The sequence below is a fragment of the Rhizobium pantanalense genome, from assembly GCF_030182525.1.
GTDB lineage: Bacteria > Pseudomonadota > Alphaproteobacteria > Rhizobiales > Rhizobiaceae > Rhizobium.
Genome location: NZ_JAQJCH010000010.1, coordinates 344,929 through 402,599 on the forward strand (window position 1 = coordinate 344,929; position 57,671 = coordinate 402,599).

Here is a 57,671-nt window from a genome sequence, read left to right on the forward strand (position 1 = left end):
CAGCGCGATGCGCCGCTCGATCAGGCGTGCGAGACGGCTCTTGGCTTCGTCGGTGACGAGATTTGCCGAGACCATGCCATCGACGCCGAAAGACACCAGCGCATCGCCGAGTTCTTCATAGATCGATGGAGGAGCAGTCGGCCGGCGGCGCGTGTTGAGTAGAGCTTCGAGATCGCGGCGAATGCATTCGCGCAGTTCGCGCAGTTGCTCGACCGCCGTCAGCAGTGGATCTTGCAGGCGATCGGGGTCCCCGTCGATCAGTCGATCGATGATCGACCTCGCGACAATCCTTTCCCGCGGCCTGTAACGCTCCAACGGATCAGCCATGGGCGGCACGCCTCGTCTCGGCAGAGCTCGGAGCGCCTTCCAGCGACTCCAGATCGTGGAAGGAAACTAGATCGTCGCCCGCCAGGAAGCACTTTTGGCCGCGGCCGGTCGTAATGCCCGTCGCCTCGTCGACCCATTCGGTTTCGCGGCCAAGCAGCAGCTTGGCGCCTGTCGTGCCGTGATAGATCGCCGGCAGCAGGACGGGCGCGCTCGCGCCGTCCACGAGTTCGAGCTCGGCCCGGCGGAAGGCGAGATCGCGGGGGCGGGCGATCGGCTCGACGCGAAGCGCTGCTATCCTGGAAAAGTCGATCCACAAATAGGAGCCGCCGGTCATGATGACTTCGAGAGCATGCGGAATGCGATCATCGAGATCGCGAAGGTCCGAAACGAGCTTGCCATTCCAGCGCATCGGCCGTTCACCCCTGATCTCCTCCAGGGATTCCAGTGTCGCGGCCGTATCCGAGGATTGGTCGCGATGGGCGATCGCCACCTTCATGGCCGCCTGATCGAGCGCTGTTGGGCCGTTCGGAAAATCCGGCACTGCGGCTTCATCGAACCAGGCCGAGCGCGCAGCCATCGCGCGAAGCTGATTGCGCAGCATGGCGAAGCCCATGATGTCCCCCGGCGCGAATGTCGTCGCGACATTGCACTGCGCATCGGCTCGCGCGTAGTCACCGGCAAGGATCAGAAGATCGATCAGAATATGCCGGCCATCCTTGTCTGTCGGCGCCGATTTGACATGTGCCTTCGCCTGCTCGATCGCATCATCGAGCGCGTTTTCGCTAAGAGCTTCGGCGATCCTGGCGGAGAGCGTCATGCGGACATCCTTTGCATGTTCGCAGGGCGGGAGAATGCATAGGTCGCATTCGCCGTCTCCGCGATGAGGTGAAAACTTGTCGAGACGTCGTCGAGCTGAAAATGCGGCTGCAGCCGCACCGTGCAGGCGAACATGCCCGGCTTGCCGGGAATTTCATCGACGCTGATGCCGGCCGAGCGCAGCGGGAAGCGCGTGCGCAGCGACAGGTCGGCGTCGTCATTGCCTAGCGTGTAAGTCGACAGCCAATCGTTCAGCTTGCGTTCGATGGAGGCGCTGTCGGCCAGCTTGCCGATGTCGTCGCGCATGATGACCTTGAGATAATGCGAGAAGCGCGATGCGCAGAGCACATACTGCAGCATCGCGGCAATGCGGGCATTTTGCCGGGCGTGCTCGCTCGAATAATGCGGTGGCGCGTGCAGAGACTGGTTGGAATTGAAGATCGCCGATGAGGAGAGATATGTTGTTGCAATAGGAACGATGCCGAGCTCGCACAACTGCTGCTCCTGTCCACTGGTCAGCCGTATCTCGACGGGAGCCTGCTGCGACAACCCGTTGCTTTCGATGCCGAGATCATAGGGGGCGAGTTCCTCCGTGCTCAGCATGCCGCCATCAATGGCGTCCTGTGTCACGCCGCGAATATCGGCGAACCAGCCGGTTTCGATGAAATTGCGGATGACGATCATTGCGAAAGCAAAGGCACCATTGCCCCAAACCAAGGTGCTGCCATCGGCTGCGATGCTTTCGCGAAAGGGAAACTGATCGTCGCGCTCGCGCGAAAACGCCTCATAGGGCGCGCGCATCAGGATCCGTGGAGCGACCAGCCCGAGGAAGCGGGAGTCCTCTCGTGCCCGAAGCCCATTCCAGCGGATACGAGTGGGATCATAGGCGAGCCAGGAAAAGTCCTGGACGCGATTGAGCTCGTCAAAATCCTGCAGGCCGATGGCCTGTGGTGCCGCGGCGGCTACGAACGGGCAGAAAGCAGCGGCGGCAGCCATGCCGATCTGCGTGAGCGCGCCGACCGTATCGCCGCCGGTCCGATCTTGCGGAGAAAGCTCGTAGTCGCCGATCAGCAGGCCGAAGGGCTCTCCCCCGGGCATGCCGAACTCGCGGCTGTAGATCAGCTCGAAGAGATGGCTCTGGTCGAACTCCGTCGTTCGCTCGAGATGCCGTGTCAGCTGGGCCCAGCTGACACTGAGGATCTTGACCTTCACCTCTTCCGATCGGCCGGTGTGACGCATCAGCATGGCAAGCCCGCGCCACCGCGCTTCCATTGCCTGGAAGTCCGGGTGGTGAAGGATGGCATTGACCTGTCTGTTGAGCGCATCGTCGATCATGGCGATCACACGATGCACCTGACGCGGCCAGGTTGCTCTCGGTTCCGTCGTTGTCGCGGTCATGGCGCTGACTGAAGGCGCGCGGCGAGGAAATCGCCGTGCCGCCCCTCCTAGTTCTTGCTCGGAATGCGCGCGACCATGCGAAGCGACGTGGTCAGCTCTTCCATCTGCAGCCAGGGGCGCATCCAGGCGACCGCATTGTAGGAGCCGGGCTTGCCCGGAACTTCCTGGACGGTCACCTTCGCATCGCGCAACGGATATTTGGCGCGCGATTCCTCGCCGGCGTCGTCATTGGCGTTGACGTAGTTGGCGATCCAGCGGTTGAGCCAGTTTTCGCAGTCCTGCGCTTCCATGAAGGAGCCGATCTTGTCGCGGCCCATAACCTTCAGGTAATGGGCAAAGCGCGACGTGGCCATCATGTAGGGCAGGCGCGCCGAAACTGCGGCATTGGCCGTTGCTTCAGGCTTGTCGTAAACCTTTGGCTTATGCGTCGTCTGCGCGCCGAAGAACACGGCGTAATCGGTGTTCTTGTAGTGGCAGAGCGGCAGGAAGCCCAGTTTGCCGAGCTCGGCGTCGCGACGGTCGGTGATGCCTACTTCGGTCGGGCACTTGAGATCGAGGTCGCCATCGTCACTCGAGAAGATGTGCATCGGCAGGTTTTCAACCTTGCCGCCGTTTTCCGCGCCGCGAATTGCTGTGCACCAGCCGCTCTGGGCAAAGGCGTCCGTCAGCCGCGTTCCCATCACGTAGGCTGCATTCATCCAGCAGTAGGAATTGTGCTCGAGTTCGCCGGTCTTCGAATGATCGGTTTCATCGAAAGCGAAGTCATCGATCGGATTGGTCTTCGGGCCATAGGGCATGCGGGCAAGCACGCGGGGAAGGGCGAGTGTCACGAAGCGCGAATCCTCGCTCTCGCGCAGGCTGCGCCATTTCGCATATTCGACGGTTTCGAAGATCTTTTCCAGGTCGCGCGGACGGGCGAGTTCGCGATAGTCATCGAAGCCGAACATGCGCGGGCTTGCGGCCGAAATGAACGGCGCGAAAGCGGCGGCTGCGATCGATGAAATCGCCTGCAGCGTCTGCACGTCATCGAAGGAATTGTCGAATTCGTAATCGCCGATCAGGGCGCCCATGGGCTCGCCGCCCGGCGTGCCGAATTCGTCTTCGTAGATCGACTTGAAGAGCCGCGACTGGTCGAACTCCACTGCCTTTGCGAGATCCTTGGAAACGTCGCGCTTGGAGGCGTTCAGGACACGGATCTTCAGGTTGACGCTCGTCTCGCTGTTTTTGACGAGATATTGCAGGCCGCGCCAGCTGCCTTCCAGCTTGGTGAATTCAGGCGACTGCATGATCGCGGCAAGCTGACGGGAGATTTTCCGGTCGAGCTCGGCAATGGCCTTGTTGAGCGTGACCGTCAGGTTGCGGTCATAGGTGACGGTGCCCTTGAGTGCCTGATCGGTCAGCGTCCTTAGGAGATCTTGGGCACGATCGGGCTCGGTCTGCCTGGTGGCGGCCACGATCTGCGACAGCAGATTTTCCTCGGGCGCAAACTCGGCCTCTTTGGTCTTCAATTGGCTTTCAGCGCTCATTTTTCGATCCTTGCGGAAATGCGGGCGATATCGATGCAGCTTCAAATCCGTCGCTATCGGCCGCGTGAAACGGAACTGGGCGATCGGCTTTGGCTGATCGCCGACGACGATCAGCTTGCGGCAGGCTTTTCGGCCAATCCGAGCTCGGACATCAGCTTGGAAAGATCAGCCTTGTTCTGGAGGACGTCTTCCAGCAGCCGCTCCAGCTCTTCGGAACGGTCGGCCTTGCTCATGAGGTCGCGAAGCTGGTTGCGCGCATCGAGAAGCGCCTTGAGCGCCGGGACCTGACTGACGATGGAACCCGGCTCGAAATCCCGCATGCTTTCGAATTTCAGCGAGACGGGAAGCTGCGAGCCGTCGCCCTCGAGCGTGTTTTCGACCGAGATGTTCAGGCCCGGCGTCATGCGGCGCATGACGTCATCAAAATTATCGCGATCGATCTGAACGAATTTGCGCTCGCCGAACGGTTTCAGCGGTTGGGTCGGGTTGCCCGAGAAGTCGCCGAGAACGCCGACGACGAAAGGCAATTCTTTGACGACCATCGCACCTTCGGTCTCCACCTCATATTTGATGTGGACCCTGGGCTTGCGCACTCGCTCCAGCTTTTCGTGAACACTCGCCATAAAGTTTCTCCTTCCATGCCAGCGGCAAATTCGCTCTACAGATGTGGCGCAACTCGACTTTGGAAAGGGTCGGTTGCAAAAAGTTCAGAAGACGGTTGTATTTCTCACCCATTCTTGTTCGATTTCAGCTGAATGCCTGCCGCCGTCAGCACGGCGTTGCGAGCCTGCTGCTCCGGCAGCAATTCGGCCAATAGCTCGGAAAAATCCATGCGGCCGCGCCTGACCATCGTCTCGATCGACATCGAGATCGGAGAGTGTGGTTCAGTGCGGCGGAAGTAGCGCGCGACGGCCAGCAACAGCTCGAAGGCTTCCTCGCGCGAGCCGATCTGTTCAGCGCTCAACGCACGCGGACGTGTTTGCACCTGCTCGCCGCTCTCCGGCTGCGTTTCCATTGGGGCCACGGCCTCAGACGATTCGATGCCAGCGAGAGAGCGAAGCGCCAAGGCCGCCTCCTGCAGAACATTATGCGTGTTGGAACTTGGCGGCGCCATCTGCCCACAGCGCTCGTTCAAAACGGATACGAGCCGGTCGAAGGCGGCAATGCAGCCATTGACCGTTTCAAGATGCGAACTCATCGCCGCCGTGCCTGCCTCGAGAACTGCCTGGCTTAATTCGTCACGCCGTTTCACTTCGTTGGGTCGTTGCGACAACTGAAAGTCCCAGAGGGAAAACTGGCCAAATTTTGCATCGGGAATGAGGGGCGACAGTCTGATCGCCTGAATAATGGTTCCTTCGCCACCAATGCCATTGAGGCCTGAAAGAGGGGCAAGTCGTTCCTCGATATCGTCGACGCCGACGGAATGAAATTTCTCCCAATGCTTGTCCAAAAGCGACGCGATTGCATGGTAGACGTCCCGCAACCCTTCGAAACCGCGCAGACGTAATTCCGCTTCAGCCAACCATGCTAATACTTCGAGGTCCTTACTTTTTGAAGAAATAATCTGCAATCCGAGATTGCTAACTTCTGTCCAAAGAGGCGAGATGCTAATATTTTCACCTGGGGATATACCTCGTTCTGCCGCACGAGCCTGGTTTCTTGCATCCTTTATTCTATAGTATATTTCGCGCGCAGAAGTATTATCGCGAAGATTTTCTCCGCATGGCGCGTTTTCTTCAAATGAATTTTCTATGTCGCGAACGTTCAGCAGGGAATTAACTCCATATCATGAACTACATCGTTAGAGGGCGTGATAGTTAGATCGATATATTCCTTTGTCAACCATGTCTAATCTGCAACAGATTTATGACGATTCCATTTTTTGACCACGTGAAAAATTTTTTGTAGTCCATCTGGACGTATGGAAATAACCGCCCTAGTTGTTGCCGCGATTTGGAGCGTGTGGTTGAAATGAAACCAGAGGGAGGAAACTTCTAGGTGTCGAACATCGATCTCAATCGTCTGATCAGAACGCTTGAGCCCGCATTGCGCGTCGGTCTCGAGGCTGCGGCGTCGCTCGCAGCGCGTGATCGCCATGCGAATGTCGATGTCGCACATTGGATATTGTCGTTGCTGGATGTATCCGAAGTTAGCTCTTTGTTTGAAGAGCTTAGCGTTTCTTCCGCGGCGCTCCGCACCGAGCTTGATAGCGCCATCGCCGACCTGCCCAGAGGCGATGGTGCCGCACTGGTACTCTCTCAAAATTTGCTCGCTCTGATGCGCGAGGCATGGCTTGTCGCGTCGCTCCAATGTGGGCGCAGCAGCATCACAGTCGCCGATCTTCTGACCGCACTGAGCGACGACCAGTCGCTGCGCATCATGGCGCGGGGCATGGCGCCTTCGCTGCGCAGTCTTGATCGCAACGCGCTTGAAAAAAAGTTGAACGCGACTTCCGCTTCCGATGGCGCATCGTCATTGTCAGAGAATTCCGAAACTGTTGCCGCCTCCGGCGAGAATGAATTCCTGCGCCTCTACACACGCGATATGACGGCGGATGCAAGGCTCGGTCGTGTCGATCCGGTCATCGGGCGTGATCGCGAGCTACGCCAGGTGATCGATATCCTCATGCGTCGCCGTCAGAACAATCCGATGCTGGTCGGCGAAGCGGGTGTCGGCAAGACGGCCGTTGCCGAGGCGCTGGCGCTGGAAATTGCGTCCGGCAATGTGCCCGACATGCTGAAGCCGGTACGGATTCTTCTTCTCGATCTCAGCCTGCTGCAGGCTGGTGCCGGCGTGAAAGGCGAGTTCGAGCGCCGCTTGCATGGCGTTGTCGCGGCCGTGCGAGCTTCTGTCGAACCGATCATCCTGTTCATCGATGAGGCGCATGGCCTGATCGGTGCCGGCGGACAGGCCGGGCAGGGGGATGCCGCCAACATCCTGAAGCCGGCACTGGCGCGCGGCGAGCTCCGGACGATCGCAGCCACGACTTGGAGCGAATACAAGCGCTATATCGAGAAGGATGCGGCGCTGACCCGACGCTTCCAGGTCGTTCAGGTGCTCGAGCCCGACGAGGAAACGGCAATCCGCATGTTGCGTGGCGTCGTGGGCAGCTTCAAGGCTCATCACAAGGTACGCATTCGCGACGAAGCTCTCGCGGCAGCCGTCCGCCTCTCGGCGCGCTATATCCCGGCGCGGCAATTGCCCGACAAGGCGATCAGCCTCATCGATACCGCAGCAGCCGCTGTCTCTCTGGCTCGGCAGACCGTTCCAGAGGCGCTGAAGGAGTTACGCAACGAGCTGGAGATGTTGGAGGTCGAAGCCGCTGCCCTTTCCGCCGAGCCGCCGACTCCGGATATCGTCGAACGTCTTGCCATTATCGAACGTGAAAAGGGTGAAGCGATCGGTGAGATCGAGCGGTTGCAGGCCAAGCTCGACGCTGAAATCAGGCTGTCGGTCGAAGCCGATCGTATCGAATCCGCGCTCGCCGATCCCGATGGTCCAGAGGCTGAAGATGGCGTTCGCCTGCGCGGCGACAATGTCGCTCTCTTCCAGCCCAATGGCTCATCCGTCGACGTTGCTCGTGCAGCCCTCGTACAGGCGGAGCGCAGCCTTGCCGACGTTGCCGGAGAAACCCCTCTGGTGCCCCGCGTGGTCGACAAGGAAGTGATTGCCGGGATCGTCGCGCGCTGGACCGGCATTCCCGTTGGCAAGCTCTTGTCCGACCACGTCGAGACCGTCAAGACGCTCGATGCAAGGCTGAAGGAACGCGTGCTCGGACAGGATAACGCAATTGCGCGGATTTCCGCCGCGATGCGGTCGGCCCGCGCCGGGCTTTCCGACCCGCGTCGTCCGCCCGCGGTCTTTCTGCTCGTCGGCATGTCGGGAACCGGCAAGACCGAGACGGCTCTTTCGCTGGCTGACCTTCTCTATGGCGGCAGCCAGTATCTGACGACCATCAACATGTCCGAGTTCAAGGAGGAGCACAAGGTTTCGCTGCTGCTCGGATCGCCGCCCGGCTATGTCGGCTATGGCGAGGGTGGCGTCTTGACCGAGGCCGTACGCCGTCGCCCCTACGGCGTGCTGCTGCTGGATGAGATCGATAAAGCCCATCCGGGCGTCCAGGAAGTCTTCTATCAGGTCTTCGACAAGGGAACGCTGCGCGACGGCGAGGGCCGCGACATCGACTTCAAGAACACCACCATCGTGATGACCGCCAATACCGGCTCGGAATTGTTGGCAGCTCTGGCGGCAGACCCGGAAACGATGCCAGAAGGCGAGGCGCTGGAAGCGCTGCTGCTTCCTGAGTTGCAGAAGCATTTCAAACCGGCCTTCGTCGGCCGCACGACCGTCCTGCCCTTCATGCCGCTGAGCGGTGAGACGCTGAGCGGGATTGTCGACATTCAGATCGGCCGCATCCGTGATCGCGTCGGCGCCTCGTATGGCACGAGCGTTTCGCTCGCTCCGGAGGCCCGCGAGGCGCTGGTCGGCCGCGCCAAGGCGAGCGAAATGGGCGCGCGTGCGATCGAAACCATGATCGGACGCGATCTTCTGCCCGAGCTTTCGACCTTCTTCCTCGATGCAGTTGCGACAGGGCGCAAGGTTGGCGGCATCACCATCGGCTTTCACGATCACCGCTTTCTCATTGAGGAGGATACGGTGGGCGACCACAAATTCGCTGGCCCCGAGGAAGGCGGCACGGCGAATAAAGCAGCCCCGGACGAACACAGCGCCCGGATGCGGCATTAGACGGAAGGGTAACCCCGCCCTGCAGCGACAGGGCGAATTCAAATCTCAACAGGAGAGTTCAGAGCATGCCGATTTATCTGCAGATCGACGGAATTCAGGGTGATGCAACCCACGAGCAGCACAAGAAGTGGATGGACATCGAAGTCATCCACTGGAATGTCTCGCGCAACATGAAGACGTCAGCCGGCTCGGCTGCGAACCGCGAAGCTTCCGAGCCGACCGTTTCGGAAGTTATCCTGACCAAGGTCAGCGATTCCTCGTCGACGAAGCTGTTCCAGGAAGCATGCTCGGGCCGCACCGGCAAGCAGGCCGTCATCCATCTGGTAACCACCGGCAACCCGGGCGATACCTACATCGAGTACACGCTCACCAACACGCTGATCGCCAGCTACTCGGTCGATTCCAATGGCGATCGTCCGGTCGAGACGATCAAGCTCAACTTCACCAAGATGGAAGTGAAGTACACGCCCTACGACGATTCGCAGACGCCGCAGTCGCCGATGATCGCATCCTACGACCTGGCAACGACCAAGGCTGCCTGAGTTCAGCATCGCTTTCCGGCGCGTTGGCATCAGCGCGCCGGAAACGCGTCCGCTGCCAGATCGCAGCTTCCGCCGCGATCGGTATGTCCCGGCAAAACGTTCGTTAGAAGAGGTTGCCATGGTAGATTTTTCCGTTTCGTCGCCGGCCCTGCAAATGGCACCGGTGAAGCAGGCCGATCTTCCCTCCGTAAAGCGTGCAGGCCGCGGCCCGTCCTACGATTATTTCTCCTATCAGAGCGGGCCTCGCGAATTTGCGGCACGCGGTCAGGCGATGGGAGCGGCCGCATCGCTCTTCCGGATGTTTTCCGAAAAAGCCAATGAAATGTCGCTGACGCACTGGCTCCAACGATGGCTACGCAACAATGAGGCGCATATCATTCGCGAGATGGATACCAATCATCATTCGGTGTTCGTTGCGCAATTCAATTATTCCGTCAGCGATGGCGAAACACGGGTCTTGATGGCACGCGGTGCCTACCTGCTCGGGACGGTGCCGAACCGCGCCGATATCGGCAAGATCCTGACCCCGCAGGTACTCTATGGCCCGGGCATGCACGAGACGCTGCCGAACGGCACCCTGTTCCAAATCGTCTATCTGGTTGGCGGTCGCAAACAGCAGATCGGCAGTACCGGCACCGTAGGGTCGGCAAGCTCACTGGTAGGATAAGCGCAGATGAACGATCAGCCCTCGGCCAATGATTTCATCCAGGCGACCCGAAATCTGAGGGTTTCCTCACCGCTTGGAACGGACCAGCTCCTGCCGGAGCGAGTGATGATCACGGAAGGCGTTTCGTCGCTTTTCGACATCCGACTCTCCGTCCGCGCCAAGCGTGAAGTCATCAAGCCGGAGGAGCTGATCGGTCGACTGATCGATATATCCCTGGAAGTCCAGCAGGATGAAGACGGTGGAGATGGCGTTCGCCGCCCGTTCAACGGCCTGGTCACCGCACTTCAGGAAGGACCGCCAATTACGCGCGGGCTGCGTTCCTACTCGATGGTGATTAAGCCGCAGATGTGGCTGCTATCGCAGCGCTCGGACTGCCGCATCTGGATGGACAAGACCAGCATCGACATCGTCGAGACGCTGTTTTCCGAACACGGCATTCCGGCTCCGGATGTTTCCGGTGTCGTGACGCCACCGCCACCGCAGCATTATTCCGTGCAGTGGAACGAGACGGATCTGGATTACCTGACCCGCCGCTTCGAGGAAGATGGTCTCTTTTACTGGTTTTCGCATGAGGAGGGCAGTCACCGGCTGCATGTTGCCGACGGTGCCAACTCATGGGCCGGCCCGTCTCCTTCTGCGCAGGGAGAGGGGCGTGTGCGCCTTGCCCAAGGCTCGACAGACCGCAATCATATCAGCGATTGGACGAAGCATTACGCCTATGTTCCAGGCCAGCGCGCCGGCGCGGACTGGAATTTCGAGACGCCGCAGATGGTGCCGGGCACAACCACGCCTTCGCTGGTGCAGATGCCGGGGGCGATGAAGCGGGAGCTTTACGAGTATCCAGCCCGCATTTCCTCCGTGGCTGAGGCAGAGCGGGCGCAGAAGCTGCGCATGCAGGCAAGCGAGGCCGATCACAATCGTGTCTTGGGACGATCGTCATCGCGCATATTGGAGGTCGGCCGGCGGTTCACGCCCTATGAGGTGGCGCATCCCGAACATGTCTATGAAGAGCATGTGATCATTCGCGCGACCCATTATGCGGTCGATCCCTCCTACGAAACCAATGCGGATCAGCCGGAATATACCAACGAATTCGAGGCCGTGCCGTCGCGCGTGCCGATGACGCCGCATCGCACAACAGAGCGGCCGCGCATCCGCGGCACGCAGGTCGCGATTGTCGCAGGTCCTCCCGGAGAGGAAATCCATCCGGACCAATATGGCCGCATCAAGCTCTGGTATCCCTGGGATCGTCGCGCCAAGAAGGACGGATCGGACACCTGCTGGGTGCGCGTCGCCCAGAGCTGGGCCGGCGGCACATGGGGCGGCCAGGTCATTCCCCGCATCGGCATGGAAGTCATGGTCGCCTTCATCGACGGCGATCCGGACCGGCCGCTGGTGACGGGCGTGGTGCCGAACCCGAGCAACGGCGTGCCCTATGACCTACCCGCCAATAAGACCCGCATGGTCCTGCGCTCCAATACGCATAAGGGTACCGGCTTCAATGAGATGACCTTCGAGGACGATGCCGGCCGCGAAAACATGTTCTTCCACGCCCAGAAGGACCAGACGACGCGCGTGCGCAACGACCGCACCAAACGCGTCGACCGCCACGAGGTAGCCTCCATCGGCGGCAACCGCGCGGTCGAAGTGAGCGGCAACCAGAAGCATGAGATCGGTGGATCGGTGAACACGGTGGTCGGCGGTACGGGACCGATGGCAATGGCGCTGATGGGCGCCGTGCAGGGACTTTCGGGGCAGACGGCCGGATTGCTTTCTCAGGCGGGTCAGATCGCGGGCGGGGGAGGTGAAGGGCTCGCCGCATTCGCAGGGACCATTGCCTCCTCCGCCTTGGGCTTCCTCGGATTAGGAGGGCTTGGTAGCCGCGAAGGTGTGGTCTCGGGGCCAAATCCGAGGGCGGACGCGGGGACGAATCTGTCCGGTTCCGGCAGTGGGTTGGGCGAAGCGGCAAGCGGCCTCTTTCCACTTCCGGGCATCATGAACACCGTCGTCGGGTCGTTCAAATCGGACACCATCGGCATTGCAAGAGCCGAGCAAATCGGCGTCAGCAAGGTTACGCATGTCGGTCAGACGTCACTCGAAAAGGTCGGAAAATTCAAGAAAGTGATCGTGGGCGACGAATTCGTCATAGAATGCGGCGCGTCCAAATTCATCATGCGCCAGGACGGCACAGTCATCATCCTGGGGACGCATTTCAACTTCACCGCATCCGGGCCGACGCAGATCAACGGCAAAGTCGTCGATCTCAACAAGCCCGGCGGCGGCTTCGCCGAAGCTTCGCCGACATCGTCGGATACGACGGCACAGGGCTGAGGCGCCATGTCGGTCGACAATCGCACACCTTTTCCGGCACTCGCCTTCCGGCAATATAATTTGGCGGGGGATTTGCTAGGGGTTGTTGTCGCCAGAGGCACGTTCAAACTGGCAAGTGACGGTCCGCTGGTCTTAGACGACAATCAGCAACCATTGGTCATGTCGGATGTCTATGACGGCGATCCGCATGAGGCACCGCAGGTGGCCTGCACCGATCTGGCGCCATTCAAGCCAGGTACGGATGTAACTTTTGTCGGAGCTGCCTTTGCGCCAGGCCGCGTCGAGGTGTCGTCCTGGACCTGCGGCCTGAAAGTTGGGTCCGTGCAAAAGCGCCTGCGCGTCCATGGGCCTCGTGTCTGGCGGGCGAAGACTCGCAAGACGTGGCGTGGACTGATCGACAAGGAGAAAGAGGATGCGCTTGACGGGTGGGATCTGACCACGGGAGAGCCTGTGACTTATGTGCCCATTGATTGGCGATTAGCGTTCGGCGGCAGGATCGAGAACGGCGAGATATTCGAACGGAACCCCCTTGGGATCGGGCTTGTCGATCAGGACCAATACCGTGAAAGATCGGAATGGCCGGCGCCGCAGATTGAGGATGCAGACGAACCGGTTCGCTCCGTCGACGACAGGCCGGCGCCGGCAGGTCTTGGTCCGCTTTCGCCATTCTGGGAGGATCGGATACGGAAAGCCGGAACCTATGACGAAGGCTGGCTGAACGAAAGGCATCCTCTGCTCCCCCATGACTTCGATTTCTCCTTCTGGCAGGCCGCGCATCCGGACTTGGTGGCAAATCCCTGGCTGCAGGGCGACGAAGCCTTTGAGCTGGATCACCTCCTACCGGGATTAGAGATGTTCCATGGTCGCCTGCCTGGCGTTGGTCTTCAGATTGAAATCGATCGGGGTACAGGCCCGGCGCGTGGCCCCATGGTGCTCGACGGCGTCCATTTCGACATGAGGCCCGGTGTGGGGCGCGTTTTCCTGACCTGGCGGATCGGCTTTCCCTGGCCGGAGCGTCGCGGGCTGCCCAGGATGACTGCTGTCAATCTTTCTGAAGGTGTCAGCTAATGGCCGGCAATCAGCCTGCAGAAACGCCTCCAGAGCCAGAGCCTCTGGAGTATGTACGGATCGATCCCAATAGTAGTTTGCTGTCGGACAACGGCAAGCAAGCCACGAAAGGCCCTCGAATAAGCCCTACGGCAGCCGTTCCACCGCCCCCGGAATTCATTCCCGATGATAGTTCCGCGATCGCGGTTTGCCTGTCGCCGGATGTTTGTCGTTCACCAACTGCACCCGTGCCCTACATGGTATGGGGCAAGGCCGACGATAAACAGAATTACTCCCCGGATGTGAAATCCAACGGGAAGATTATCAAGCGCTCCGATTCACAATTCACAGCAACTTATGGAGATCAGCCTGGAACGGGACTGGGTGTAAAATCAGGCACTGTGGGAAACGTCGTAACGCCGGTGACTTCGTCCAATATCGTGCGAGCAAACGGCATATCGGTACAGCGCCATACGGATCGTTGTACGTTGAACAACGGCAACTGCCCTGGCGAATATGTCAATGTTAAATCAACAGAGGTGCATGCACCGCCGGATGGTCTCGATAAACAAGACAGAAGCTGGTGGGATGCCGCGAAAGACACGGGTAGCGATTTCTGGAAGGGGATGACGGCAACGTCTGGTACGGCATCCACCGGCGAGGGAATAGTCAACAAGGTTGGCGAATGGTGGAACGACCCATCTCAGATCGGCAGGGACGCGCAATCCGCCTATGACAGTATTCCCACAGGCTCGGAGATCTGGCAGGGCACGAAAAATATTGCTGGTGGCGCGGCGCATGTGGCTGGTGAGGTGTGGAACGATCCGGTTGGCAGCGCAAAAGCGACGGGTGGCTGGGTGAAAGATCAAGCCGTCGGGGCTTGGCATGGAGTTGAAGGAGGGTACGAAAAGCACGGTATTGCCGGTGCAGCCGGTGCTGTCGTGGGCCTCGCAGTCGAGGTCGTCAACCCATTGAAAAAGCTTAAGATGCTTGAGAGGGCCGCCGAGGTTGCGGAGGAACTGGGCGATCTGAAAAAGGCCGAAAAACTCAGGAAAGAAGCAGAGGAGATCAGGGAGAAGGAAACGCAGGCGGAGCGAGCTCGCAAGGCCGAGGAGGAGGGGAAGGATGGAGCGCGGAGTACGCGTGTAATTCCAGAGAAAGACGTTGAATGCTTTAAGAAGCCGCCGCACCTCTCCGATGAAGAATTTGATAAACAACTTAATGAGCAAATGGACGCACTCAAAGACATCGATGCTGATACATTGCTCCAACGGCGGCAGGCTATTCGAGACGCAGGCGGTACATCACCGCTTAGAGATCTTAATGCTCAAACACAGGCGCGACGCGACTACGAAAGCAGCAGACTGGAAGAGCTTGCACAGGATGGTATTGTTGGTCAGGAGGCAGCAGACAAGGTTGCTGACGAGATGTCGCAACTTGCGGCAACACATCGGCTTGATATTATCGCCGGCGGTGATCCCAGCGATATTTCTGGATTGGGAGACAAAGGAGTTAATTCTTCTCTAGGTTCGCAGTGGAAGGGGCGTAGATCACAATCTCTCGAGGATTATGCTCGTGAAATGAAAGAAAATGGACTTGGAAAAGAAAAGATGAAAGTACATCTAAAGAAATGCTAAGGTATATCTGATATGAACAAGCTTTATGAAGACATAATACGCAAATTTGGAGAACCGGCTTCGAACGCCTCGTTTACGGAGGAGGAACGTTTGGCACTTCGGAAATCTTTTCCGGACCAAGTCGCCGATTTTTGCTTTGACATTGGTCGGTCGGTGTTGCGTGAAGGGCTTATTCAATCGTGCCATCCCGATGATATGAGGGGAGTCCTAGCGCTTATTTTCGGCGCTGACCGGGATTTTTCACACGATAATTGCCATGCTTTTGCTTATTCTGCTTTTGGAGTTATTTTCTTTTGGATGAAAGATTATGGATACGGCAATATCAGTGTTTATGAAGGCCGTTTGACGCAGAAGAATTTTGTGAAGGGGCAGCCTGCAGGAGCGACGGCTGCCAATGCGGTTTCAGTACCGTTCTGGTTATCGGATCAGGCGCTGGATTTTGAGGACGGAGTCGGCAAACCACTATTCAAGCGAGCTTCTAAGAAGCTCGGATTTCTCGAAACTGGAGAATGTTACGGATTCGTGCCTGCTTTGGCTCTCGGAGGAGTTTCAGATATCGCCCACCTCAAGCGCCTAAAGGCGTCCGAGCATTTTGCTATCGTCGCGCAGACTATGGAATACAATCTTATCGACGTTCAAGGATATGGCCAGTCCGTGGTCGTGCGCCCGATAGGGCCGCGATAGCCTTTTCGCAAGTCCTCGCGAAGCGAGCGGTGCGGTGAGCAACTTAAGCTGACGTGCGACCGCGGTTTGCGTGTTATGGATTTAGGGAGAGGCGGGAAGCCTATTGAGTGTCGAACTAAAATATGTGGGGAAAAATAACGATAGCATGGATGGTAAATGCTAGAATCTTTTTTTGCAGACACCATCGACGAAATTGGGCCGCCACAGAGATGCCTTCCACTGACGGCAGAGCAGGATGCCCGCCTTTCTAAATGCCTGCCGAGCAGTTTTATGGATTTCTTGCGCGCATACGGGCTGGGTGACTATTTCGATCGAAAGGTACAATATTGTGATCCTGCGGAATTCTCGCCCATCCTTGCTTTGGTTTTCGGTGCGGATGCGGATTTTAGTCACAAAGATTGCTTCGTGGTCGCCCATTCCGCGTTCGGTCGGCTTATCTGCTGGTCTGAGCGACATGATCATTTCGAGATCGATCTTGTTGATCTGCGATTGACATCCAGCAAGCTCGCCCCAACGAAATTCATCCTGCCCCCGGGGTTCGAAAAGCGGGAACGCAGCTCGGATCCAAACATCCTCGCTCGCTCGCTACTTGTATCAGATCGCAGAGATTACGAGGAATTCGACGCTCAAGGCAAGCCTATGTTCGATCGCTGTATAGCGTCTTACGGCCGGTTGGAGCGAGATGAATGCTATGGCTACTTTCCAGCGATTGCGACAGTCGGCCTGGATAGTCCCATACGACGGCTCGAAAGCATCAGGCGTGTAAAAGCGCTTGAGCATTTCGCTATTCTCGCTCAATTGGGTACCTTCCATTTGATGAAACTGGAAAGGGGGCAATACACGGTAATACGCCCGATTGGATGATTGACCGTTGACGTCTAGTACCTTTCCAAAAATTCGCGATGGAGGTGGTCGGATGCGGCGAAGCCGGGTCATATTGGTGGGAAAGGCGGTAGGCTGCACCGAGCAGCCACGGGTAGTTTCCTCCAAGCTAGATTAGAGTCCGGCTTAATAGAGGACGGACGAATAAAGAAGCAGAGATTTACGGATGAACAGATTATCAGCCCTACCATGTCCTACATATTCTCCAAGACCCAGATGTCCTTGATGTCGAGCGGTCCAAATTCGCGGGTCCGTCGCTTGTCGTCCCAGCATTCAAAAATCTGTTGGGTCGTAATATTTTCAGCCCGCCGAATTATACTGGCGAGGTAGTTTTCGTACGAGACAGCGTTAAGCGCCGCTTTGCACTGGCCAAATTAGCTGGCGTGGAATTTCGCAAGGTCAGGGCAGGCGCTGACTAAACTTGCGGTTTGTAGAGCTTGACCTGCCATGAAACTTTCGCCCAGCGGCGAGTTGGCCGTTCTCGGTGCGGATCGTGGTCGCCCCTCGGGTCAGAAAGCTGCGGCGAGACATTGTATTTTCAAAGCTTACGCTCACTCCTCGTCCTGCCATCTGCGCAGATCCGTCTGGTCGTGATAGCTCATGCGGTCGGGCGTGGTGATGAATTCGACAGTCGTGCCCCATGGCATGCGGCAATAGCAGACCTTGTTTCCAGGACCTTTTTCGGTTGCGTAGGGAATAGCGCGTGGCGCGGTAAGAGACGCACCACCGGCCTTTTCGAAGCGCTCAACCGATGCGTCGATGTCGTCGGTGTAGACACCAAAGTGCGTAATGCCGAAGTCGCTCGCTCGGGCCGGCTGGGCTTGCTCGGGGCCGTGCATTTCGAAGAGCTCGATGTCAGGTCCGGTTCCGATCTTGACCATGGCCTGTGCACGCACGACCGTTCCAGGGAAAGCGCCAGTGGCGCGCTCGAATTCGGGTCCGTGCCGCGGCGGATCCTGCGGCCCGAAGGACTGATAAATCACCTGGCCGCCGAAAGCTTCCACTAGGAAAGATTTTGCTGCTTCGATATCCGGCACCGTGATGCCGATGTGATTGACGCCGCGCACTTTAGGTGCAGTCATGATAGTCTTCCTTTCTCATTTAATCGATCGAACGCGATGCGCGCGGGCGCAACTCGCCCGCAGTGTCGCGATCCGGCCCACGACGGGGTGGTCGCAGAGTTTCAACTGGCCTTGAGGAAATCGATCAGAGCGGCCGCCACTTCATCCGGCTGCTCGTCCGCGACATAATGGCTGCACCGCGCAATCGAGCCGCCCGTCACATTGCTGGCGAACTCCTTGAGCATCGGAACCATATGCGCACCGAAGCGCTGCTCCCCGCCGAGACCTAGCACCGGTATCTCGAGCGGTCGCCTTTTGTACTCGAGTGCAGCCGCATGGTCGGCAGCGAGAGTGCGATACCATTCCATGCCGCCGCGCGTGCGGCCCGGGCCGGCATTGAGGATCACCTCGCGAATGGCAGCGTCGTCGGATAGCATCGTAAAGACTGCGTCGGCCTGGAATGCATCCGCCGCAAATTCGACAAGCGTCACCCCGGGGACACTATCCTGGGCGACCTTGCTACGGTTCCAGGCCCGAACATCATAGCCTGCCTTCACTAGGTTCAGGGCCATCGCCGAGCCCATACTGCCGAGACCGATAAATCCGATCTGCATGTTCTATCTCCTGTTGTTCGGATGAGAGCTTGGCGCAGGGTCGGACCCGGCCGCCGGGCGATCGTCAGACCGAGACCCGCGCCGATGAGTTGGCCGGTCGCGATGCCGCCACAGGGGTGGCTTCGGCGCATGTCACGAAACATCCGCAGCCCTGAGCCTGACCATCAGAGCATCGGCTTCATTTGCTCGCTGCTTCGGCGATGACGTCGGCGACTTCGCGCGGATGCGAGATATAAACCGCATGGCTGGCACCGGGCACCTCGGTGACCTTCGCACTTGCCCGCTTGTACATAGACCGCTCTGCCTCGGCGCTGACAGCCATGTCCAGCCCGGCCACGATGCCGTAGCTCGGCTTGGTCTTCCAGGCTGCGTGCTGCGTCTTGGTTCCAAGAATCTTCGCCGAAACCGGCACCTGCGAGTTAGCCATGAAATCCGTCTCGGCCTTGGACAGGTCAGCGGCGAATCCCACCCGGAACTTCGCGGGATCGAACAGCAGGAAACCGTCAGAAGTCGGCTTGAACGTGTCCGCGGTCGGACTCGGCCACTTCTCAAACAGATCGCCTACGCTCTCGCCAACATCCGGGACGATGGCCGCGACATAGATAAGTGCCGAAACCTTTGGGTCGACGCCGGCTTCGGTGATGATCTGACCACCATAGCTGTGGCCGACGAGGACGACCGGTCCATTTTGCTGCTCGATAGCGCGGTGAACCGCCTGAACATCATCCGGCAGCGAAGTATTCGGTTCCTGGACGATCGTGACTTTCAAGCCTTTGGCCACCAGGCGCTCATAGACGCCCCTCCAGCCGCTGCCATCGACCAACGCGCCATGGACCAAAATCACATTTTGGGCCGGCTGCGCGAAAGCGGAGGGCGCGCCGAACACCACTGCAAGAGCCGCAGCACCGAGATAGAGAGACTTAAGAGACATTTGCCGATCCTTCCGAATGACATGAGGTGATACACGAGCGATGGTCCGATGGACCGATAGTGGAAATCTAGGTGCTTAGATTTGTTCTTTAAGTGACAAAAATGTATTCTCAGCGTTCAGTTTTGTGGGGGGCTAAGATGGAATGGAGTGACGTCAGAATCTTTCTTGCTGTTGCGCGATCCGGCACGCTCGGCGGCGCCGCGCGTTCCCTTCAGACAAGCCATCCGACTGTCGGCAGGCGACTGCGCGCACTTGAGCAGGCGATCGGTCACACGCTCTTCCAACGGACCGCCGACGGTCTTGTCCTGACCGAAGAGGGCCACGGGGTCATCGCGCTGGCGGAGCAGATGGAAGAGGGCGCGCTGGCCATGGAGCGCCGGCTTGCGGGCCAGGAGCAAAATCTCAAAGGCAGTCTGCGCGTTTCATCAGCGGACTGGTTCGGGGCCTATGTGCTGCCTCCGATCCTGGCGGATTTCTCCAACGCCTATCCCAATGTCGACGTGGAGATCCTGACCGGCACGCGCCTGTTCAACCTTGCCCAGCGGGAGGCTGACGTCGCTTTTCGTATCGTTCCGTTCAACACCGCCGATGTCGTTCAGCGGCGGCTCTTCAGGCTCGAATACGGCGTTTACGTTGCAGAGGAGTCGCCCGATCCCAAATATGGCGACGGAACCGGTTTCCGGCTGATTACCCACGATACGTCCACCGGGCAGTTCCCCGATATCGCTTGGCTCATCGAGAGCTTCCCCAACGCGAGACCCGTCCTGCGATCGAACAACCGCAACGTCCAGGGGCGCATGTGTCGGCAAGGCATCGGAATCGCCGTCCTGCCCCGCGTGGTCGGCGATCAGATCGCGGGTATCCGCAGACTGGAACTGCCGACGCCTCCGCCAGCGCGAGACATCTGGATGGGATATCACCGAGACCTACGACGTCTTCAGCGTCTTCGTGCGTTCATCTCGACCGTATCGGACCATCTCGTGAATGCAACCGCATGACGAGCGGCCCGGAGATGATTCAAAGCTGCCCGAAAATAGGGCGATCTCTCCCGGCTTGCGATTGAGGTAGCCGCGCCTGTCGACGAAATGGTGTGACCGACGCCCGACTCGACCTCGATTCGACTTCGAAACCCGTGGCGCCAAGCTAAGCAGCAGCGAGTGTCGAAGCCATCGGGGTATCGTCGTGTCGTTCTGTCCGTGCACAAGCAAGACCGGAATATCTTTGCAGGCTGGAGATATCGTCTGCGGCAGGAGCCCGGCAAATGAAACCACGAGGCAAGGAGCCATCATGGTCGAGGTGAAGCGAGTAGTCCAGTATCTTACGGCGACGGTCTTCGGCCGGCTCCTCATTGAGCTCTCGTCGCCACTGTCTTCTGGTGTGATCGTTCGCGGACAGATTTCCGCTGCACGAGGATGATACCGGCCACTGTCATGCCGCCACCAATGAGATGGTAGACATACAAGGTCTCGCCGAGAAAGATGGCCGCAACGATGGCGGTGAGTACCGGGATCAGGTTCATGAAGATCGCTGTGCGGGCCGCGCCGAGATGCTTTACTGCCGACATCCATACGAATGGCGCAAGGATCGAACCGGGGATTGCCGCGTAAAGCACCATGGCAGTATTTGACAGGTTCAAGCCGGACGGGGCCGACAGCAGATAGCTTGGGACGAGCAGCACGACCGCGGCACCGATCTGCACATAGATCGACGTCCAGGTGGCAAGCGGAATGGCCCAGCGCCTCAGAAGAATGCCGTAAGCGGCATAAGCCAGAACCGCGACCAGCATCATGGCATCGCCGCGTCCCACTCCCTCCGACAGAAGCCTGGATGGATCGCCGTGGCTGAGAACGACAAAGATGCCGGACAAGGAAACAACGCCACCGATCACCGCAAGGCTGGAGGGCCGCTCATGGAAGAAAACCGCGCCGAGGATCAACGTCAGCATCGATACGAGCGAGAGCATGATCGCCATGTTGGTGGCCGTAGTGAATCCGGCGGCGTAATATCCGAGGCCCTGGCATGCAGCCATGCCCAGCAGGCCGAGCAGGATGAGCTTGGGCACGTGGGATGCGATCGTCTGACGCTGGCGCCAAGCATCACGTCCGACCAGCGGTGTCAGGATGACGAATGCGATGAACCGGCGCGCGAACGCGATAGTGCCGGGCGCAATGGTGCCTGCGGCCAGCTTGCTGACGATGGTATTCCCCACCCAGATCAGGACTGCCAGCAACGAGAAGAGCAGATATTTGATAGGCATCCGAGCCTCCTTGTTCGTATTGGCTCCTGCCTAGCAAATGTCTTTCTTGCGATATATAGCGATAAAAGGACATTGAGTTACGACGATAGGACCAAGGATGAAGACTGTCATTCCTGTCGGCAAGGACCCGGCGCCTCTGTCGTTCCGGACAGAAAACTACGGGGCCGGGGCTGTCTTTGAGGAGAAACGGCAGCCCTGGTGCAAGGTCGGTTATGCTGTCACCGGTGTAATGGAAGCGCGGGTTGAGGGGAGGCGTTTTCTCTGTCCGCCTCATTACGCAACATGGATACCCGCTAACGCGTTACACGCCTGCCATAACCGCGAAAACGTTAGATTCGTCTCGATTTATATCGACCGCGACCTCTGCGTCGGCATGCCCGAAACAGCCTGCACGCTCGAGCTCAGCCCACTGACCAAGGCTATCCTTGCAGATTTTGCCGCGCGTCGGATAACGGTGCCGGAGACGGATGCGGATCGGCGGCTTGCATTCGTCCTGATCGACCAGTTGCTGAACGCGCCAAGGCGTGAGAGCTTCCTGCCCATCTCGGACGACGATCTGCTGCAGCCGCTGATCCACGCGTTGCAGGCGGACCCGAGCGACCGCCGCTCTCTCTCGGAATGGGCACGATCTCTTCAGACCACGGAAAAAACCCTGTCACGCCGGTTCAGTGGACATCTCGGCATATCTTTCAACGAATGGCGACAAAGGCTGAAGCTGATCGCCTCGCTATCACTGATAGAAGACGGCAGATCAGTGCAATCAATCGCAAAGGTCCTAGGATATAACAGTTCTTCAGCGTTCATCGCGATGTTCCGGCGACAGACCGGAACGAGCCCAATGAATTTGCGGTCTACACCAGACAGGACAGATCCGCGCTGCTAATCTCAACACATTTGGCTCTTGAAGGGAGTTGCACTCCTGCATCCTATTTCTTCTAACATATTGTAATATCACGCATTATGGATGTTTCGACGGCGTCTGCGTGGTAAGCCTACGCAGTGGCACGAAGTTCGGCTGAAAACTGCAGGATACGCGAGGATTCGCACCTAGAGGGCGCTCTCAGTCTGACGCGCTCTTCAGGTGATAGGCGACTTGCCACAGCAATCAAGAGATGGGTCAAAACATGATCATCTGCCGATCGATTGTTTTGGCTTTGGTAGAAATCGCTGGTTACGCTGATCCGACAGGCCGTGCTCGGCGATTTGCCGTAGCCGGCAAGAAATGTCGTGAGCGCTTCCGTCAACTCTTGGTTAAGATGATCGGCTTGAGGCACGGAGGTGAACCAGGACTGCAGCTGCTTTTCCGCCCGACGCCCATCGCGTCTATCATCGTATTTCTTCGCGGTCATATCCTTATAGGCACAAAACTTCATCGGTGCGAAGAGCCAGCTCCCATCTTCGGTTTGAAGAGCATATGCTAGGCGACGCTGGAGGTCAGCGCTGCTGTCTAGCTTTGCCTCTAAGGAGCTTTGCACGAAAGCTCAGCCACGACGGTTGCTTCAAGACGGCAATTCCGACGGCCGCCATGGTCGCCGGCCCAGACAATTAATCCTACGTTCAGGGTGGTGCGGCTAGTTAAGCGGCAATCATTACCCCAGTTACCGTCAACTGGGGTGCTGCAACGAAGATCTCAGGCTCCGGGTTCTCGTTTCTGGAACTCTGCATTCGAGAAACGACGAGACAAAAGCGAAAGACACATGTCATCTAAAGATACTGTCAACGATTCTGCTCCAACTCCTCAGATGGCTCATCTGGATCGCGAATTCGGAATTCGCGCCACTCTCTTGTCCAACGATCAGCTGAGAGCGATGGCAGCAAAGTTTGCGGAAACTCGCACGCTTGATCTCCTTAAATTCAATAGTTTCGATTTCTATCTCCGGCATAAGGAGAACGAAAACGAGATCCTGCGGGTCTATCGCGCCGCCGCCGCGGATGTCGACGCTGGCGAAAGCATCACGCCGGCTGCCGAATGGCTGCTCGACAATCACTACATCGTCGAAGAGGCAATCCAGGAAGTTCGCCGCGACTTCCCGAAGAAATTCTATCGCGAACTGCGCAAGATCAATCTTGATGGCACGGAGGTGCCGCGCACCCTCGCGCTCGCCTGGCTCTACATGGCGCATGCGCACAGCAATATCAGCAATGCCGGCATGACCGCGATCACCGAAGGGTTCCAGGACCGCGAGACCTTGCGGATCGGCGAACTCTGGGCGCTTCCTTCGCTGGTGCGCTATGTGTTGATCGACAATCTTCGCCGGGTGGCATCGCAGATCGACAAGAGCCGCGAAATGCGCGCGGCGGCCAATGCAGCGGCCACCGAGGCAATTTCGCTCGGTGACGCCGGCGCAGCACAATATCTGGAGACGCTGGCCGCCAATCTCGACGACACGACCTTCGTCACGCAGCTGCATTATCGGCTTCGCAATGCGCTGGAGCCGACCGAGGCTGCGTTGAACTGGCTGGAGGCCAAGCTTTCCGCTACGGGAACGGATGCGGAAGCCGTCATGTCGGCCGAGCAGACCCGCCTCGGCGCGGCCAATGCGCTGATGGGCAGTATCATCAAGAGCCTGCGCGAGATCAACGACACTGATTGGTCGGAGTGGGTCGAAGAGGTCAGTACCATCGACAAACTGCTCTGGCAGCAGACGGATTATGCAGAGCTCGATGCCGGATCTCGCAACAGCTACCGCCGCCAGATCGAAAAGCTTGCAAAGCGCTCCGACAAGACGGAGATGGATATCGCCGAGGCCGCCGTGCGGCTGACCGACCGTGCAAAAAATGAGAGCAGGGACGGATCTGCGAGCAATATCGGCTACTATTTCGTCGGCAACGGGCGCCCGGTACTCGAGGCGGAAATCGGTTTCCGGCCGACGCTCGGCCTGCGGTTCATGCGGATGGTCCGCAAGCTGAATTGGCTATCGATCGCCATCCCGGTACTCCTGTTGACATTGCTGGCGCTCGTCTTGGTCGAATGGGCATTCGTCGACGCGGGAATGCCGCTGTTTGCGACGATCGTTCTGCTGCTGATGTTCGCGCTCCCGGCATCCGAGGGCGCAACCGGCCTCTTCAATTTCTTCGCCACATTCTTCATCACACCGGATCGTCTCGTCGGCTATGAATTCAAGAAGGGCTTGCCTGCCGACGCCCGCACGCTCGTCACCATTCCTTCTCTAATCGGCAGGCGCGAGCACGTCGATGAGCTCGTCCGCAATCTTGAGGTACATTACCTTGCCAATGCTCGTGGCGAGATATACTACGCACTCCTGACCGACTGGCCGGATGCCGAGGAAGAACAGACCGCCCGCGATCTCGACGTTCTCGATTACGCGCGCAGCAAGATCGCCGAACTGGAATCACGCTACTCGGAAGAAGGCAGGCAGCGCTTCTATCTCCTGCATCGCCGTCGGCAGCATAACCCGGCCGAAGGCGTCTGGATGGGTTGGGAGCGTAAGCGCGGCAAGCTGCACGAGCTCAATATGCTGTTGCGCGGCAGCCAGGACACGAGTTTTATTACGGGCTTCGATGTCGTGCCGGCCGACGTCAAGTACGTCATGACGCTGGACAGCGATACACGCGTTGTGCGTGATACCGTCGTCAAACTCGTCGGCAAGATGCATCATCCGATCAACCGCCCGGTTTTCGACGACCAGAAGCAGCGCGTCGTCGATGGTTATGGCGTGCTGCAGCCGCGCGTGACGCCGTCGCTGACGACGGGCAAGGACGCATCGACCTTCCAGCGCGTCTTCTCGGTCAATCGCGGTCTTGACCCTTACGTCTTCGCCGTCTCCGACGTTTATCAGGACATCACCGGCGAGGGTACCTTCACCGGCAAGGGACTTTATCATGTCGACGCCTTCGAAGCCTCGCTGAAGGGGCGGATCAGCGAGAACTCGATATTGAGCCACGACCTGCTCGAAGGCTCGATGGCGCGATGCGGCCTGGTGACGGACTGCGAGCTCGTTGAAGATTTCCCCATTCGCTACGAAGTCGAAGTCTCGCGTCAGCATCGCTGGGCACGCGGCGACTGGCAGCTTATTCCGTACATTTTCGACGAGCGCCGTGGCATTACCGCGCTCGGCTGCTGGAAGATGCTCGACAATTTGCGTCGCTCGCTGACGCCGATCGCCTGGTTCTTCGCTTCCGTGCTCGGTTGGTACTGGATGGATCCTTTCGGCGCGCTCATCTGGCAGATCCTGCTGATCTTCAGCCTGTTCGTTGCCCCGACATTGTCGCTGATCAACGGCATCATCCCGCGAACCAGCGACATCATCCTGCGGGCGCATCTTCATACCGTCTGGAAAGATATTGAGAATGCCAATGCCCAGGTGGCGCTGCGCATTATCTTCATCGCCGACATCGCCTGCGTCATGGCCGACGCGATCGTCCGCTCGCTCTATCGCATGTTCGTCAGCCGCAAGCTGATGCTGCAATGGCGCACCGCCGCAAGCGCGCAGGCCATGGCCCAGACGACGATCCTCGGTCATTACAAGGTCATGTGGCGCGCGCCGCTGCTCGCAATTCTGGCGCTGGTCTTCGCCGCCTCTTCCGGCGACATCGCTTGGCTGGTCGGGCTTCCTTTCGTATTTCTCTGGGTGCTGTCGCCAGCCATCGCCTGGCTGGTGAGCCAGACGGCGGAAACCGAAGATCGGCTTGTTGTGCCCGACCACGTTCGCAACGAATTGCGCAAGATTGCGAGACGTACCTGGCGCTATTTTGACCACTTCGTCGTTCCCGATCAGCACTTCCTGCCGCCAGACAATGTTCAGCAAACGCCGCACGCCGTCGTTGCCATGCGTACGTCGCCGACCAATATCGGCGTCTATCTGCTGTCGGTCATTTCGGCGCGTCGTTTCGGCTGGATTTCGTTCGAAGACGCGGTCAAGCGCATTGAACAGACGATCGAGACGGTCGAAAAGCTGGAAAAATATCGAGGCCACCTGTTCAACTGGTATCATACCGACACGCTGAAGCCGCTGGGCCGCAAATATGTATCCTCGGTCGATAGCGGAAATTTTGCCGGCCATCTGATTGCCGTTTCATCGGCGTGCCGCATCTGGGCCCAGGCTCCGCTCGCCCATATCCATACCGATCTCGACGGCATCGGCGATGTCGCGGCAATTCTGCGCGAGGTGCTTTCAGAGCTTGATGACGATACGCGCTCGAACCGATCTCTTCATGACCGACTCGACGGCCGTATCGCCGAGCTTGAAGCGGCGGTCGCGACCGGCAAACGCGAGAAGGAATTCTCCTCGGGCCTCATCGAGCGATTCGCCGGGCAAGCTCGGGAAATCCGCGAACTTGCCGGCAGCCTTGACAGGGAAGTCAAGACCACGCGGAGCGAGGAAGTCGTCCATTGGGCGGAGAAGCTGGTCGAGACCTGCGAACTCCATCAGGTAGACAAGGCTTTCGATCCCGCCCAAGCACCTGATATCAGCGAAAGGCTGACGCGGATCGGCAATCGCGCCCGTGAAATCGCCTTCGATATGGATTTCAGCTTCCTCTATCGCCCGGAACGCCGGCTGCTGTCGATCGGCTTCCGCGTCGAGACGGAAGAAGTGGATGCCGCCTGCTACGATCTGCTTGCTTCGGAAGCGCGTCTGACGAGCCTCTTCTCCGTAGCAAAAGGTGATTTGCCGACGGAGCATTGGTACAAGCTCGGCCGCCACGTCGTGCCTGTCGGCACACGCGGTGCGCTGGTTTCCTGGTCCGGCTCGATGTTCGAATATCTGATGCCGCCTCTCGTCATGCAGGAGCGCAGCGGCGGGATTCTCAACCAGACCAACAATCTGATCGTTCTCGAGCAGATGAACTATGCGCGCAAGCTTGGCACGCCATGGGGCATCTCGGAAGCGGCCTTCAACGCCCGCGATCATCAGATGAACTATCAATACAGCAACTTCGGGGTGCCGACGCTCGGCCTCAAACGCGGTCTCGGACAGAACGCAGTCATCGCGCCTTATGCCTCGTTGCTCGCCAGCCAGTACAATCCGGTTGCAGCCCTCGAAAACCTTGAGCGGTTGCGGGCCGTCGGCGCGCTCGGCATGTATGGTTTCCACGATGCCGTCGATTTCACGGCAAGCCGCGTACCCGAGGGCAAGCAATGCGCAGTGGTTTACAACTACTATGCGCACCACCACGGCATGTCGATTGCCGCGGTTGCCAACGTGGCTTTCGACGGCCTGCTGCGCGAGCTGTTCCATGCGGACCCGGTAATCGAGGCAGCCGAATTGCTGCTGCAGGAAAAGGCGCCGCGTGACATCCCCGTCATGGCCTCGAAGCACGAAACAGATGCACCCGCGACCATCCAAGGCGACCTGATGCGTCCGGAAGTGCGGCGCCTGGAAGATCCGGCGTCACGTGAGCGCGAGCTGTTGCTGTTGTCGAACGGCCGTTACTCCACGATGCTGACGGCGACCGGCTCCGGCTACAGCCGCTGGAAAAATCTCTCCGTCAACCGCTGGCGTGCGGATCCGACCGAGGATCGCTGGGGATCGTTCGTCTTTCTGCGCGACACTGCATCGAACGAATGGTGGTCTGCGACGGCAGAGCCGCGCTCGATTGCCAACGAGCATGTTCGCGTAAGCTTCAGCGACGACAAGGCGGAGTTCATCAAGACCGTCGGTGAGCTGACAAGCGAAATGGAAGTCTTCGTCGCAAGCAATTACGATGCGGAAGGCCGTCGCCTGACGATCAGCAACACCGGCACGGAAGATCGAGTGATCGAGGTGACCTCCTACATGGAGCCTGTCGCCACTCTCGATGCCGTCGATACGGGTCACCCCGTCTTTGCCCGCATGTTCCTGAAGACCGAAATCGCTGCAAAGGGCGATGCGATTTTCGTCGAGCGGCAGAAGCGCGGCGTGACGGATCCCGAGGTCGCTATCGCCCATCTCATCGTCGATACATCGGGCGAGAGCCTGCAGACACACTATGAGACGGATCGCATGCGCTTCCTTGGGCGGGGGCGCACGCTGACGGAGGCGGCGGCCTTCGACGCCGGTGCGGAACTTTCCAATTCCAGCGGCTTCACGATGGATACCTGCCTGTCGCTGCGTCGGACGCTTCGCGTGCCGGCTGGTGAGAAGGTCAGCGTAACCTTCTGGACCATTGCTGCCGCCGAACGCGCCGAACTCGAGGCGGCGGTCGAGCACTATCGCCAGCCGGAAAGCTTTGCCCAAGGTCTTGTTCAGGCCTGGACGAGAACGCAGAGCCAGCTGCGCCAGATCGGCGTCAATTCGAAGGAGGCGGCTGGCTACCAACGCTTTGCCCGCTACATCATATATCCCGACATGGCACTGCGTGCCGATAACGAGGCGGTCCGCAAGGGGCTGAATTCGCAGTCCGTTCTTTGGGGCGCTACCTTGTCGGGCGATTCACCCCTGATGACTTTACGCATCACCGACGAGCTCGGCACGGATCTTGTCAAGGAACTGCTGCGTGCGCAGGGCCTCTTGCAGTCGCGCGGAGTCGAGGTCGATCTCGTCATCTTCAACGAGCGCACCGGTGAGGCGGCTGCCGAAATGCAGCGGACCATCGATCAGCTCTGTGACGCGGCGCGTCACGCCAGCGAGGTCGCCGGCATCCAGCGCAATATCTACGTCCTGCGCAAGGATCTGACGACTCCGGAGGCCTATGACGCCATCATCGCCGCCTCGCGCGTCGTGCTGCGCGGTCGCGACGGCAGCCTCATCGATCAGGTGCAGAAGGCTCGTTCCGTTGCCGGTTCGCCTGCGCTGCTTGGTCAGTGGGGCGATTCAACCCTGGTGCCGCGTATGATTCGTGACACTGCCGGAATCTCCCCGGTCGATGGCAGCGATCTTGCCTTCTGGAACGGCTATGGCGGCTTTGCGGCCGATGGCAGCGAATATGTCGTGCGCCTGTCCGGCGGCGAACAGACGCCGCATCCGTGGGTCAACATCGTAGCCAACGAGAGCTTCGGCTTCCATGTCTCGGCGGAAGGTGCTGCCTTCACCTGGAGCCAAAACTCCCGCGACCATCAGCTGACGCCCTGGACCAACGACATGGTGACCAACCGGCCAGGCGAGGCCTTCTACTTGAAGGATCTCGACCGCGGCTCCGTCATCGTGCCCTATGCCTCGCTGGCACAGCGCTCAGACACGCGCTTCGAAGCCCGCCACGGCCTCGGCTACTCGGTCTTCTCGACGGTTCAGGATGAGATTTCCCTGGAAGTCACTCAGACCCTCCACGTGGAAAAGCCGGTCAAGTTGACGCAATTGCGCATCCGCAACGATGCGGGTGAAGCACGCAAGCTGCGTCTTTACGGCTATGCTGAATGGATTCTCGGCAACAACCCGACGAAGAGCAAGCCCTTCATTATATCGAACTTCGACAGCGTGAGCGGAGCGGTCTTTGCGAAAAATCCGTTCAGCGTAAACTTCGGGACGCGTGTTGCGGCATTTGCTGCAAGCGAAGCACCATCGAGCGTTTCCACCAGCCGCCGCGAGTTCATCGGCCGGCACGGAACGATCCAGCAGCCGCGCACGGTCTCGGCCGGCTCGCGGCTCTCCAATGCCGTCGATCTCGATGGTGATCCGGCAGCTGCCATGGCATTCGACCTGACGATCGAACCCGGCGAAGTGCGCGACATCTGCTTCTATATGGTTGACGCCGCCTCGCAGGAGGAAGCCGCCGCCCTCATCGCCGACATCCGCTCCATCGGTTTTGCGGAGGTTCTTGAGAAGACGCGTGAGTTCTGGAAGAGCTTCACCGGCAAGACGCGTGTCTCGACACCGGACCAGCGGCTTGACTTCATGGTCAATAATTGGCTGCCCTATCAAACCTATAGCTGCCGCATCATGGCCCGCACCGCCTTCTACCAATCGAGCGGTGCGTGGAACCTGCGCGACCAGCTGCAGGATTCGCTCGCCTTCCTGCTGCACTCGCCTGAGATCGCCCGCAAGCAGATCCTCAATACCGGCCGCCGTCAGTTCCCGGAAGGCGATTTCCAGCACTGGTGGCTGGAAGATAGCGGTGCCGGCGTTCGCACGAACATCTCCGACGATCCGGTCTGGCTCGCCTATGCCCTCGACCAATATTGCACGGTGACCGGCGACGCCTCGATCATGGACGAGATGCTGCCCTTTGTCGAAGGTGCGCAGCTCAGCCCCGGCCAGTACGACGCCTTCCTGCAGCCGCGTGTTTCCGACGAGACAGCATCACTCTACGAACATGCCGCTCTCGGCCTCGATCTTGCGATCAAGCGCACGGGCGTCAACGGTCTGCCGCTGATGATGAGCGGTGACTGGTGCGACAAGATGGATCGTGTCGGCATCGCCGGCCGCGGCGAAAGCGTTTGGCTGGGCTGGTTCCTCGCAGGTGCCTTGCGCCGCTTCATCGCCTATGCGGAAACGCGCAGCGATACGCAACGCGTCAGCCGTTGGTCGGATCATCTTGAAAAGCTCAAAGCCGCGATCGAAACGGCCGGCTGGGATGGCGAATATTATCGCCGTGGCTACTACGACAACGGCGCGCCTCTCGGCTCCAGCCAGTCGACGGAAGACAAGATCGACTCGATTGCCCAATCCTGGAGCGTGCTCTCGGGCGAGGGAGAGGCCGACCGCAGCAACATGGCCATGAACGCGGTCCTCGATAAATTGGTTGATGATGAGGCCAAGCTCATCCGCCTGCTGACGCCGCCATTCGTCAAACCGGTCAATGATCCGGGTGTGATCAAGGCTTACCCGCCGGGCGTCCGTGAAAACGGCGGCCAATACACTCATGCAGCCACCTGGACGGCTCTTGCCCTAGCCCGGATGGGCCGCGGCGAAGATGCCTGGCGCGCGGTCGAAATGCTCAATCCGATCAACCACGCACTCGACAAATCCTCTGCGGAGACCTATCGCGTCGAGCCCTATGTAATCGCCGGCGACGTTTATGGAGAAGGCGACCTCCGGGGCCGCGGTGGCTGGAGTTGGTATACCGGTTCGGCCGGATGGTTCTATCGCGTTGCAATCGAAGGCATCCTCGGTATTCGAACCGAGGGCGGGCGGTTGCACGTCAAGCCTGTACTGCCGGCCGGATGGGACGGCTACTCGGCTGCGCTGGAACTGCCCAGCGGCAAATACGAAATTTCCGTTTCGAGAATTGACGCGACAAGGGGATATTCGGTCACGATCAATGGGATTGCAATCGATGATCCGCAGGAGGGATATTTGCTCGCAGCCTCGTAGGCGAAATCTCGCTGTAATCCAGCCAGCCGCCGAATTGTCGAGTATGGACGGATTGGAGTTGGAGGTAGAGCCAAGCAGGCTACCTCCAATTCACCAACTCCGCACTCTTATTTCCTTCGGTAGAAGTTTGCCGACTTGAGCCGGCGATTGGGGCCAGCGGCTGATTAAATCAGAATAGCTTCGTTCTCGATCGCGAAATCCATAAGCGCTTTTGTATCGTCTGTCAGTTTGCATTTAGTCGCAAGACTCCGCATGCAATAATTTCAAACGGATAGCGCGGCAGCTAAATTGAAACTGGGCACTTAATGTGAGATTCGCCGCTGAAGAAAAGATAGCTGCCTCCTAAACACTCTTATTTGGCAGGCGGCCGACACGCGCGCTCCTCATCGAAGCCTTCTATGAAGGCTGCAAGGCGCTGCGCGGCGATGACTTTACTTTGGCCGACGCGATGATCGAGAACATCGCGAAACCTCGTTACCTTGCGGAGGCACAGATTGCCTTCGATCATGACCTAATTCCCACCTGTTTCTTGTTGGCATATACGCCGATCACCGCGGCGATGATCCCCGATAGTGCCGCGATGGCCATCGCCCAGCGCGGGCTTTCATGATCGGCCACCCAGCCGACGATGGGCGCTCCGATCGGCGTGCCACCGAGCGCGATGCCGACGCGCAGCGCCATCACCCGCCCGCGCATCGTAGCCTCAGTCGAAAGCTGCATCAGGCTGTTGGTGGCGTTGGTGAAGGAGAGTGCGGCAACGCCGATGACGACAAGCGCCGCCGCGAAGAACCAGTAACCGGGCGCGAGTGCTGCCAGCGTGCAGCCGAAGCCAAACACCGTGGCGCTGACAATCAGATTGCGGAATTCGATGCGATCGCGGCCGGCATTCAGGAATGCGCCGGTGATCGTCCCGATCGCCATGATCGACGACAGCAGGCCGTAGCCGGCGGCATCGACATGGAAGATGCGCACGCCCATCGTTGAGACGAAGATCGGAAAGTTCAGGCCGAAGGTGCCGATGAAGAACAGCATGAGCAGGATCGCGACGAGGTCGGGGCGGCCGCGGACATAGCGTAGGCCTTCGACGAAGCGGCCCTTGCCGCGGGGCGCCCGTCTGTTCGGCCGCAGCTCTGACTGCCGCAGCAGCATCAGAGAAATCAGGACGGCAAGGAAGGATGCGCCATTGGCGAGAAAGCCCCATCCAGTGCCGACGGTGGCGATCGCGACACCCGAAACGGCCGGACCGATCATCCGCGCGAGATTGAACGACATGGAGTTCAGCGCAACCGCATTCGGCAGATCGTCGTCGCCGACCAGCTCCGCGACGAAGGTCTGACGGACCGGCGCGTCGAGCGCGGCGGCGCTGCCGAACAGGAAGGCGAAGACATAGACGTGCCAGAGCTGCGCGAGGCCCGTGACCGTGAGAATGCCGAGCGCCACGGCAAGCGCGCCCATCGTCGCCTGCGTCGCCATCAGGAGCTTGCGCTGGTTCAGACTGTCGGCGGCGTGACCAGACCAGGGAAGCAGCAGAAACTGTGGCGCAAACTGCAGGGCCATGACGATGCCGACAGCCGAGCCGTTATGCCGCGTCAGTTCGGCGAAGACGAGCCAGTCCTGTGCGGTTCGCTGGACCCAGGTGCCGATGTTCGACACGAGCGCCCCCGCCGCCCATAGCCGGTAATTGTAGTGGAGGAGCGACCGGAACGTCCGCAGCGTCATTGCCGTTCCAGCGCATTCCCGCCATGGAACCGGCCGAAATGACGCGCGGAAAATAGGGCGATGGCGAAAGCCCCGAAGCCCGCGGCGGCGACATCCGTGGCGCCATCCCACTGCACGCTGCCGAAACGGATGAGGAGCAGATAGGCCAGTACGAGATTGGCGAAGCCCCAGAGCACATTGACGGTCGATGATGACAAGCCTTCACCGGGCGGCCTGGCGAAGGGCGATTGGAAGGGCCGGCCGAGAACGCCGCTGACGAGGTGCGGAATTGCATTCATCAGAAAGGCGCCGCCGGCAAGAAGTGAGAGAGTATGGAGGAGGTTCATCCTAGGCGTTCCGCTTTGCGAGTTCGGTCATGATCTCTTCCGTCGTGGCGGTTTCGCCGAGCCGGGGAAAGACGTTCTTGATGCTGTAGGCATGGGCTTCGGGCCGGGTGTCGGTCATGGTGTCGATCGCGAGCGCGACATTGTACCCGGCCTCAAAGCCCTGCCGCGCGGTCGCCTCGACCCCGGTTCCGGTCGCGACGCCGATGACCACCACTTGCGTGACGCCGAGGGACTTGAGACGCGCGTCGAGATCGGTCGTTGCAAAGGCGCCCCAGCTGTATTTCGTCACGACGATATCGCCCGGCTGCCGGTCGAGCTCGGGAATGAAATCCGTAAAGCCGTCTGGCAGCGGTCCGGTGTGACGCCCGGGCTGCTCCGTTCGTCCCGGCGCGGTGCCGGCGGCATTGACGAGGACGACGGGCAGATTGTGCTGCCGGAAAGCGCGGATAAGCGCTACGGCGCGGTCGATGATGGGGGTGATCGATTCTATCAGGGCTGCGCTCGTGACCCCTTTCTGGAGATCGACGACCATCAGGGCGGTTTGTGGATCCAACGCGGTCAGGGCCATGGAATATCCTGGAGTGGGGGAGGGAAAGATCGGTCTAATCCTGCTCGACCAGCCGCTGCAGCAGGCCGATCGCGGCCAGCACCTGGCCTTGCTCTTCGGGTGAAAGCCTGGCTTCGATGGTGCGGCTGAGCCAGTCCTGGCGGGCGGCGCGGCCCTCCTGGATCAGCCTGCGGCATCGGTCCGTCAGCGAGAGAATGGTTTGCCGGCCATCCGAAGGGTCGGGCATTCCCGAGACGAGACCCATCGCATCCAGCGCCGAGAGCAGCGTGCCCATTGATTGCGGACGCATGCCCTCGGCGCGCGCCAGCGCCGAGGTGGTCATCGGCCCCTCCTTTTCCAGCCGGATGAGCGCCGACGCTTGGCTTGACGTCAGGTCTCCGGCATGGCCCTGCTCACGCAGCTTGCGCTTCAGCTTACTTGCGAAGCCTCTGAGCTCTTCGGCGACTGTGGAGGCGAGGGGTGATTTGGCAGCGTTTTCGATCATGGCAGTATCGCTACCATAAATGAAGGTAAACTGTAAAGGTTGGCTTCATATATTGTAAAGGGCCGCTTACGGCCGCCAAGCTTGCACGGTCGTGCAGGTGTCTGGAGGTGGCGTCGGGGCGCTCAAGGCTCACCCAAAACCTGTTTCCGATTGCCTTGGCGCGAGCTAGGCGAGCGCCGATAGAAATGGGCTCACCCGGAAGGGTCTGAATGACTCTTGCAGAAGAAGGTGAGATCCGCGCCGCTCTATGGCAGCGATTCAGCCTCAACTGACCAGATCGGCAAGCCAGTTCCGGCCCCAAATCAGTCACGGGGCTAGGCAAGTTCTTGGCTAACCTGAATATTCCGGAGATAGAGAATTTTGTAACAACGGGCCGCCAGTTCGGATCCCATCAACTGCGCTGATCATTCGCATATGCCGCGCGACGACCGGCAGGGCGCTAGACAACTGCTCAGGCTCACTCCAACTCCGGGATAGATCGTGGAACCAACAGTTAGAACCCTGTGTCTTCGGTTGCCAATGAATTTGTCTTGACGGATTTCCTCAACGATCTTTAATTGACTGATCTGCTGGACCAACCAGTGGACCGGGGGGTGCGATGGACGGAAGTCCGATCTTGACCGAGGTGCCGAATATCGCGCGTAGTCTCGCCCGTCGAACGGCGCGTGATGTCATCGCCGAGAAGCTGATGGTCTTGATCGCCACCAATATGCTGCGACCGGGCGACGAGCTACCGGGCGAGCGCGAATTGGCCAACGTTCTTCATGTCAGCCGCGAAACGGTGCGCGGCGCTATCCAGGCGCTCGCCGCGCAGGGCATCATCGAAGTTTCACATGGCAGCCGCAGCCGTGTCTGTGAGGTCGATCTCAGCCACATCACGGTGACGATCGCCTCTCCCAATGCAATTGACGGCTACGACCTGGAATCCGTCCACGCTGCGCGTCTTCATATCGAACTCAAGGTTGTCGGTGACGCTGCCGGGCGCATCGATGACATCACTCTGGCAAAACTGCAGGCCCTGCTGGAGGCCCAGCGTCTCGGAGGCGACGATGCGATGCGTTTCCTCATCTGCGATCGCGAATTCCACGTCGCCATCTATCGGGCCTGCGGAAACCCGCTGCTGGCGGCCTTCGTCACCGATTTATATACTTATATGATGAATTATCGCCGGCACGCCATGGCCAAGCCTGGTGCCATCGAGGCGAGCTACAGCGATCATTTGGCGATCTTCGAGGCGCTCGCCCGCCATGATCGAGACGCCGTCGTTACGGCGTTCGAGTATCATCTGACACGTATTTATGACACGACCAAGGTTCAACTGGCCAGCGGCAATCCGGTCTGATCTGGCCAGCAGGAGGAGAGCTGTCTGAGATGCACGTGAGGAAGACAAAGATATCGTTCGCCGGCGGGGGATAGGACGTCGAAACCGGAATGGTGCGTTCTCGCGGTTGGTGCTTCGGAGGAGGGGACGACCGCAATTCAGGGAAGTGAAAGGTTCTGGGAGGGACTTTTATGGCAGGTGTCGAGTTTGTCGATGTCAGGAAATCATTCGGGGCGTTCCCGGTTATCAAGGGTGTGAACATCGAGATTGCGGACGGGGAATTCGTGATCCTGGTCGGACCGTCCGGATGCGGAAAATCAACGCTCCTGAGAATGCTTGCCGGGTTGGAGAATATTTCCGCGGGCGAGATCCGTATCGGCAATCGGATCGTCAATGGAGTGGCCCCCGGCGACCGCGACATAGCCATGGTCTTTCAGAATTATGCGCTTTATCCGCATATGTCGGTGGCCCAGAACATGGCTTTCTCGCTGATGCTCAAACGCGCGCCGAAAGCGGACATGGATCAGCGTGTCAAAAAGGCCGCGGACATTCTTGGCCTCACCAAACTGCTCGATCGCTATCCCCGCCAGCTTTCCGGCGGTCAGCGCCAGCGTGTCGCCATGGGCCGGGCGATCGTGCGCGATCCCCAGGTCTTCCTTTTCGACGAACCGCTTTCCAATCTTGACGCCAAGCTCCGGGTCGCCATGCGCGCGGAAATCAAGGAGCTTCACCAACGTCTTGGTACCACGACCGTTTACGTCACGCATGACCAGATCGAGGCCATGACGATGGCCGACAAGATCGTCGTCATGCATGACGGCGTCGTGGAGCAGGTGGGAAAGCCGCTGGATCTCTACGACACACCTGCCAATCTTTTCGTCGCGGGCTTCATCGGTTCGCCGGCGATGAACATGATCAAAGGCCGCCTCGATACGGAGGGCGATAGCCGGTTCATCGCGTCGGACGGAACTGTCCTGCCGGTTGCAAATCCGCCCGCCGTCGCAAAGGGTCGGGATCTCGTCTATGGGTTGCGTCCGGAATACATCATGCTCGATGCCGATGGGCTACCCGCGGAAATCATCGTGATCGAACCAACAGGCTATGAGACGCAGATGACGGTTCGGTTCGGCGGCAGCGATGTCAATTGCATCTTCCGGGAGAGGATCAATGCCAAACCCGGCGATACGTTGCGCATTTCCATCGATGTGCCGCATGTCCATCTCTTCGACGCCGAAAGCGGTCAGAGATTGACGATTTGATGCCGCTTCGGTGCGGAGCCGGAAGAAGAGGAGTCTTCCTGCTCACCCATCGATGCGGAAGCATTCGGCCGGTTCGAATGCGATAGTCGTCGTTCACCAAACGGGAAGGTGGGCGCCGGGGGAATTTGCTCCCGTTTTCAAAGGAGGAGTATCATGCCATTCAAGAGACGTGACTTTCTTGCCGCATCGGCGGCCGCCGCCGGGATCGCCGGCCTCTCGCCACTCGGAATACGCCCATCTTTCGCCCAGGCCGAACCCGGCTACACGCCCGAAAAGGGCGCAAGTCTCCGGCTGCTTCGCTGGACACCCTTCGTCAAGGGAGACGAGGATGCCTGGCTTGCCAATACCAAGAAATTTACCGAGGCGACGGGCGTCGAGGTTCGTATCGACAAGGAAAGCTGGGAAGACATCCGGCCGAAGGCTGCCGTCGCCGCCAATGTCGGTTCCGGCCCCGACATGGTGATGTGCTGGTTCGACGATGCTCATCAATATCCTGACAAACTCGTCGACCTGACGGAGCTCGCCACCTATCTCGGCAACAAATACGGCGGCTGGTATGACGGTGTGCGCGGTTATGCAACCCGCGGCGACAAGTTCATCGCCATGCCTCTGACGGCGATCGGCAATGCCGTCGTTTATCGTGACAGCCATGTAAAGGCCGCCGGTTTCAGCGAATTCCCCAAGGACACCGCGGGATTCCTTGAGCTTTGCAAGGCCATGAAGGCCAAGGGTACGCCTGCCGGCTTCCCGCATGGCAAGGCTGTCGGTGACGGCAACAATTACGCCCATTGGCTGCTTTGGAGCCATGGCGGCAAGATGGTGGATGAAAGCGGCAAGGTGACCATCAACAGCCCTGAAACGCTGGCGGCCATCCACTATGCGCAAGCCCTTTATGCGACCTTCATCCCCGGCACGGAAAGCTGGCAGGACATCAACAACAACCGGGCCTTCCTTGCCGGGCAGGTATCGCTGATCGCAAACGGCGTTTCCGTCTACTATGCCGCTAAAAAAGACCCTAAGCTTGCTGAAATCGCGGCCGATATCAGAACCACAAACTTCCCGATCGGCCCGGTCGGCAAGAGTGTCGAACTGCACCAGACGAGCTCGCTGCTTCTCTTCAGCCATACCAAATATCCGGAAGCAGCCAAGGCCTATATCAAGTTCATGATGGAAGGTGACCAGATGAACGCCTGGATCCAAGGATCGAGCGCCTATTGCTGCCAACCCTTGAAGGCCTTTGCCAACAATCCTGTCTGGACCGCCGATCCGGTCCATGCACCCTATGCACGCGCCTCGGAAACCCTGCGCCCGAACGGCTATGCCGGTCCGCTGGGCTATGCTTCGGCAGGTGTGATGGCCGATTACGTGCTCGTCGACATGTTCGCCGCCGCCGTGACCGGCCAGATGACGCCGGAGGATGCGATGAAAGAGGCTGAGCGCCGCGCAAACCGTTACTACAAGGTTTGATCCCCCGCGAAGATCTGCAGCATGCCGGCGCCGGCATGCTGCGACTGTCCATCAGGAGATAATGCCATGTCGACCGTGACATCCGGCGATACGACGCGCAGTCCGATCCGATCGCTCATGCAGAACAATAATATGCTCGGCTTCCTCTTCATGTTGCCGGCGGCCATCTTTCTGGTTTGTTTTCTCACCTATCCCCTGGGACTGGGGGTCTGGCTCGGCTTCACGGACACGCGGATCGGGCGTGCCGGCAGTTTCATCGGATTGGAGAATTATCAATTTCTGGCCGATGATTCCGTATTCTGGCTGTCGGTCTTCAATACGTTGCTCTACACCTTTATTGCCTCGATCCTGAAATTCGTTCTCGGCCTTTGGTTGGCGTTGCTTCTTAATCAACACCTGCCATTCAAATCCTTCTTCCGGGCGATCGTGCTTCTGCCCTGGGTGGTGCCGACGGTGCTTTCGGGATTGGCATTCTGGTGGATCTACGACTCACAGTTTTCCATTATCTCGTGGTCCCTAATGAAGATTGGCCTGATCCATGGCCCGATCAATTTCCTCGGCGATCCGACCAATGCGCGGGTTTCGGTCATCATCGCCAATGTCTGGCGCGGCATTCCCTTCGTCGCGATCTCGCTGCTTGCCGGCCTGCAGACGATTCCCGCCTCCCTGCAGGAGGCTGCATCCCTTGATGGTGCTACGAGTTGGCAACGTTTCCGTTATGTAACGCTGCCGATGTTGACCCCGATCATTGCCGTCGTGATGACGTTTTCCGTGCTGTTCACATTCACGGATTTCCAATTGATCTACGTGCTGACCAAAGGCGGGCCGGTCAACGCGACGCATCTGATGGCGACACTTTCCTTTCAGCGCGGCATCCCCGGAGGGCAGCTCGGCGAGGGCGCGGCAATCGCGGTGGCCATGATCCCGTTCCTGCTCGGTGCCATCATGTTCAGCTTTTTCGGTCTACAGCGCCGCAAATGGCAGCAGGGCGGACAAGACTGAGATCGGGAGAACGCCATGATCATCAAAACCGAGACGGCCAATCCCGTTCTGACCGATGACATTCAAGGCATGGGTTATCTGAACCGCTTGCCTCGCCGTATCGTCATGCTCTACCTGCCGATGGCGGTCTTTGTCTTCGTGCTTCTGTTTCCCTTCTACTGGATGGCCATAACGGCCATCAAGCCGAACGCACAGTTGACCGACTACAATAACTACAGCCCCTTCTGGGTCGTGGGGCCGACGCTTGATCATATCAAGTACCTGTTCTTTGAAACGTCCTATCCGGGCTGGCTCTGGAACACGATATTGGTGGCGGTAGGATCGACCGCTTTATCACTGCTGGCGTCGATTTTTGGCGCCTACGCAATCGAGCGGGTGCGTTTTACGGGCTCTCGTTCGATCGGATTGCTGATTTTCTTAGCCTACCTCGTTCCACCTTCGATCCTGTTCATTCCCTTGGCCTTTATCGTCTTCAAGCTTGGAATTTACGACTCCAGACTTGCGCTCATCTTCACCTATCCAACTTTCCTCATCCCATTCTGCACATGGCTGCTGATGGGCTATTTCAGGTCGATACCCTTCGAGCTGGAAGAAAGCGCGCTGGTCGATGGCGCCAGTCGCTGGCAGATTCTTGTCAAGATTATTCTGCCGCTGGCGGTGCCTGGGTTGATATCGGCCGGCATCTTCGCCTTTACGCTGTCCTGGAACGAATTCATCTATGCGCTCACCTTCATTCAATCGTCGGAAAACAAAACGATCCCTGTGGGTGTTCTGACGGAATTGGTTCGCGGTGATGTCTTCGAGTGGGGTTCGCTCATGGCCGGTGCATTATTTGGTTCATTGCCGGTCGTCATCCTCTACTCTTTCTTCGTCGATTACTACGTTTCGTCGATGACTGGTGCCGTGAAAGAATGATGAATGCCGCGGTAGCGCATCGCTGGTGCAGCGGTCCACTTCCTTGGGCTTTCCGACATTTAGTTGGAGAAGCTCACGCAAGTGCATCATGCCGGCGTCTAGGGTAGGGGACCAGCCTTCTTCGCGAAAATGCGCCATGAACACTTCGGCCGGCGTCTTGTATCCAAGGCATTTACGGGGTTGGTCGTTCAGATGGTGAGCGAGTTGAACCAGCGCCGATTGCGGCACTTCGGCCAGATTTGTGTCGCCTGGCATGAAGCGGCGAATGCGCTTGTTGGCGTTTTCGACCGCACCTTTTTGCCACGGCGCGCTGGGATCGCAGAACCAACTGCATGCGCCGATGCCATCTTCCAAAGCCCTGAAGCCGGCAAACTCGGTGCCGCGGTCAAAGGTGAAGCTCTGGCGTGCAAAGGCTGGCAAAGGCGAGAAGGCTTCGATGATCTTGTCCATGATCGGCCGCGAATGCCGGCTTGGGTTCTTGATCATCACGGTGTAGCGGCTCTTTCGCTCGACCAGTGAGGTGACGTTGGCAAGGCCAAAGTCACGCTCGAAGATCAACAGGTCGCCCTCCCAGTGTCCGAACTGAGACCGATCACTAATAAAATCAGGCCGTTGTGATATCCTGTGACTGGCGGGGAATACGCTGTTTCGTGGCTTTCTGGAGCCACGAGGGCGACGCTTGCGGCGTGCCTCCGGTAAATAGCGATAAAGACCAAGCCCGTAATCTTCCTTGCCGTAGATGAAGCGATAGATCGTCTCGGCGCAGATGCGAACCATGCTGACGCTGTCTGCCAGAAGACGGCCGGCAATCTGTTCCGGCGACCAATAGGCCTCCAGTTTCTCAATGACCATGCGACGCAGATGCGGATGGCGTCGAAGCTTTCGCAAGCGCCGTCGGCGTTCTTTAGCAATGTCGTCAGCGACCGTCGAGAAGTAGCCGCTGTATTCGGGAAGCTCGCGGTCATGGAACGTGTTGCGTCTAATCTCACGATAGATGGTCGAACGATGGCGCCCGAGCTGACGGGCCATCTCGTTGATCGGCACCTTGCGCTCGACGAGGTAATGAAGGCGACGGCGGTCGGCGAGGGTCAATTGCGAATAGCAGCGGGACATGCGAAAATCTCCAAAGTGAAGCCATTGAAATCATTGGCATGTCGCACTTGAAAATAGAATGTACCCCCCCTACAGCCGAAAATCAGATAACATACATTATGGAACTGACACATCGATATTGTTAGCCTTTCTATCTTCGCAACGACCATTTTCCGAACTGCCTGACCCTCGAAAGGCGCTTTGCACAATCCATAGCGTGGAACTCTCGGAACTGGGTCACGCGATCGCTTGGTGGCCCGAATGGAGCGGCGCGCCGGATGCGTGTGTCTCGTCAAGGCCGACCATCCGGCGTGATAGCTCGGTAGGCTGAACCTCAGACGCCGGTATCGGGCGTCAACCCGACGAGCTTGATGCCCTCAACCGCAACGACCTCGTCATTGTCGGGACTGTCGCCGGTCACGCCGACCGCACCGATGATCTTCCCATTGTCCCTTACAAGGACGCCGCCCGGCAGTGGGATGAAAGCACCAACGGCCTGAACAAGACCGGCTACATAGTAGGGTCTGCCATTCCAGATGGCGATATCGCAAATTCGTCAATAAGTTCTCAGCCACAGAATGGATCGGTCGCAAATACAAATTCAATCCCGAAATCGAGACAACAATGCCTGCAGAGGCGGCTGCCGGTTGTGAGTCGTCGGTGAAGCCTGCAATCTTCCCTTCAACTCAGGAATCAATGAGGTGCAGACGCCTCATCCGAAGATGCTGCCAAAAGTAAAATGCGAATAAGGGCGCTTCGCACGCAGCTTGCGGCCGCCTTATGGGAGACCATCATTCAGCTTCTGTATGTGCTCGGAGCACACGGTGTTCACCAGATCGATCAGGACCGCTGTCCGCTCTGCGAGCCAGTGAAGGGCCTCCTCGCTGATCTCGTAGTGCTTGGAATAGCGCGCCTTTACGTAGGCTTCGTTGATAGTGTTGAACCACGCTCTCTCCCGGTGCTGATCGCGGGGAAAGGCTTCCGCCAGTTGACGATCCTGCCCCTCCGCCAGCGAGCGCAGGAACTTGAGATTGTGGGACGCAGGACCGTAATTTGTCAGCGTGAGCAAAACACAGGAATATGCCTGTTCCAACGATTGATGAATATCAAAGGCGGCGACGTCGATATTGCCGCGAGACATGTGAAACGCGGCTCCGTCCAGAAACTGTTTTGCGAGCCTGCTACGGGAAGAAAAATGTCCCTTAGCAACTGCCAGCCTGTCCTGCGGAGATAGCACACCGGGTTCAGCGAGGGGTTCGTCATCCAGCTCGTAAAGGACGATGCCTTCCTTGCGAATGTCGGAAAAGAAATACTGCCCTTCCTTCAGATAGGTGTTCACCTCACGCCGGGAATGAACGATGAAGCTTACCGGTGTCTCGATCGTCTTGTCATGGATCAGCCGATCGGCGGCCTTGTACCAATAATCCGCAAATTCACAGAGCTTGCGATTGTTGACGATGATCAGAAGATCGAAATCCGAACGATAGCCCTTCATGGTGAAGGGTTCGTCCACCCAGCTGCCCTTCGCATAAGACCCGAACAGGATGATCTTGAGGATTCGTCCGCGCTTCTTGAAATCGGCGGTGCCTTCCTTCAGCGCGTCCTCGAACTCCTCATGCAGGATTTCCAGGACCCTTTCCAGCTCACGCTGCTTGCGAGGCGGCATGCGATCAATGGACGATTTCATCATATGCGGGGTTCGATGGACTGCATTTGAGGGTTCTCGGCCTGGCTTCTATTCGGGAGTCTAGCATAGGTAAAGTTGCATTGGGAATCCGAAACATGCGCGATTGACGGTCATACGGGTCTGACTCCGCTAGCCGGATTCCGCTTCTATGGAATGGGGTGTTGGTTTCCACGCGGAAATGAGCCGGACAGGAAAAACGAACACATCGACATTTGGGCGATGAGCTGGTTTCGCCAGAAGCTTGCGGCTGAAGCCATGCTATCCGGCAAACGCCGCGCTCCTGGATGAGCCGGAGACCTTTGCTTCTGTATTGGCGAAGGACTTACAGGCGCCGCCGCGGCGCGGATTCGTGCATGAAGGCGCAAAGTAGTCGTCCGGCACTAGGCTGCATCGCCACTTTTAAAAGATCACTGCCGGCAGTCAACGAAGTCGGATCCGTTGATGTAAAGGGAGTCGAACCGACGACCCTGTGGTTACAAAAGCTATCCGTCTGAAATTCCTTGGTAGCGGTCATCCGCTTTATCTACATGGAATGACCGGAGGAGTCTGGCGCTGCAGGCGGTCCCCCAACCGTCGCATTCATTGAAATTGTCACTACTTTTTTCTGCTCGCGAATCTGGAACAAGGAGATCGCTATGGTGAGCCATCGATGCGAGCGTCACAGTTCATGCGAGACATCCCAGACATTTCTCAGAAAATGCTCACACAACACCTTCGGGAGTTGGAGTGCGACGGCCTTAGCGTCCGACCGACGACCATGAGCGCTGTGCTTCATAACCTGCCTCAACGACATCCTCATCCCGCACTTGAAGAGTGTTTTCCAGCTCAACTACACCGAGACGATGCTGATCCAGCTTTGCTTCTTCGGAGCGTACTCGATCATTTCGCTGCCTGGAGGCGCGCTGGTTAAGCGCATCTCCTATAAGTGGGGCATCGTTACCGGGCTTGCCGTCGCCGCTGTCGGATGCGCGCTTTTCATTCCCGCGGCTACCTACCGCGTCTACGCTATCTTTCTCGGAGCATTGTTCGTGCTTGCGACTGGGGTGACAGTTTTGCAGGTGGCCGCCAACCCGTATGTGACGGTCCTCGGAAAACCGGAGACCGGCGCAAGCCGGCTGAACCTGACACAGGCCTTCAATTCGCTCGGAACCGCCCTTGCGCCGTTGTTCGGCGCTCTTCTCATGCTGTCGGCTGCTACGGCCGCCGTTACGAACGCCACTCCCGAACAGCTTGATGCCCTCCGTTCGGCGGAAGCGGGCGCGGTCAAACTGCCCTACCTGATACTCGCCCTGGCATTCCTCGTACTCGCGGTCGTTTTTGCCGCGCTAAAACTGCCGAACGTCCAGGAGGAGGAAAGCGAGGGTGAACAACTGCCCGGAGAATCGGCGTGGGACTATAGGCATCTTGTCCTCGGCGCTGTCGGCATTTTCGTTTATGTAGGGGCTGAAGTCAGCGTAGGCAGCTTCCTCGTGAACTTCTTCTCTGAGCCTACGATAGCGAACCTGTCGGAAGCCGATGCGGCTCATTACGTGGCCTATTTCTGGGGTGGCGCGATGGTCGGAAGGTTCATCGGTTCCGCAGTCATGCGCTACGTGAATGACGGAAAGGCGCTGGCTTTCAATGCAGCGATTTCAGCACTGCTGCTGGCGATTACCGTTGCGAGCAGCGGGCATGTTGCGATGTGGGCCGTCCTTTCGATCGGTCTTTTCAATTCGATCATGTTCCCAACAATCTTCAGCCTCGCCCTTCGCGGGTTGGGGAGGCATACCAGCCAAGGCTCCGGCATTCTCTGCCTGGCCATTGTCGGCGGGGCGATCCTTCCGCTGGTCCAGGGCGGCCTTGCCGACACCGTCGGAATCCATATGGCGTTCGTGATGCCGATATTCTGCTACATCTATATCGCTTTTTATGGCATTTCGGGCTCGCGCCCGGTCCAGCAGGCAAACTCCTAAAGTTCTCGAAGGGGGCTCGGATCGAGCCTCCTTGCGCCGTTTGCCTCAGATCACGAACTGCAAAAGGTGGCGTTCATCACTCCACCGGCCGCTACAGCCGAACGTCATGCCGCTGGCGCTCTGACTAACATCAAAGTCACTGCTACGACCCCCAAAGCGACGCCGGCGATCTGTGCAGCGCTCAGCCGTTCGCCGAACGCCACCACCGCGATAACATTGATGATGACGAGCTGGGCGACCGACGAGAGCGAGATTGCGAGACCAAGGCTTCGCCGCGGTCGCGTGGCTTCGGCGCCGCCGGCGTGCCGGCATGATTTGCTTTGTTCAATTGAAATCCTTCGCAGGACACAGCAGGTGGCGCGCGGTCACGCGCGAGAGCCCCATGAAGAGAGGCTTGTGGAGGAGGCTCCCTGAAGCGTTTTCAGCCGGTGCGGGGAGCCTCACTCCGTTTTCACTTTGCGATCTTGCGATCCAGGAAGCTCCTGATCAGCGGAGCCATCTCGTCCAGCTTGTCTTCCAGCGCAAAGTGGCCTGTATCAAGAAGATGGAATTCCGCTTCGGGAAGATCGCGAAGATAAGGATGCGCACCCTCTTCCGGGAAGATCTTGTCGTTCTTACCCCAGACGATCAATGTCGGCGGCTTCCGGTCGCGGAAGAAGGCCTGGAACTGCGGATAAAGCGGCAGGTTGGTGCGGTAGTCGTAGAACAGGTCGAGCTGAATATCCTTGTTCCCCGGCCGGTCGAGCAGCGCCTGGTCGTGCACCCAGTTGTCGGGGCTGATGCGGGTCAGGTCCTTGACGCCATCGGTATACTGGAACTTGGTCGTCTCCGGCGCGACGAGCACCGAGAGCGCTTCCCGGTTCTTCGTTGCCCCCGACTTCCAATAGGTGCGGATCGGGTTCCAGAAATCTCGGATGCCTTCGTCATAGGCATTGCCGTTCTGGACGATCATTCCGGTGACGCGATCCGGATGCTTGAGCGCCAGCCGGTAGCCGACGGGTGCGCCATAGTCCATGAGATACATCGAATATTTGGTAGCACCGAGTTTGGTCAGCAGCGTGTCGACGATATCGGCATAGTGGCCAAAGGAATATTCAAACTTGGTGTGATCGGGCGCATCGCTCTGGCCGAAGCCCGGATAGTCAGGGGCAATGATCCGGTAACGGTCTGCGAGCAGCGGGATTAGGTTACGGAACATGTGCGACGATGTCGGGAAGCCGTGAAGCAGGACGACGACCGGGCCGTCGGCCGGACCGGCTTCGCGATAGAACACGTTGACGCCGTCGATTTTCATGGAGCGATAGTGGATCGTGGCAGGTGCCTGCTGTGCGACCGCCGGCGTTTCGGCCAACACTATGCTTGCGGGGGCGGTAACAAAGATGCTGGCGGATGCGAGAAGTAGGGCGGCGACAGTGCGAGACATTATGGTTCTCCTCAGGAGTGGTTGCGAGCGGCTTATTGCCTGCGACCACCGTCGCGCTTTCAGCGTGGAAGGAGAATGTTCGTATTGGACAAGGGATTATTACGTCTGGTGATATGAGTGCGGCAGGACTGGCCGACTAATTGAGAAGGCGGTTCTCGCGCAGCCTTGCTGCAGCCATATCGACGAAGGCGCGAACCTTTGCCGGAGCGTGCCGGCCCTCCGGATGAAGGATGTGTATGGGTAACGGTGGTTCTTCGAATTCACTGAGGATGATCTGTAGCTCTCCAGCAACGAGGGCTGGGCCGATCTGGTAGTTGAGCACCCTTGTCAGGCCCCACCCCTCGCGTGCCGACTGGATCGCCGCTTCGTTGGTGTTGCATTGTAAAGCCGCATCCACGGATACTCGCAGATCGTCGCCAAACTTCCACTCAGGTGAAGCCCAAGCTGCAGTGGAAGCCGCGATACGGTGGTCTTTGAGGTCAGCTGGCGATTTCGGAACACCAAAGCGCTCAAAATACTTCGGAGAACCACACATGACGCGACGGACTGTACCAACTTTCACGGCAGAAAGATTAGAGTCGGGGAGATGGCCGATGCGCACAGCGACATCGATGCCTTCCTCGACGATGTTGACCGGTCGGTCGATGAACAGCGTCTTCGCTTTCATCGTCGGATAGGTATCGAGGTAATCCGTCACGACCGGAAGAACGTACATTTGCCCGAACAGCGCGGACGCGGTTATGGAGAGAGTTCCCGTCGGCGTCGCATAGGAACCGCCGGCAGCCGCTTCCGCTTCCGCGATATCGGCAAGAATCCGGCGACAATCTTCAAAATAGCGAACGCCCGCTTCGGTCATCTTCACCGAGCGGGTGGTTCGCACGAGTAGGCGCGCGCCAATAAGGTCTTCGAGCGAGGCAACGGCACGTGTGACAGCCGGTGCGCTCATGAACATCTGGCGTGCGGTATCCGCGAAACTTTCGGTTTCGGCGACCTTTACAAAGATCCTCATTGCTTGCCAGCGATCCATCCATTCCCCCGAAGCACTTCAGTTTCCAAGACCTTAGGGGCTTGAAAACGAAGCCTCAAGAGGCACGGGATCATCCGATTGAGAACGGCAAGCCTGCGAGATGAATTCTATCTCCGCGCAGGCTTCCTCGGAAAGACCAGCGCGCAGGGCGCGCTGGTACGTCTCCCGACAGGCATTCAAAGCAAGCGAGACCGCGACCGAAGTCTCGAAATCGAAGCTGGAACCTTGCCTGGCAACATCCATCTCGGCGCCTGTCATGCCAAGGGCACGACCGGCTTCTTCTTGTTTCGCCAGCAGCGATCTGCTCGCGTTGGCTCCCGTGAGAGCAAGCTCTATTGAAAGCCTTATGCGAGCATCGATTGACGGGCCGGCCATTTTCCATCTCCTGGCTCAGCCGCCTAAAATCCGAAATCGCTTAGGCCAGGATGATCGTCCGGCCGGCGGCCCAGCGGCCAACGAAACTTGCGATCTGCTTCAGCAATCGGATGTTCGTTGATGCTGGCATGGCGTTCCCGCATCAAGCCGTCTTCAGCGAATTCCCAGTTCTCGTTTCCATACGCGCGGAACCACTGGCCGCTGTCATCGCGATATTCGTAGGCATATCGGACGGCAATACGATTACCGGTGAAGGCCCAGAGTTCCTTGATCAGGCGGTAGTCGAGCTCCTTATTCCACTTGCGGGTGAGGAAAGCCTCGGCCTCGGCCCGGTTCTTCGCGAACTCGGCACGATTGCGCCAGCGCGTATCAAGCGTATAAGCGAGCGCCACTTTGGCGGGATCGCGACTATTCCAGCCATCTTCTGCAAGGCGGACCTTTTCGATGGCGCTCTCTCTGGTAAATGGGGGAAGCGGGGGACGGGACATGTGGAAATTCCTCTAAGGATGATGTTTGACCGTGGGGGGCCAAGAGGCAGTACGTCTGGCACCGTCGCTTGGCCTTGGCATCAGGCAGCCGCGCGATCGATGCGGGGGAAGTCAATCTCGGTGTCTAGGGCGTCGTTCACGTAGTTCGTGAAGGTGTTGAGGGCCACATGGGCGATGATCTCGACGATCTCAGCATCGCTGTAGCCGGCATCGCGAACCTTGGCGATTTCGGCTGGCGCGACGGACCCGCGAGCGACCGTCAGAGCCCGGGCGAACTCGACAGCGGCCGCTGCCTTGGGATCGTTGGATGTGCCGTTGCGGTTGGCAGCGATTTCACTTTCGTCGAGCTTGGCGAACTTCGTGCCAGTGAAGGTGTGGGCCGACAAGCAGTAGTCACAGCCGTTAGCCTCAGCCATGGCGAGTGCGATGCGTTCGCGGGTGGCCGGCGGCAGCTTGCCTTTGGCGAGAGCGCCCTGGACCGAGGTCAAACCTGTCAATGCGGCGGGGCTATTGGAAACCAGCCGGAAGATGTTCGGAACCGAGCCAATCTGCTTCTGGATGGTCTCGAGGATCGGACGAGAGGCTTCTGGTGCATCGCCGATGGTTGCAGGGGTAGGGATGCGTGACATTGTATTCTCCTTTTTCGGTTGAAAGAGACGTCGCTCTCTTGAGATTGAATATGATCCGCTGGGGCATCTTGCTGAAGATCGAAAGGGAACAAGGGACTGTTACGCTGGGCGCAGTAATCGAGCCCTCAGACAGCGAGCTGAAGGCCGCCTTCTTGATCAGCAGGGACGGCGCAGCACAGAAGCACTTCGTCGGCGTCGATCTTCGCGGTGGGCTGCTTGACGTAAGCGACGGCACCGTTGACGAGCTTCGTCCGGCACGTCCCGCAGTTTCCTTCCCGACAACTGAACTCAGGCTCGAGGCCGCGTGCCTCGGCGAGTTCCAGGAGAGTGCCGGAACCAGGTGTCCAGCGTGCTTCTTTCAAGGAATTCGTGAATACGACTGGCACAGGCTTTTCCGACGGCTGGGCCGCGGCAGACGCAACGGCTGGTGCGGGTTGACCCGTGCGGATCAGCGACGACGGACCGAAGGCTTCAGCCTGAATGCGGTCGTCAGCAATGTTGAGAGCCCGCAGTCCGTCATAGAGTCCTTGGGTGAACTGGGCCGGCCCACACAGATAAAAATCATAATCGTTGAAGGGGAGGAACCGAGTCAGCATCGCCATATCGATGCGACCTGCGGCATCGAAGTCCCTGCCCTCTTCAGCATCTGTGGTGTCACTGAGGACCTTGATTAATCGCACGACGCCCTTCGCCGCACCGATAAGATCGGCGATCTCCTTGTCGAACGGTCGATCGGCCTTGGAGCGAGCCGCGTAGAACAACGTGACCGGACGGACACGCTGCTTGCGGAGCCCTTCGTAGACGATATGACGAAGCATCGCGAGCATCGGCGTGATGCCGACGCCGCCTGCAAGAAGCACCGCCGGGCGTGTCGAGCGGGCGTCGATGGTGAACTCGCCGGCCGGCGCGCGCGCCTCGATGACATCGCCGACGGCAATATGATCATGGAGGAACTGAGATACCCGACCATCGCGCTTGACGCTGATGCGGTAGACGCCGTCAGAGGGCGCAACAGAAAGCGTGTAGGTGCGAATGATCGACTTTTCTTCGCCGGGTAGCTTTATGCGGATGGGCAGATGCTGGCCGGCCGCGTGCGGAAGGAGCCCTGCGCCATCGCCTGGCTGGAGGTGGAAAGACTTGATCGTCGCGCTTTCATCAACGATCGCGGTGACGGTCATTGGCCGCCAGCTTTTAGCAAACTCTGCGGCACGGAGACGGTCGGCCGCTTGGCTCCAGCTGCCTGTCATCAGGGAACTCGGCGACCAGCCGTCCTTCTGAAAAGCCCATCTCAACGCCAGCGCATTACGGCGACGAACGATGCGTGTCGGTTTGAATGTCCAAAAGCGCTCAGCGCCCTGGAAGGCGGCGATCTCGGGCGAGTCGAAAATGACTTCGGCTTTCCCCGTCATCTGCAGCATGTCGCCCGTTTTGAAATCGACGAACAGAAGTCCTGCCTTTCCGTTCAGCAGGATGTTGCCGAGCGTTGCGAAGAAGAGATTTCCGTCGAAATCGGGGATCGTCAGGACGCCGTCGTCACCGACGCGGACAAACCCGGCATTGCCGCCTCGGTGGGACACATCCACCTGACGCCGCTCCTCGCGATCCACGTAGGACGCGACAAAGAAGGCGTCTGCTTCCCGAATGATCGCACGCGCTTCGTCATCGAGAGCGGCCAGTCCCTCGACCTCACCGGTAAACTGTTCGCCTGGCTGACGCTCGAAAGAAAAGTCGCGCAGCTGAATGTAGCGTGGACAATTTCCAAAGCTCTGGTCGACATTAATGCGGAAGCCGCCGTTGATCGTCGAGACAAAGCCGTTCATGCGATTGCGGCGACGGGTGTGCATCTCGATGCCGAGGAGACCGATCGGCAATCCGTCCGCGATTCCTTCGCTTGCCGGGTCGCTCGGATCGCGGTGCGCGGCAATGTCTAGCACGACGGACGAAGGCGACGACAGGAACCCCGGCTCACCTTCGACGAACGTCGCCCAGGCGTCTCCGGCTTGATCGACGCTCCCGAGAACTATGAAGGGGAGTTGGGCGTAGAAGTCCCGGTGCTGGTCCAGCATGAAATCGCGAACGACACGCTGGCCGACGGAGGCCATGCGTTCCTTTACGCCGAGCTTTTCCTGAATAAAGGTCTCACCTTCATGCCACGTCGGCAACTTTCTAAGCTTCATGGACATCTGCGTTCTCCAGAAAAAGAGGCGAAAAGCGTGCAAGGTGTCGCACGCTCCTGTCGAGGCTCAGGCGGCAAGACCGACGGGCGTTCTGACGAAGTCCACGAAGCCTGGAAGTTCTTCGACGCGAGCCAGCAGGGCGTTGACGGAGGGATAGGCGCTGAGGTCGACATTGCCCTCCGGGGCACGTGCGACATAGCTGTAGATCGCGACGTCCGCGATCGTCGGGCGGTTGCCCACCAGCCATTCGCGCCCTTGCAGATGGCTCTCGATCCGGCCGAGGATTGTGTGTGCACGCCCGATGACCTCTTCGGGGTTGAACTTGGCGCCGAACACCGTCACCAGACGCGCAGCTGCCGGACCGTAGGCGATCTCACCGGCTGCAACCGAGAGCCACCGTTGAACGTCGGCGGCCCCTTTTGCATCTTCAGGAAGCCAATCCGTCTGGCCCGACTTCTTGGCGAGGTAGACCAGGATCGCGTTGGAATCCGAAATGAAGACATCGCCATCCGCCAGGACCGGAACCTGCCCGAAGGGATTCATTTTGAGGAAGCCGGGCAGCTTGTGGGCGCCAGCCTTCAGATCGACCTCGACCAGCTCGTGGGGAAGCCCGATCAGCGATAGGAAGAGCCTGGCGCGGTGCGAGTGGCCCGACAATGGATGGTGATAGAGTTTCATGTGATCGCTCCTGGATCTTGGGCCGGGTCCATTCCCGAACCGTCATCGCAAGATGCAACGAACGATCAGCAAGCTGAATAATCATGTTTTGCATTGGACTGTTACGCTGCATGAAACAGTGCCTACCTGCATGGCACCGACGCCGCGCGCATGCAGGTGCTTGCGGATCGGCTCGACAGCGGCCGCGTCGTGCTCAACGGTGCACCCCATGAACCTCTCGCTCCATTCGGCGGTTTTAAGCAGTCGGGCATCGGCCGCGAGTACGGCGTGTTCGGCCTCGAGACATTCCTGGAGCCAAAAGCCGTCGTAGCCTAATAAGCTGAGCTTGATGGGATCGCATCACGGATTCTGAATTCGGAGGAGAACCTTACCGACAGCTTTCCCGCTCTCCTGAAGCTCGTGTGCCTCGGCCACTTTGTCGAGGGCATATGTCTTCGCGATCCGCGGAACATATGCCCCAGACGCGGCGCAAGCCGAAATCTCCTCAGCTGCCCGCCTTATCGCGTCTTCGGGCATGGTGTAGACATAGACGAAACGGAACGAGAAGCCGCCCAGCAGCGCCGGGAAGAACGGGATCGTCAGCTTCGCGTCTGGCGATTCCGTCGAATAGGCCGAGACGACCCCATCGCGGGCGAGACAGGCGATCGCCACGTCGATGTTGGCGGAAGTATCGACGTCGACGATACGGTCGACGCCATGGCCGCCGGTGGCTGATCGGACGGCAGCAGCGACGTCCTCCTCGTGCCTGTTGACGACAAGATCGGCCCCGGCCCCACGCGCGACCTCCGCCTGCTGCTCACGGCTCACCGTCGCCGCCACCCATGCTCCCACCCACTTCGCAAGCAGGATCGCTGCATTGCCGAGGGCGCCCGCCCCGCCTTGAATAAGAACCCGCTTACCGCGCAGGTCTCCGTCGGCGAACAGGCAGCGATGCGCTGTCATCGCGGGAACGCCGAGCGCCGCTCCGATCTCGAAGGATACGTTGTAGGCCAGCCTGACAGCCTGCACCGAGGGCACGATGACAAATTCCGCCGCCGTCCCGAACGCGCGGCCCCATTGTGCCATGTAGACCCAGACGCGCTCGCCGACGCGCGACGTGGGGACGCCGGGACCGACGGCGTCGATGATGCCGGCTCCGTCCTGATGCGGCACGATCCGTGGGAAGGGCATTGCCTTTCCACCGAATCCAGTCCTCGTCTTGATGTCGGAGGGATTGATGCCTGACGCGACCACCCTCACCCGGACCTCTCCGGCTCCCGGCTGCGGATCGGGGAGATCGCCGATGGCCAGCACCTCCTTTGCAGATCCTTGTCGGTCGTAGAAAGCAGCTCGCATGACGCACCTCTGAATATAACTGCGTCCACTAGAGGCTACGGGTGCCAACTTGCAAGTAGGCAACAGTTCTGCCTATAGGGATAGAACGTACACTATTGGAGAGCGTGATGACCACTGGCCAGAAATGCCCCGTCGAGACTACCGTCGATGTCACCGGCGGAAAGTGGAAGCCGATGATTATCTACCGGCTGCTGGATGGGCCGCGACGGTTCGGCGAGCTGCGCCGCCTGGTCGGCGACCCGAGCCAGCGTTCGCTGACGATGCAGCTGCGGGAGCTCGAAGCCGACGGGGTCGTCGCCCGCGAAGTCTTTGCCGAAGTCCCGCCACGCGTGGAGTACTCGCTCACCCCGTTCGGACAAACGCTTGCGCCCGTGCTGATGGCCATGCGCGACTGGGGTGTGGCGTTTCAAAAGCGGCAGTCGCCGACACAATCTTAGACTTCTCCGCGCTGGCCAGCCTGAGCGTTCGCCGCGAACCGCTCGACAAAGAAGTCTATCAGAACCCTGACCTTCCGGGACACATGCGAGCCCGGCGGCCGCACGATGTAGACCCCGATTTCCGGCAGACTGTAGTCTGACATGATCGGCACAAGGGTGCCTGCGCTTAGGTAGCTTTGCGCGATCGCCACCGGCAGAGCGGCAACGCCAAGTCCGGCCGCCGTCCCTTCCGCAATGCCCGCAGCGCTGTCAGCCTTGAACCGTCCCTGACCGTTGACGACCACCGTCTTGGTGCCATCCGAGACCTTCCAGCTTTCGGTCCCCTGAAGGATGGCCTGATGTTCGAGCAGGTCTGATGGTTTCTGCGGAACGCCATGGACCCGCAGGTACTCAGGGTTGGCAAAGAGGCCCGCCGTGAAAGCGCCGATCTTGCGCGCCGTCAGGTTTGAATCCTGAAGATAGCCAACGCGGATGCCGCAGTCGAAGCCTTCCGCCACCAGGTCGACATATCGGTCGCTGTAATGCGCGTGGAGCTGCAGGAGCGGATGCAGCCGGGCGAGCTCGGCCAGTGCCGGGGCGAAGTGCCCGGGACCGAAGGACGACGGAACCGCCACGCGAAGGCGTCCCCGCAGCTCCCCGGTCGGCAGCATCTCCTCGCGGGCGACGTCCATCTCCAGACACATGCGGGCGGCGTGCTCGCGGAAGGAGACGCCAGCTTCGGTGAGCGAGGCACCCCTGGTCGTGCGTGCCAGAAGCTGGACGCCAAGCTCGCTTTCAAGCCGGACGAGCCGCCGGCTGACGATCGACTTCGGCAGGCCGAGACGCCGAGCCGCGACTGTGATGCCACCGCCGTCCGCCACCTCGACGAAGGTCTGCATGTCTTCAAAGCTGATCATCCCAGCGTTCCATTTTTCGTTCTACAGAGTCGCCAACCATAGAGCTACCGTGCCGATGATCGCAACGCTAAATTCCAGTCATCGAGCGGATCGAAACGAACTTCACCAACCGCCGCCGACAGAAAAGGAACACGACAATGCATAAGGACGTATTCACCCCCGAGAATTCAGCAATGCTGCTGATCGACCACCAGATCGGCACGATGGCCTGGACGCACTCGCACGACATCAACCTGGTCAAGCAGAACGCGCTGAAGCTTGCTCGCATCTCCAAGGCCGCCAATATCCCGACGATCCTGACCTCCAGCATGGAAGAGCAGATCCAAGGCCCGCTGCTGCCGGAACTCGCAGCAATCCTGCCCGAAGCGTTCGAAGCCCGCATCAAGCGTCCCGGCATCGTCAACGCCATGCACCACGACGGCTTCAATCAGGCGGTCAAAGCGACCGGCCGCAAGAAGCTGTTCGTCGCTGGCGTGACAACGGAAATCTGCGTCACCTTCCCGGTCCTGCAGATGCTCGACGAAGGCTACGAGGTGCAGGTCTCGGCGGACGCTTCCGCCTCCTACACGAAGTACGGCGACGACATCGCCCTGCGCCGCATGGAAAAGGCCGGCGCAATCATCACCACCGTCGACCAGATTATCTCCGAGCTTGCCGTCGACTGGACGAGCCCGCTCGGTCAGAAGCTGGTTGGCATCCTGAACTATCATTGAGCGCGCATAACCGTTTCGGCGCGGGCGGTAGAGCCCGCGCACGGATGAAAGGAACACCACAATGACCATCACCAAGATTCCAGCGGGCCGGATGCGCGGCGACGTCAGCCAAGGCTTTTGGGTCGAGATCCTGTATCCCGGCCTAACGCTGACGTCCGACGACAGCGGTATCGGTCCGATCGGCAGGATCGATCGGGCCCAGGTTCAGCCGGGTCATCTCATCGGCATGCACCCGCACAAGGACGACGAAATCCTGACCTACATTCGCGACGGCGAGATGCTTCACCGTGATACGGTCGGAAACGAGAAGACGCTCGACAAGACGCACTTCATGATGATGAATGCCGGCCACACCTTCCAGCACGAAGAGCTGATGCTTGGCGACCGACCCGTACGGGCGCTGCAGATATTTCTGCGACCAAACGCGCCCGATCTACAGCCGATGGTACAGTTCCATGAGTTCCCGAAGGAAGACAGCGTTGATCGCTGGCGGCTCATCGCCGGACCGAGCGCTGCACCGTTGAAGGTCAGATCTGACGTCAGCGTCTTTGACGCCCACATCGCGAAAGGGGTCCACATGCGGCTGCCGGCCGAGGAAACTGGAAGACATTTCGTGCTTTATGTATATGCGGGAAAGGTCTCCGTCGCGGGCGAGGTGATCTCTGAGGGGGAAAGCGCATTTACGTCTGATCGCGATCTCGAAATCAGCGCTCTCGCGGCATCTGACGTTGTGCTGTTCTCGTTCGCTCCCGACGCGGAAGTTTACCGCGGCGGCATGTTCAGCGGGAATCAAAGACGGATCGCCTAGACCCTGAGCGCGTCGATCACGGCGCGCAGGCCCGCGGACATGAATTTGCGGGTGGGATAGTAGAGGTACAGCCACTCCATTGGCGCAGCCCATGATGCGAGGCACTCGACCAATCGTCCATCGGCGAGGTAGGGACGTGCCCTCTCCTCCCAGACATAGGCCAGCCCCACCTCAGAGAGCGCTGCCTCGACCATAAGCTCATGGTCGTCGAGCGACAGCGCTCCCGTCGGCTGGAACTCAATGGTGCTTCCGGCGCGCGAGAACTCCCAGGCATAGGGCGTCCCGCTCGGGTAGATGTTGCGGATGCAGGCGTGGTTGCGAAGGTCGTCCGGCGATTTCGGGATCGGGTGCCGCTCGAAGTATGCAGGTGACCCCACCACGGCGAAGCGCAGCCGCGGCTTGATCTTCACCGCAGTCATCCCCTCCCGCAGGCTCTCTCCCAGCCGGATGCCGGCGTCAAACCCTTCATCGACGATGTCGACCAGGCGGTCGGTCGCGACGATTTCGAGCTGAAGGTTCGGGTTCTGTGCGAGCAGCGGTGCCATCACCGATCGAAAGACAAACGGCGCGACGGAGTTTGGCGCGTTGATGCGGACCTTGCCGAAGGGTGTGTCGCGAAACTGATTGAGCGCGTCCATCGCAGCCCCAATGTCGCCGAAGGCCGGAGAGAGCTGGGACATCAGCATCGCACCGGCGTCCGTCAGGTGGACGCTTCTTGTCGTCCGGTTCAGCAGGCGGATGCCGACCCGTTCTTCCAGATTGCTGACCGCATGGCTGATAGCAGACGCGGTGACGCCCCGCTCCTCGGCGGCGCGACGGAAGCTCCGGTGGCGCGCGACGGCATCAAAGGCCGCAAGTTCGGATAGATCGGTCGCTCTCATTAATGAATCTCACTCAGCAGATATGCGAGAATTCATCGTCTAATCTTCTATGTCAAGAAGGCACAAATTCTCCTCGCAAGCCGGCAATCACGCCGGGGCCAAACAAGGAGACACTTCAATGGCCGACTTCATTCCCCCCGCACACAAGACTGCTTCGCCCTTCGCCGACATGCGCGGCCACCACGTTGCTGTCCGCACGCCCGACCTCGAAACTGCCAAACGCTGGTATGTCGAGAAGCTCGATTTCCGCGTCGTCGCAGAGTGGGATTATGCAGACGAGCAGCTTGCCTATCTCGCTCCTGCGACCGACGACCACTTCTACGTGGAAGTTCTCGGCGGCGGCGAACCGGCGCCCA

The 57,671-nt window shown here is 59.1% G+C and carries 46 protein-coding genes and 6 pseudogenes (2 of these 52 only partly in view); 24 read left to right on the forward strand and 28 right to left on the reverse strand.

Annotation, left to right across the window (positions count from 1 at the left end; genetic code table 11):
- The 6 genes from tssE to tssA form a co-directional block, all read right to left on the reverse strand.
- Positions 1 to 327, reverse strand: partial view of a type VI secretion system baseplate subunit TssE gene (gene tssE / locus PH558_RS25015; RefSeq protein WP_095437906.1) — the 5' portion only. 183 nt of this gene lie to the left of the window's left edge; only the first 327 of its 510 coding nucleotides appear in the window; the start codon lies at positions 325 to 327; the stop codon falls past the left edge of the window.
- Positions 320 to 1,144, reverse strand: a complete 825-nt coding sequence (locus tag PH558_RS25020) for a type VI secretion system accessory protein TagJ (RefSeq protein ID WP_285207152.1) — start codon at positions 1,142 to 1,144, stop codon at positions 320 to 322. Before PH558_RS25020 ends, tssE begins: the two co-directional genes overlap by 8 nt.
- Positions 1,141 to 2,541: a type VI secretion system contractile sheath large subunit gene (tssC, locus tag PH558_RS25025; RefSeq protein WP_285207155.1), complete on the reverse strand. Its 1,401-nt coding sequence runs from the start codon at positions 2,539 to 2,541 to the stop codon at positions 1,141 to 1,143. The genes PH558_RS25020 and tssC (PH558_RS25025) overlap by 4 nt, the downstream gene beginning before the upstream one ends.
- 47 nt (positions 2,542 to 2,588) lie before the next feature.
- A complete protein-coding gene (tssC, locus tag PH558_RS25030) occupies positions 2,589 to 4,067 on the reverse strand; it encodes a type VI secretion system contractile sheath large subunit (RefSeq protein WP_095437909.1) in 1,479 nt (492 codons plus the stop codon).
- 110 nt (positions 4,068 to 4,177) lie between these two features.
- Entirely contained in the window at positions 4,178 to 4,690 is a 513-nt protein-coding gene (gene tssB / locus PH558_RS25035; protein ID WP_069613678.1) for a type VI secretion system contractile sheath small subunit, read from the reverse strand.
- Positions 4,691 to 4,794: 104 nt separating this feature from the next.
- Positions 4,795 to 5,835: a type VI secretion system protein TssA gene (gene tssA / locus PH558_RS25040; RefSeq protein ID WP_285207355.1), complete on the reverse strand. Its 1,041-nt coding sequence runs from the start codon at positions 5,833 to 5,835 to the stop codon at positions 4,795 to 4,797.
- Between the two features lie 230 nt (positions 5,836 to 6,065).
- Between tssA and tssH the strand changes: the two genes are divergently transcribed.
- From tssH to PH558_RS25080, 8 genes are all read left to right on the forward strand, one after another.
- Positions 6,066 to 8,813, forward strand: coding sequence for a type VI secretion system ATPase TssH (tssH, locus tag PH558_RS25045; RefSeq protein WP_285207158.1), 2,748 nt, complete (start codon positions 6,066 to 6,068; stop codon positions 8,811 to 8,813).
- A 65-nt stretch (positions 8,814 to 8,878) separates the two neighbouring features.
- A complete protein-coding gene (locus PH558_RS25050) occupies positions 8,879 to 9,355 on the forward strand; it encodes an Hcp family type VI secretion system effector (protein ID WP_069613675.1) in 477 nt (158 codons plus the stop codon).
- A 118-nt stretch (positions 9,356 to 9,473) separates the two neighbouring features.
- On the forward strand, positions 9,474 to 10,022 hold the full coding sequence (locus PH558_RS25055) for a hypothetical protein (RefSeq protein ID WP_285207161.1): 549 nt from the start codon (positions 9,474 to 9,476) through the stop codon (positions 10,020 to 10,022).
- A gap of 6 nt (positions 10,023 to 10,028) precedes the next feature.
- Positions 10,029 to 12,353: a type VI secretion system tip protein TssI/VgrG gene (gene tssI / locus PH558_RS25060; protein ID WP_285207162.1), complete on the forward strand. Its 2,325-nt coding sequence runs from the start codon at positions 10,029 to 10,031 to the stop codon at positions 12,351 to 12,353.
- A 6-nt stretch (positions 12,354 to 12,359) separates the two neighbouring features.
- Positions 12,360 to 13,421 carry a DUF2169 family type VI secretion system accessory protein gene (locus PH558_RS25065; RefSeq protein ID WP_095437914.1) on the forward strand — a complete coding sequence of 354 codons (1,062 nt, stop codon included), beginning with the start codon at positions 12,360 to 12,362 and terminating at the stop codon, positions 13,419 to 13,421.
- Positions 13,421 to 15,037: a PAAR-like domain-containing protein gene (locus PH558_RS25070; protein ID WP_095437915.1), complete on the forward strand. Its 1,617-nt coding sequence runs from the start codon at positions 13,421 to 13,423 to the stop codon at positions 15,035 to 15,037. The genes PH558_RS25065 and PH558_RS25070 overlap by 1 nt, the downstream gene beginning before the upstream one ends.
- A 12-nt stretch (positions 15,038 to 15,049) precedes the next feature.
- Complete coding sequence (locus PH558_RS25075; protein WP_095437916.1) at positions 15,050 to 15,721, forward strand: T6SS immunity protein Tdi1 domain-containing protein; 672 nt, start codon at positions 15,050 to 15,052, stop codon at positions 15,719 to 15,721.
- Between the two features lie 156 nt (positions 15,722 to 15,877).
- Positions 15,878 to 16,585 carry a GAD-like domain-containing protein gene (locus PH558_RS25080; protein WP_285207165.1) on the forward strand — a complete coding sequence of 236 codons (708 nt, stop codon included), beginning with the start codon at positions 15,878 to 15,880 and terminating at the stop codon, positions 16,583 to 16,585.
- A 569-nt stretch (positions 16,586 to 17,154) separates the two neighbouring features.
- Here the strand turns inward: PH558_RS25080 and PH558_RS25085 are convergent.
- The 4 genes and pseudogenes from PH558_RS25085 to PH558_RS25100 form a co-directional block, all read right to left on the reverse strand.
- Positions 17,155 to 17,685, reverse strand: coding sequence for a VOC family protein (locus tag PH558_RS25085; protein ID WP_285207166.1), 531 nt, complete (start codon positions 17,683 to 17,685; stop codon positions 17,155 to 17,157).
- A 101-nt stretch (positions 17,686 to 17,786) separates the two neighbouring features.
- Positions 17,787 to 18,053: pseudogene (locus tag PH558_RS25090) on the reverse strand (alpha/beta fold hydrolase); the annotation flags it as partial.
- Between the two features lie 18 nt (positions 18,054 to 18,071).
- A pseudogene (locus PH558_RS25095) lies at positions 18,072 to 18,278 on the reverse strand (NAD(P)-binding domain-containing protein); the annotation flags it as partial.
- A 178-nt stretch (positions 18,279 to 18,456) separates the two neighbouring features.
- Entirely contained in the window at positions 18,457 to 19,209 is a 753-nt protein-coding gene (locus PH558_RS25100; protein ID WP_285207167.1) for an alpha/beta fold hydrolase, read from the reverse strand.
- Positions 19,210 to 19,346: 137 nt separating this feature from the next.
- Between PH558_RS25100 and PH558_RS25105 the strand changes: the two genes are divergently transcribed.
- Positions 19,347 to 20,207, forward strand: a complete 861-nt coding sequence (locus PH558_RS25105; RefSeq protein WP_285207169.1) for a LysR family transcriptional regulator — start codon at positions 19,347 to 19,349, stop codon at positions 20,205 to 20,207.
- A 347-nt stretch (positions 20,208 to 20,554) separates the two neighbouring features.
- Here PH558_RS25105 and PH558_RS25110 read toward each other — a convergent pair whose 3' ends face one another.
- Positions 20,555 to 21,466, reverse strand: a complete 912-nt coding sequence (locus tag PH558_RS25110; protein WP_285207172.1) for a DMT family transporter — start codon at positions 21,464 to 21,466, stop codon at positions 20,555 to 20,557.
- Between the two features lie 97 nt (positions 21,467 to 21,563).
- Between PH558_RS25110 and PH558_RS25115 the strand changes: the two genes are divergently transcribed.
- Together PH558_RS25115 and PH558_RS25120 are read left to right on the forward strand one after the other, a co-directional pair.
- Positions 21,564 to 22,349 (forward strand): AraC family transcriptional regulator, encoded by a 786-nt coding sequence (locus tag PH558_RS25115; protein WP_285207177.1) that lies wholly within the window; start codon positions 21,564 to 21,566, stop codon positions 22,347 to 22,349.
- A gap of 814 nt (positions 22,350 to 23,163) precedes the next feature.
- Positions 23,164 to 31,656, forward strand: coding sequence for a glycoside hydrolase family 94 protein (locus PH558_RS25120; RefSeq protein WP_483314185.1), 8,493 nt, complete (start codon positions 23,164 to 23,166; stop codon positions 31,654 to 31,656).
- A 352-nt stretch (positions 31,657 to 32,008) separates the two neighbouring features.
- Here the strand turns inward: PH558_RS25120 and PH558_RS25125 are convergent, their stop codons facing one another.
- Genes PH558_RS25125 through PH558_RS25145 form a run of 5 tightly spaced genes read right to left on the reverse strand, consistent with a single transcriptional unit; the run spans position 32,009 to position 34,753 of the window.
- Positions 32,009 to 32,164: a hypothetical protein gene (locus tag PH558_RS25125; RefSeq protein ID WP_285207178.1), complete on the reverse strand. Its 156-nt coding sequence runs from the start codon at positions 32,162 to 32,164 to the stop codon at positions 32,009 to 32,011.
- Positions 32,161 to 33,375: an MFS transporter gene (locus PH558_RS25130; protein ID WP_285207181.1), complete on the reverse strand. Its 1,215-nt coding sequence runs from the start codon at positions 33,373 to 33,375 to the stop codon at positions 32,161 to 32,163. The genes PH558_RS25125 and PH558_RS25130 overlap by 4 nt, the downstream gene beginning before the upstream one ends.
- Complete coding sequence (locus PH558_RS25135; protein ID WP_095437929.1) at positions 33,372 to 33,701, reverse strand: hypothetical protein; 330 nt, start codon at positions 33,699 to 33,701, stop codon at positions 33,372 to 33,374. Before PH558_RS25135 ends, PH558_RS25130 begins: the two co-directional genes overlap by 4 nt.
- A gap of 1 nt (position 33,702) precedes the next feature.
- Positions 33,703 to 34,269 carry a cysteine hydrolase family protein gene (locus tag PH558_RS25140; protein ID WP_285207182.1) on the reverse strand — a complete coding sequence of 189 codons (567 nt, stop codon included), beginning with the start codon at positions 34,267 to 34,269 and terminating at the stop codon, positions 33,703 to 33,705.
- Positions 34,270 to 34,303: 34 nt separating this feature from the next.
- Entirely contained in the window at positions 34,304 to 34,753 is a 450-nt protein-coding gene (locus tag PH558_RS25145) for a MarR family winged helix-turn-helix transcriptional regulator (RefSeq protein ID WP_095437931.1), read from the reverse strand.
- A 598-nt stretch (positions 34,754 to 35,351) separates the two neighbouring features.
- Between PH558_RS25145 and PH558_RS25150 the strand changes: the two genes are divergently transcribed.
- From PH558_RS25150 to PH558_RS25170, 5 genes are all read left to right on the forward strand, one after another.
- Positions 35,352 to 36,095, forward strand: coding sequence for a FadR/GntR family transcriptional regulator (locus PH558_RS25150; protein WP_285207184.1), 744 nt, complete (start codon positions 35,352 to 35,354; stop codon positions 36,093 to 36,095).
- A 170-nt stretch (positions 36,096 to 36,265) separates the two neighbouring features.
- Positions 36,266 to 37,333 (forward strand): ABC transporter ATP-binding protein, encoded by a 1,068-nt coding sequence (locus PH558_RS25155; protein WP_095437933.1) that lies wholly within the window; start codon positions 36,266 to 36,268, stop codon positions 37,331 to 37,333.
- A 153-nt stretch (positions 37,334 to 37,486) separates the two neighbouring features.
- Positions 37,487 to 38,800 (forward strand): ABC transporter substrate-binding protein, encoded by a 1,314-nt coding sequence (locus PH558_RS25160; RefSeq protein ID WP_285207187.1) that lies wholly within the window; start codon positions 37,487 to 37,489, stop codon positions 38,798 to 38,800.
- A gap of 66 nt (positions 38,801 to 38,866) precedes the next feature.
- The gene (locus tag PH558_RS25165; RefSeq protein WP_285207190.1) at positions 38,867 to 39,802 is read left to right on the forward strand and encodes a carbohydrate ABC transporter permease; all 936 of its coding nucleotides are present in this window, start codon (positions 38,867 to 38,869) and stop codon (positions 39,800 to 39,802) included.
- Between the two features lie 15 nt (positions 39,803 to 39,817).
- The gene (locus tag PH558_RS25170; RefSeq protein ID WP_285207191.1) at positions 39,818 to 40,717 is read left to right on the forward strand and encodes a carbohydrate ABC transporter permease; all 900 of its coding nucleotides are present in this window, start codon (positions 39,818 to 39,820) and stop codon (positions 40,715 to 40,717) included.
- 117 nt (positions 40,718 to 40,834) lie between these two features.
- Here the strand turns inward: PH558_RS25170 and PH558_RS25175 are convergent.
- From PH558_RS25175 to PH558_RS25185, 3 genes and pseudogenes are all read right to left on the reverse strand, one after another.
- A pseudogene (locus tag PH558_RS25175) lies at positions 40,835 to 41,830 on the reverse strand (IS30 family transposase); the annotation flags it as partial.
- 313 nt (positions 41,831 to 42,143) lie between these two features.
- Complete coding sequence (locus PH558_RS25180) at positions 42,144 to 42,362, reverse strand: heme-binding protein (RefSeq protein WP_113409385.1); 219 nt, start codon at positions 42,360 to 42,362, stop codon at positions 42,144 to 42,146.
- Positions 42,363 to 42,587: 225 nt separating this feature from the next.
- The gene (locus PH558_RS25185) at positions 42,588 to 43,499 is read right to left on the reverse strand and encodes a nucleotidyltransferase and HEPN domain-containing protein (RefSeq protein ID WP_285207194.1); all 912 of its coding nucleotides are present in this window, start codon (positions 43,497 to 43,499) and stop codon (positions 42,588 to 42,590) included.
- 631 nt (positions 43,500 to 44,130) lie between these two features.
- Here PH558_RS25185 and PH558_RS25190 point away from each other — a divergent pair.
- Together PH558_RS25190 and PH558_RS25195 are read left to right on the forward strand one after the other, a co-directional pair.
- A pseudogene (locus PH558_RS25190) lies at positions 44,131 to 44,244 on the forward strand (winged helix-turn-helix transcriptional regulator); the annotation flags it as partial.
- A 22-nt stretch (positions 44,245 to 44,266) separates the two neighbouring features.
- Positions 44,267 to 45,448: pseudogene (locus tag PH558_RS25195) on the forward strand (sugar MFS transporter); the annotation flags it as partial.
- 451 nt (positions 45,449 to 45,899) lie between these two features.
- On the opposite strand, the gene PH558_RS25200 reads toward PH558_RS25195, so the two are convergent.
- Positions 45,900 to 46,871, reverse strand: coding sequence for an alpha/beta fold hydrolase (locus PH558_RS25200; protein ID WP_285207195.1), 972 nt, complete (start codon positions 46,869 to 46,871; stop codon positions 45,900 to 45,902).
- 136 nt (positions 46,872 to 47,007) lie between these two features.
- A complete protein-coding gene (locus tag PH558_RS25205) occupies positions 47,008 to 47,898 on the reverse strand; it encodes a LysR family transcriptional regulator (protein WP_113409380.1) in 891 nt (296 codons plus the stop codon).
- Between the two features lie 78 nt (positions 47,899 to 47,976).
- On the opposite strand from PH558_RS25205, the gene PH558_RS25210 reads away from it, so the two are divergent.
- On the forward strand, positions 47,977 to 48,237 hold the full coding sequence (locus PH558_RS25210; protein WP_285207197.1) for a hypothetical protein: 261 nt from the start codon (positions 47,977 to 47,979) through the stop codon (positions 48,235 to 48,237).
- A 59-nt stretch (positions 48,238 to 48,296) separates the two neighbouring features.
- Here the strand turns inward: PH558_RS25210 and PH558_RS25215 are convergent, their stop codons facing one another.
- The 4 genes from PH558_RS25215 to PH558_RS25230 form a co-directional block, all read right to left on the reverse strand.
- Positions 48,297 to 48,761, reverse strand: coding sequence for a nuclear transport factor 2 family protein (locus PH558_RS25215; protein ID WP_145676703.1), 465 nt, complete (start codon positions 48,759 to 48,761; stop codon positions 48,297 to 48,299).
- A gap of 80 nt (positions 48,762 to 48,841) precedes the next feature.
- Positions 48,842 to 49,390: a carboxymuconolactone decarboxylase family protein gene (locus PH558_RS25220; protein ID WP_285207199.1), complete on the reverse strand. Its 549-nt coding sequence runs from the start codon at positions 49,388 to 49,390 to the stop codon at positions 48,842 to 48,844.
- A 125-nt stretch (positions 49,391 to 49,515) separates the two neighbouring features.
- Positions 49,516 to 51,573: a 2Fe-2S iron-sulfur cluster-binding protein gene (locus PH558_RS25225; protein ID WP_285207201.1), complete on the reverse strand. Its 2,058-nt coding sequence runs from the start codon at positions 51,571 to 51,573 to the stop codon at positions 49,516 to 49,518.
- 60 nt (positions 51,574 to 51,633) lie between these two features.
- Positions 51,634 to 52,245 (reverse strand): glutathione S-transferase family protein, encoded by a 612-nt coding sequence (locus PH558_RS25230; RefSeq protein ID WP_285207202.1) that lies wholly within the window; start codon positions 52,243 to 52,245, stop codon positions 51,634 to 51,636.
- A 120-nt stretch (positions 52,246 to 52,365) separates the two neighbouring features.
- On the opposite strand from PH558_RS25230, the pseudogene PH558_RS25235 reads away from it, so the two are divergent.
- A pseudogene (locus tag PH558_RS25235) lies at positions 52,366 to 52,560 on the forward strand (aldehyde dehydrogenase family protein); the annotation flags it as partial.
- 24 nt (positions 52,561 to 52,584) lie between these two features.
- On the opposite strand, the gene PH558_RS25240 reads toward PH558_RS25235, so the two are convergent.
- A complete protein-coding gene (locus PH558_RS25240) occupies positions 52,585 to 53,580 on the reverse strand; it encodes an NADPH:quinone reductase (protein ID WP_145676711.1) in 996 nt (331 codons plus the stop codon).
- A gap of 107 nt (positions 53,581 to 53,687) precedes the next feature.
- Here PH558_RS25240 and PH558_RS25245 point away from each other — a divergent pair, with 107 nt between their 5' ends.
- Positions 53,688 to 54,017 (forward strand): winged helix-turn-helix transcriptional regulator, encoded by a 330-nt coding sequence (locus tag PH558_RS25245; RefSeq protein WP_113409373.1) that lies wholly within the window; start codon positions 53,688 to 53,690, stop codon positions 54,015 to 54,017.
- Here the strand turns inward: PH558_RS25245 and PH558_RS25250 are convergent.
- Positions 54,014 to 54,913 (reverse strand): LysR family transcriptional regulator, encoded by a 900-nt coding sequence (locus PH558_RS25250; protein WP_145676713.1) that lies wholly within the window; start codon positions 54,911 to 54,913, stop codon positions 54,014 to 54,016. The two genes, PH558_RS25245 and PH558_RS25250, sit on opposite strands and share 4 nt — an antisense overlap.
- Positions 54,914 to 55,050: 137 nt before the next feature.
- Between PH558_RS25250 and PH558_RS25255 the strand changes: the two genes are divergently transcribed.
- Both PH558_RS25255 and PH558_RS25260 read left to right on the forward strand, forming a co-directional pair.
- Positions 55,051 to 55,626 carry an isochorismatase family protein gene (locus tag PH558_RS25255; protein WP_285207209.1) on the forward strand — a complete coding sequence of 192 codons (576 nt, stop codon included), beginning with the start codon at positions 55,051 to 55,053 and terminating at the stop codon, positions 55,624 to 55,626.
- Between the two features lie 61 nt (positions 55,627 to 55,687).
- Positions 55,688 to 56,434 (forward strand): pirin family protein, encoded by a 747-nt coding sequence (locus PH558_RS25260; RefSeq protein ID WP_285207214.1) that lies wholly within the window; start codon positions 55,688 to 55,690, stop codon positions 56,432 to 56,434.
- Here the strand turns inward: PH558_RS25260 and PH558_RS25265 are convergent.
- Positions 56,431 to 57,315: a LysR family transcriptional regulator gene (locus PH558_RS25265; RefSeq protein ID WP_285207219.1), complete on the reverse strand. Its 885-nt coding sequence runs from the start codon at positions 57,313 to 57,315 to the stop codon at positions 56,431 to 56,433. The two genes, PH558_RS25260 and PH558_RS25265, sit on opposite strands and share 4 nt — an antisense overlap.
- A 118-nt stretch (positions 57,316 to 57,433) precedes the next feature.
- On the opposite strand from PH558_RS25265, the gene PH558_RS25270 reads away from it, so the two are divergent.
- Positions 57,434 to 57,671: the 5' portion of a VOC family protein gene (locus PH558_RS25270; protein WP_285207224.1), read on the forward strand. 224 nt of this gene lie beyond the right edge of the window; only the first 238 of its 462 coding nucleotides appear in the window; the start codon lies at positions 57,434 to 57,436; its stop codon lies beyond the right edge, outside the window.

What these genes read in the sequence shown, in the direction of transcription:
- PH558_RS25020 (WP_285207152.1), bottom strand. Translation starts at nt 1,144, where the DNA reads ATGACGCTCTCCGCCAGGATCGCCGAAGCTCTTAGCGAAAACGCGCTC.
- tssC (WP_285207155.1), bottom strand. Translation starts at nt 2,541, where the DNA reads ATGACCGCGACAACGACGGAACCGAGAGCAACCTGGCCGCGTCAGGTG.
- tssC (WP_095437909.1), bottom strand. Translation starts at nt 4,067, where the DNA reads ATGAGCGCTGAAAGCCAATTGAAGACCAAAGAGGCCGAGTTTGCGCCC.
- tssB (WP_069613678.1), bottom strand. Translation starts at nt 4,690, where the DNA reads ATGGCGAGTGTTCACGAAAAGCTGGAGCGAGTGCGCAAGCCCAGGGTC.
- PH558_RS25050 (WP_069613675.1), top strand. Translation starts at nt 8,879, where the DNA reads ATGCCGATTTATCTGCAGATCGACGGAATTCAGGGTGATGCAACCCAC.
- PH558_RS25055 (WP_285207161.1), top strand. Translation starts at nt 9,474, where the DNA reads ATGGTAGATTTTTCCGTTTCGTCGCCGGCCCTGCAAATGGCACCGGTG.
- tssI (WP_285207162.1), top strand. Translation starts at nt 10,029, where the DNA reads ATGAACGATCAGCCCTCGGCCAATGATTTCATCCAGGCGACCCGAAAT.
- PH558_RS25065 (WP_095437914.1), top strand. Translation starts at nt 12,360, where the DNA reads ATGTCGGTCGACAATCGCACACCTTTTCCGGCACTCGCCTTCCGGCAA.
- PH558_RS25070 (WP_095437915.1), top strand. Translation starts at nt 13,421, where the DNA reads ATGGCCGGCAATCAGCCTGCAGAAACGCCTCCAGAGCCAGAGCCTCTG.
- PH558_RS25075 (WP_095437916.1), top strand. Translation starts at nt 15,050, where the DNA reads ATGAACAAGCTTTATGAAGACATAATACGCAAATTTGGAGAACCGGCT.
- PH558_RS25080 (WP_285207165.1), top strand. Translation starts at nt 15,878, where the DNA reads ATGCTAGAATCTTTTTTTGCAGACACCATCGACGAAATTGGGCCGCCA.
- PH558_RS25085 (WP_285207166.1), bottom strand. Translation starts at nt 17,685, where the DNA reads ATGACTGCACCTAAAGTGCGCGGCGTCAATCACATCGGCATCACGGTG.
- PH558_RS25100 (WP_285207167.1), bottom strand. Translation starts at nt 19,209, where the DNA reads ATGTCTCTTAAGTCTCTCTATCTCGGTGCTGCGGCTCTTGCAGTGGTG.
- PH558_RS25105 (WP_285207169.1), top strand. Translation starts at nt 19,347, where the DNA reads ATGGAATGGAGTGACGTCAGAATCTTTCTTGCTGTTGCGCGATCCGGC.
- PH558_RS25110 (WP_285207172.1), bottom strand. Translation starts at nt 21,466, where the DNA reads ATGCCTATCAAATATCTGCTCTTCTCGTTGCTGGCAGTCCTGATCTGG.
- PH558_RS25115 (WP_285207177.1), top strand. Translation starts at nt 21,564, where the DNA reads ATGAAGACTGTCATTCCTGTCGGCAAGGACCCGGCGCCTCTGTCGTTC.
- PH558_RS25120 (WP_483314185.1), top strand. Translation starts at nt 23,164, where the DNA reads ATGTCATCTAAAGATACTGTCAACGATTCTGCTCCAACTCCTCAGATG.
- PH558_RS25125 (WP_285207178.1), bottom strand. Translation starts at nt 32,164, where the DNA reads ATGATCGAAGGCAATCTGTGCCTCCGCAAGGTAACGAGGTTTCGCGAT.
- PH558_RS25130 (WP_285207181.1), bottom strand. Translation starts at nt 33,375, where the DNA reads ATGACGCTGCGGACGTTCCGGTCGCTCCTCCACTACAATTACCGGCTA.
- PH558_RS25135 (WP_095437929.1), bottom strand. Translation starts at nt 33,701, where the DNA reads ATGAACCTCCTCCATACTCTCTCACTTCTTGCCGGCGGCGCCTTTCTG.
- PH558_RS25140 (WP_285207182.1), bottom strand. Translation starts at nt 34,269, where the DNA reads ATGGCCCTGACCGCGTTGGATCCACAAACCGCCCTGATGGTCGTCGAT.
- PH558_RS25145 (WP_095437931.1), bottom strand. Translation starts at nt 34,753, where the DNA reads ATGATCGAAAACGCTGCCAAATCACCCCTCGCCTCCACAGTCGCCGAA.
- PH558_RS25150 (WP_285207184.1), top strand. Translation starts at nt 35,352, where the DNA reads ATGGACGGAAGTCCGATCTTGACCGAGGTGCCGAATATCGCGCGTAGT.
- PH558_RS25155 (WP_095437933.1), top strand. Translation starts at nt 36,266, where the DNA reads ATGGCAGGTGTCGAGTTTGTCGATGTCAGGAAATCATTCGGGGCGTTC.
- PH558_RS25160 (WP_285207187.1), top strand. Translation starts at nt 37,487, where the DNA reads ATGCCATTCAAGAGACGTGACTTTCTTGCCGCATCGGCGGCCGCCGCC.
- PH558_RS25165 (WP_285207190.1), top strand. Translation starts at nt 38,867, where the DNA reads ATGTCGACCGTGACATCCGGCGATACGACGCGCAGTCCGATCCGATCG.
- PH558_RS25170 (WP_285207191.1), top strand. Translation starts at nt 39,818, where the DNA reads ATGATCATCAAAACCGAGACGGCCAATCCCGTTCTGACCGATGACATT.
- PH558_RS25185 (WP_285207194.1), bottom strand. Translation starts at nt 43,499, where the DNA reads ATGATGAAATCGTCCATTGATCGCATGCCGCCTCGCAAGCAGCGTGAG.
- PH558_RS25200 (WP_285207195.1), bottom strand. Translation starts at nt 46,871, where the DNA reads ATGTCTCGCACTGTCGCCGCCCTACTTCTCGCATCCGCCAGCATCTTT.
- PH558_RS25205 (WP_113409380.1), bottom strand. Translation starts at nt 47,898, where the DNA reads ATGGATCGCTGGCAAGCAATGAGGATCTTTGTAAAGGTCGCCGAAACC.
- PH558_RS25215 (WP_145676703.1), bottom strand. Translation starts at nt 48,761, where the DNA reads ATGTCCCGTCCCCCGCTTCCCCCATTTACCAGAGAGAGCGCCATCGAA.
- PH558_RS25220 (WP_285207199.1), bottom strand. Translation starts at nt 49,390, where the DNA reads ATGTCACGCATCCCTACCCCTGCAACCATCGGCGATGCACCAGAAGCC.
- PH558_RS25225 (WP_285207201.1), bottom strand. Translation starts at nt 51,573, where the DNA reads ATGTCCATGAAGCTTAGAAAGTTGCCGACGTGGCATGAAGGTGAGACC.
- PH558_RS25230 (WP_285207202.1), bottom strand. Translation starts at nt 52,245, where the DNA reads ATGAAACTCTATCACCATCCATTGTCGGGCCACTCGCACCGCGCCAGG.
- PH558_RS25240 (WP_145676711.1), bottom strand. Translation starts at nt 53,580, where the DNA reads ATGCGAGCTGCTTTCTACGACCGACAAGGATCTGCAAAGGAGGTGCTG.
- PH558_RS25245 (WP_113409373.1), top strand. Translation starts at nt 53,688, where the DNA reads ATGACCACTGGCCAGAAATGCCCCGTCGAGACTACCGTCGATGTCACC.
- PH558_RS25250 (WP_145676713.1), bottom strand. Translation starts at nt 54,913, where the DNA reads ATGATCAGCTTTGAAGACATGCAGACCTTCGTCGAGGTGGCGGACGGC.
- PH558_RS25255 (WP_285207209.1), top strand. Translation starts at nt 55,051, where the DNA reads ATGCATAAGGACGTATTCACCCCCGAGAATTCAGCAATGCTGCTGATC.
- PH558_RS25260 (WP_285207214.1), top strand. Translation starts at nt 55,688, where the DNA reads ATGACCATCACCAAGATTCCAGCGGGCCGGATGCGCGGCGACGTCAGC.
- PH558_RS25265 (WP_285207219.1), bottom strand. Translation starts at nt 57,315, where the DNA reads ATGAGAGCGACCGATCTATCCGAACTTGCGGCCTTTGATGCCGTCGCG.